The 57671-nt window shown below is 44.9% G+C and carries 52 protein-coding genes (1 of these 52 running past the window's edge); 25 read left to right on the top strand and 27 right to left on the bottom strand.

The window, feature by feature from the left end; translation table 11 throughout:
* The 6 genes from B4G81_RS10050 to B4G81_RS10025 form a co-directional block, all read right to left on the bottom strand.
* Window positions 1-182, bottom strand: partial view of a calcineurin-like phosphoesterase family protein gene (locus B4G81_RS10050; protein ID WP_294082094.1) — the 5' portion only. It extends 1360 nt beyond the left edge of the window; 182 of the gene's 1542 nt are visible here — the first part of the coding sequence; the start codon lies at window positions 180-182; its stop codon lies off the left edge, out of view.
* A gap of 5 nt (window positions 183-187) precedes the next feature.
* The gene (locus tag B4G81_RS10045; protein WP_294082092.1) at window positions 188-1909 is read right to left on the bottom strand and encodes a RagB/SusD family nutrient uptake outer membrane protein; all 1722 of its coding nucleotides are present in this window, start codon (window positions 1907-1909) and stop codon (window positions 188-190) included.
* Window positions 1910-1921: 12 nt separating this feature from the next.
* On the bottom strand, window positions 1922-4900 hold the full coding sequence (locus tag B4G81_RS10040) for a SusC/RagA family TonB-linked outer membrane protein (protein WP_294082090.1): 2979 nt from the start codon (window positions 4898-4900) through the stop codon (window positions 1922-1924).
* Window positions 4901-4950: 50 nt separating this feature from the next.
* On the bottom strand, window positions 4951-6495 hold the full coding sequence (locus B4G81_RS10035) for a BACON domain-containing protein (RefSeq protein ID WP_294082089.1): 1545 nt from the start codon (window positions 6493-6495) through the stop codon (window positions 4951-4953).
* Window positions 6496-6544: 49 nt separating this feature from the next.
* Window positions 6545-7534: a BACON domain-containing protein gene (locus B4G81_RS10030; RefSeq protein WP_294082087.1), complete on the bottom strand. Its 990-nt coding sequence runs from the start codon at window positions 7532-7534 to the stop codon at window positions 6545-6547.
* Between the two features lie 309 nt (window positions 7535-7843).
* The gene (locus B4G81_RS10025; RefSeq protein WP_294082085.1) at window positions 7844-8626 is read right to left on the bottom strand and encodes a DeoR/GlpR family DNA-binding transcription regulator; all 783 of its coding nucleotides are present in this window, start codon (window positions 8624-8626) and stop codon (window positions 7844-7846) included.
* 362 nt (window positions 8627-8988) lie between these two features.
* On the opposite strand from B4G81_RS10025, the gene B4G81_RS10020 reads away from it, so the two are divergent.
* Window positions 8989-10530, top strand: a complete 1542-nt coding sequence (locus B4G81_RS10020) for an alkaline phosphatase (protein ID WP_294082083.1) — start codon at window positions 8989-8991, stop codon at window positions 10528-10530.
* Window position 10531: 1 nt separating this feature from the next.
* Here B4G81_RS10020 and B4G81_RS10015 read toward each other — a convergent pair whose 3' ends face one another.
* The 5 genes from B4G81_RS10015 to purD form a co-directional block, all read right to left on the bottom strand.
* On the bottom strand, window positions 10532-11041 hold the full coding sequence (locus B4G81_RS10015) for a DUF4251 domain-containing protein (protein ID WP_294082081.1): 510 nt from the start codon (window positions 11039-11041) through the stop codon (window positions 10532-10534).
* Between the two features lie 91 nt (window positions 11042-11132).
* Complete coding sequence (locus B4G81_RS10010) at window positions 11133-11978, bottom strand: HAD-IIA family hydrolase (RefSeq protein ID WP_414703190.1); 846 nt, start codon at window positions 11976-11978, stop codon at window positions 11133-11135.
* A gap of 31 nt (window positions 11979-12009) precedes the next feature.
* The gene (locus B4G81_RS10005; RefSeq protein ID WP_294082076.1) at window positions 12010-13473 is read right to left on the bottom strand and encodes an MFS transporter; all 1464 of its coding nucleotides are present in this window, start codon (window positions 13471-13473) and stop codon (window positions 12010-12012) included.
* A gap of 137 nt (window positions 13474-13610) precedes the next feature.
* Complete coding sequence (locus B4G81_RS10000; protein ID WP_294082074.1) at window positions 13611-14630, bottom strand: hypothetical protein; 1020 nt, start codon at window positions 14628-14630, stop codon at window positions 13611-13613.
* Between the two features lie 13 nt (window positions 14631-14643).
* Window positions 14644-15915 carry a phosphoribosylamine--glycine ligase gene (gene purD / locus B4G81_RS09995; RefSeq protein WP_294082072.1) on the bottom strand — a complete coding sequence of 424 codons (1272 nt, stop codon included), beginning with the start codon at window positions 15913-15915 and terminating at the stop codon, window positions 14644-14646.
* Between the two features lie 129 nt (window positions 15916-16044).
* Between purD and B4G81_RS09990 the strand changes: the two genes are divergently transcribed.
* The 5 genes from B4G81_RS09990 (at window position 16045) to B4G81_RS09970 (ending at window position 22035) form a co-directional block, all read left to right on the top strand.
* Window positions 16045-16983: an NAD(P)H-dependent flavin oxidoreductase gene (locus tag B4G81_RS09990; RefSeq protein WP_414703189.1), complete on the top strand. Its 939-nt coding sequence runs from the start codon at window positions 16045-16047 to the stop codon at window positions 16981-16983.
* Window positions 16980-19133 (top strand): S9 family peptidase, encoded by a 2154-nt coding sequence (locus B4G81_RS09985; protein ID WP_294082068.1) that lies wholly within the window; start codon window positions 16980-16982, stop codon window positions 19131-19133. Before B4G81_RS09990 ends, B4G81_RS09985 begins: the two co-directional genes overlap by 4 nt.
* 2 nt (window positions 19134-19135) lie before the next feature.
* Complete coding sequence (locus tag B4G81_RS09980) at window positions 19136-19960, top strand: MBL fold metallo-hydrolase (protein WP_294082066.1); 825 nt, start codon at window positions 19136-19138, stop codon at window positions 19958-19960.
* Window positions 19961-19971: 11 nt separating this feature from the next.
* Window positions 19972-20874 (top strand): glycosyltransferase, encoded by a 903-nt coding sequence (locus B4G81_RS09975; RefSeq protein WP_294082064.1) that lies wholly within the window; start codon window positions 19972-19974, stop codon window positions 20872-20874.
* 153 nt (window positions 20875-21027) lie between these two features.
* Complete coding sequence (locus tag B4G81_RS09970) at window positions 21028-22035, top strand: glycosyltransferase (RefSeq protein WP_294082062.1); 1008 nt, start codon at window positions 21028-21030, stop codon at window positions 22033-22035.
* 174 nt (window positions 22036-22209) lie between these two features.
* Here the strand turns inward: B4G81_RS09970 and B4G81_RS09965 are convergent, their stop codons facing one another.
* From B4G81_RS09965 to B4G81_RS09930, 8 genes are all read right to left on the bottom strand, one after another.
* Window positions 22210-23658, bottom strand: a complete 1449-nt coding sequence (locus B4G81_RS09965) for a lipopolysaccharide biosynthesis protein (protein ID WP_294082060.1) — start codon at window positions 23656-23658, stop codon at window positions 22210-22212.
* 555 nt (window positions 23659-24213) lie between these two features.
* Window positions 24214-25338: a glycoside hydrolase family 76 protein gene (locus tag B4G81_RS09960; protein ID WP_294082058.1), complete on the bottom strand. Its 1125-nt coding sequence runs from the start codon at window positions 25336-25338 to the stop codon at window positions 24214-24216.
* Between the two features lie 11 nt (window positions 25339-25349).
* Window positions 25350-26492: a SusE domain-containing protein gene (locus B4G81_RS09955; protein WP_294082056.1), complete on the bottom strand. Its 1143-nt coding sequence runs from the start codon at window positions 26490-26492 to the stop codon at window positions 25350-25352.
* A 10-nt stretch (window positions 26493-26502) separates the two neighbouring features.
* Window positions 26503-27639, bottom strand: coding sequence for a SusE domain-containing protein (locus tag B4G81_RS09950; RefSeq protein WP_294082054.1), 1137 nt, complete (start codon window positions 27637-27639; stop codon window positions 26503-26505).
* Between the two features lie 18 nt (window positions 27640-27657).
* The gene (locus tag B4G81_RS09945; RefSeq protein ID WP_294082052.1) at window positions 27658-29283 is read right to left on the bottom strand and encodes a RagB/SusD family nutrient uptake outer membrane protein; all 1626 of its coding nucleotides are present in this window, start codon (window positions 29281-29283) and stop codon (window positions 27658-27660) included.
* Between the two features lie 12 nt (window positions 29284-29295).
* Window positions 29296-32727: a TonB-dependent receptor gene (locus B4G81_RS09940; protein WP_294082050.1), complete on the bottom strand. Its 3432-nt coding sequence runs from the start codon at window positions 32725-32727 to the stop codon at window positions 29296-29298.
* A 103-nt stretch (window positions 32728-32830) separates the two neighbouring features.
* Window positions 32831-33787, bottom strand: coding sequence for a FecR family protein (locus B4G81_RS09935; protein WP_294082048.1), 957 nt, complete (start codon window positions 33785-33787; stop codon window positions 32831-32833).
* Window positions 33788-33877: 90 nt separating this feature from the next.
* The gene (locus B4G81_RS09930) at window positions 33878-34438 is read right to left on the bottom strand and encodes an RNA polymerase sigma-70 factor (RefSeq protein ID WP_294082046.1); all 561 of its coding nucleotides are present in this window, start codon (window positions 34436-34438) and stop codon (window positions 33878-33880) included.
* A 169-nt stretch (window positions 34439-34607) separates the two neighbouring features.
* On the opposite strand from B4G81_RS09930, the gene B4G81_RS09925 reads away from it, so the two are divergent.
* From B4G81_RS09925 to B4G81_RS09910, 4 genes are read left to right on the top strand one after another with little or no spacing between them, the layout of a single operon-like run.
* Complete coding sequence (locus tag B4G81_RS09925) at window positions 34608-35840, top strand: glycosyltransferase family 4 protein (protein WP_294082045.1); 1233 nt, start codon at window positions 34608-34610, stop codon at window positions 35838-35840.
* Between the two features lie 39 nt (window positions 35841-35879).
* A complete protein-coding gene (locus B4G81_RS09920; protein WP_294082043.1) occupies window positions 35880-36602 on the top strand; it encodes a class I SAM-dependent methyltransferase in 723 nt (240 codons plus the stop codon).
* Window positions 36599-37381 carry a glycosyltransferase family 2 protein gene (locus tag B4G81_RS09915; protein ID WP_294082041.1) on the top strand — a complete coding sequence of 261 codons (783 nt, stop codon included), beginning with the start codon at window positions 36599-36601 and terminating at the stop codon, window positions 37379-37381. Before B4G81_RS09920 ends, B4G81_RS09915 begins: the two co-directional genes overlap by 4 nt.
* 15 nt (window positions 37382-37396) lie before the next feature.
* Window positions 37397-37933, top strand: coding sequence for an RNA methyltransferase (locus B4G81_RS09910; protein ID WP_294082039.1), 537 nt, complete (start codon window positions 37397-37399; stop codon window positions 37931-37933).
* A gap of 41 nt (window positions 37934-37974) precedes the next feature.
* Here the strand turns inward: B4G81_RS09910 and B4G81_RS09905 are convergent, their stop codons facing one another.
* The 8 genes from B4G81_RS09905 to B4G81_RS09870 all read right to left on the bottom strand — a co-directional run bounded on the left by B4G81_RS09905 (window position 37975) and on the right by B4G81_RS09870 (window position 44149).
* Complete coding sequence (locus B4G81_RS09905) at window positions 37975-38724, bottom strand: UDP-2,3-diacylglucosamine diphosphatase (RefSeq protein WP_294082366.1); 750 nt, start codon at window positions 38722-38724, stop codon at window positions 37975-37977.
* 31 nt (window positions 38725-38755) lie between these two features.
* A complete protein-coding gene (locus B4G81_RS09900) occupies window positions 38756-39073 on the bottom strand; it encodes a metal-sulfur cluster assembly factor (protein ID WP_294082037.1) in 318 nt (105 codons plus the stop codon).
* Window positions 39074-39122: 49 nt separating this feature from the next.
* Window positions 39123-39812 (bottom strand): RadC family protein, encoded by a 690-nt coding sequence (gene radC / locus B4G81_RS09895; RefSeq protein WP_294082035.1) that lies wholly within the window; start codon window positions 39810-39812, stop codon window positions 39123-39125.
* Between the two features lie 48 nt (window positions 39813-39860).
* Window positions 39861-40622 (bottom strand): YaaA family protein, encoded by a 762-nt coding sequence (locus tag B4G81_RS09890; RefSeq protein WP_294082032.1) that lies wholly within the window; start codon window positions 40620-40622, stop codon window positions 39861-39863.
* Window positions 40623-40747: 125 nt separating this feature from the next.
* Window positions 40748-41410, bottom strand: coding sequence for a DUF2461 domain-containing protein (locus tag B4G81_RS09885; protein ID WP_294082030.1), 663 nt, complete (start codon window positions 41408-41410; stop codon window positions 40748-40750).
* Between the two features lie 25 nt (window positions 41411-41435).
* Window positions 41436-42002, bottom strand: a complete 567-nt coding sequence (efp, locus tag B4G81_RS09880) for an elongation factor P (protein ID WP_294082028.1) — start codon at window positions 42000-42002, stop codon at window positions 41436-41438.
* Between the two features lie 95 nt (window positions 42003-42097).
* Window positions 42098-43408, bottom strand: a complete 1311-nt coding sequence (locus tag B4G81_RS09875) for an NCS2 family permease (protein ID WP_294082026.1) — start codon at window positions 43406-43408, stop codon at window positions 42098-42100.
* Window positions 43409-43426: 18 nt separating this feature from the next.
* On the bottom strand, window positions 43427-44149 hold the full coding sequence (locus B4G81_RS09870) for a DUF5020 family protein (protein WP_294082024.1): 723 nt from the start codon (window positions 44147-44149) through the stop codon (window positions 43427-43429).
* Window positions 44150-44325: 176 nt separating this feature from the next.
* Between B4G81_RS09870 and cysS the strand changes: the two genes are divergently transcribed.
* The 15 genes from cysS (at window position 44326) to B4G81_RS09795 (ending at window position 57599) form a co-directional block, all read left to right on the top strand.
* Window positions 44326-45819, top strand: coding sequence for a cysteine--tRNA ligase (cysS, locus tag B4G81_RS09865; protein WP_294082022.1), 1494 nt, complete (start codon window positions 44326-44328; stop codon window positions 45817-45819).
* 281 nt (window positions 45820-46100) lie between these two features.
* A complete protein-coding gene (gene aroA / locus B4G81_RS09860) occupies window positions 46101-47330 on the top strand; it encodes a 3-phosphoshikimate 1-carboxyvinyltransferase (RefSeq protein ID WP_294082020.1) in 1230 nt (409 codons plus the stop codon).
* Between the two features lie 6 nt (window positions 47331-47336).
* On the top strand, window positions 47337-47771 hold the full coding sequence (locus tag B4G81_RS09855) for a phospholipase (protein WP_294082018.1): 435 nt from the start codon (window positions 47337-47339) through the stop codon (window positions 47769-47771).
* 4 nt (window positions 47772-47775) lie between these two features.
* A complete protein-coding gene (locus B4G81_RS09850) occupies window positions 47776-48588 on the top strand; it encodes a metal ABC transporter permease (RefSeq protein ID WP_294082016.1) in 813 nt (270 codons plus the stop codon).
* Window positions 48589-48626: 38 nt separating this feature from the next.
* Window positions 48627-50693, top strand: a complete 2067-nt coding sequence (locus B4G81_RS09845; RefSeq protein WP_294082013.1) for a hypothetical protein — start codon at window positions 48627-48629, stop codon at window positions 50691-50693.
* Window positions 50690-51268 carry a non-canonical purine NTP diphosphatase gene (locus B4G81_RS09840; protein WP_294082012.1) on the top strand — a complete coding sequence of 193 codons (579 nt, stop codon included), beginning with the start codon at window positions 50690-50692 and terminating at the stop codon, window positions 51266-51268. Before B4G81_RS09845 ends, B4G81_RS09840 begins: the two co-directional genes overlap by 4 nt.
* Window positions 51269-51310: 42 nt before the next feature.
* On the top strand, window positions 51311-52372 hold the full coding sequence (locus B4G81_RS09835; RefSeq protein ID WP_294082011.1) for an oxidoreductase: 1062 nt from the start codon (window positions 51311-51313) through the stop codon (window positions 52370-52372).
* 23 nt (window positions 52373-52395) lie between these two features.
* Window positions 52396-52686 carry a hypothetical protein gene (locus tag B4G81_RS09830; protein ID WP_294082010.1) on the top strand — a complete coding sequence of 97 codons (291 nt, stop codon included), beginning with the start codon at window positions 52396-52398 and terminating at the stop codon, window positions 52684-52686.
* Window positions 52674-53186, top strand: coding sequence for an RNA polymerase sigma-70 factor (locus B4G81_RS09825; protein ID WP_294082009.1), 513 nt, complete (start codon window positions 52674-52676; stop codon window positions 53184-53186). Before B4G81_RS09830 ends, B4G81_RS09825 begins: the two co-directional genes overlap by 13 nt.
* 76 nt (window positions 53187-53262) lie before the next feature.
* The gene (locus B4G81_RS09820) at window positions 53263-53544 is read left to right on the top strand and encodes a hypothetical protein (RefSeq protein ID WP_294082008.1); all 282 of its coding nucleotides are present in this window, start codon (window positions 53263-53265) and stop codon (window positions 53542-53544) included.
* On the top strand, window positions 53544-54086 hold the full coding sequence (locus tag B4G81_RS09815) for a FecR family protein (RefSeq protein WP_294082006.1): 543 nt from the start codon (window positions 53544-53546) through the stop codon (window positions 54084-54086). Before B4G81_RS09820 ends, B4G81_RS09815 begins: the two co-directional genes overlap by 1 nt.
* Window positions 54087-54124: 38 nt before the next feature.
* Window positions 54125-54829 (top strand): outer membrane beta-barrel protein, encoded by a 705-nt coding sequence (locus B4G81_RS09810; RefSeq protein ID WP_294082004.1) that lies wholly within the window; start codon window positions 54125-54127, stop codon window positions 54827-54829.
* A gap of 58 nt (window positions 54830-54887) precedes the next feature.
* A complete protein-coding gene (locus B4G81_RS09805) occupies window positions 54888-55415 on the top strand; it encodes a hypothetical protein (RefSeq protein ID WP_294082003.1) in 528 nt (175 codons plus the stop codon).
* Between the two features lie 49 nt (window positions 55416-55464).
* Window positions 55465-56004 (top strand): hypothetical protein, encoded by a 540-nt coding sequence (locus B4G81_RS09800; protein ID WP_294082001.1) that lies wholly within the window; start codon window positions 55465-55467, stop codon window positions 56002-56004.
* A 635-nt stretch (window positions 56005-56639) separates the two neighbouring features.
* On the top strand, window positions 56640-57599 hold the full coding sequence (locus B4G81_RS09795) for a hypothetical protein (protein ID WP_294081999.1): 960 nt from the start codon (window positions 56640-56642) through the stop codon (window positions 57597-57599).
* Window positions 57600-57671 lie beyond the last annotated feature (72 nt).

Genomic DNA, 57671 nt, shown 5'->3' with positions numbered 1-57671 from the left:
TTGACCATCCCCACCAAGTTCATTCCTTTCTCCACTTCAATACCATCAATTGAAGGGCGGGACGGCCGTTTGAGATTCAGCTCTTCATTGTCGCATCCCATCAACAGGATGGTGGATAAGAAGAGAAATATAATCGATTTAAACTTCATACTATTCATTTTATTCAGGTAATTATTGTCCATCTAATTTAATCGTCCATCACATCACTTCCGTACCCGGGATTCTGTTTGATTAGCGGATTGGCCGATATCGCGGTATAGGGAATAGGGAATCTGTTTTTTGTTACATCACTTGGTTCATGTGCCCACCATTTGTCATTGGTAAATACCTCCCAGCGTATCATATCGGTACGGCGGCGTCCCTCTCCCAGAAATTCAATCAGCCATTCATCAAGCATCCGGTATTTATCGAGGTTATTAGCCGTCACAGGAGCAGGATCCGAACCATTGGCAAAATTACGTTTGCGCACCTGGTTAATCAGGTCGGCGGCGACCCCCTTATTGCCGGCACGCATTTCACATTCGGCCAGCATATAATATATCTCGGTAAGGCGGATCATCGGAAAATCGGGCTCATACATCAGTGCCTGGTCTGCCAGGTTGGGCTGTGGAGTCTTCACCAGGCGGATACCGCTATTTTCCTCTCCCACTAGCATCCCGGAAGGAAGGTCTGCAAGAGTCGGATATAAAGTAGAAGGATACTGTTTAAAGGGAGCCACCATATCCACTAGATTCAGGATTTCTCCATTGTATAATTTTGTACCCCTGCTGGACTCTCCCGTGATGGGATTGGTCTGTTCTCCCACGAGGAACATCCCCTCATACGTTTTATTTCCTCTGTAGACGTACGGTTTTTTCCTGAGGTCCAAATCATGAAATTTCTCGTAGCTGTTCCCCAGTTTGTACTCGGTATATATCTCTCCCGTGGGTTTGCGGGAAGGAGTAAGCATAAAGCCATTGTAAGGCGCACCATACCCGGCTATCCCGCCAAAATATTTACCGGCGTCGTTATGATAGAAATATCTCCAGTACCAATGCCAGGAGGTCTCGGTCGACCCGTAAGTGGAAGGCACCGTCCATAATACTTCCGGCGAGCGGTCGTTATCGAAGCTATGGGGTCCCCACCATGTCGCGTCTAATTCATAGGGACCATATTCACCTTTAATGATATCCCTGCAGATTTCAGCCGCATCATTATATCTCGCTATACCTGTATATGCCTCCGAGTTGAAGTACAATTCGGCCAATATGGCTGCCGCAGCGGCCCTACGGATATAACCATCTTCAAATGCGCCCAATTGTGCCTTCACTTTCAGGTTAGGGATGGCTTTGAGGAGCAGTGTCTCGATATGATCAAAAGTAGCTTGCCGCGTGGCACGGGGTTGCAATTCGTCTTGGGTTGAGTCATAGATGGGCATACCGCCAAAGAAGTCCAGCCCCCTCATGTAAAACCATGCCAACAGTGTTTCAAGCTGTTGCACCTGGTCGGCCTTGTCTTGGTCAGTCATTCCAATAGTAGTATAGTGCAGCGCTTCGAGATCCTCCTTGGCAGACAAGGTACGGGCAATCCCCCCCGTCACACCATTATACGTGTTTTCCACAAAACGATCGTCGGGATTCCATGTATGCTCCTGCAGGCGCACATACTCCCCTCCATTGTACCAGTCATCTCCCCTTTGGGGACAGGTCATCGCGTCAGTGGTCAATTCCTGAAGGTACCACCGGTCATTTCCAATGAACCATCTCCAGTGGGTAAACGGTCGTGCCAATACGGCATAGGTGTTTTCCGGCGAAGTAAAGAAGGTGCCGGGTGTCACCGAAGAGTAGTGCACCTCGTCCAAATCACATGCATTGAAAGAGAGAAGTCCTACTAAAACTATCAGTTTGATATAATTATAACCTCGTTTCATTCCATCGTCTGTTTAAAATGTTAATTGTACTCCTAAAGTAAATCTGCGTGTTTGTGGATACATGCTACTTTTGTCGTTCACCTGCTCAAATCCGGGAAAGAGCCCGGTCAGGTCCACTTCGGGATTGAGACCCTTGTATTTCGTCAACACAAACAGGTCACGGGCAGTTAAATAGACACGTGCCTTCGATACATAGTCGGTATATTTCTTCAGGTCGAGAGTATATCCCACACTCAATGCATCCAGCTTCAAGAAAGTAGCATCATGGATAAACACATTGGTCAATATTTTCTCGTCATCGATATCGGCGTAACGGTCAAAAGCCTGTTTCAGCACGTTATACTGCGATTGGGTACGCAAGCCATAATACATATCGACCTGGCTATAGACGTCATAATCCAGATAGCTACGCAATGAAATAGAAGCATCGAATTTTTTATAACGGATGTTATGATCCCAGGACACTACCAGCTTCGGCATCGCATTCCCCATAAAGCGCTTGTTCTCATCGACAAGGTTGGCACTGTTACCGGGGACAATTTCCCCGTTCTTGTCATAGATGAGCCACTTGCCATCTTCATCCAGTCCCGCATACTTAAACACATGGAATTGGCCGATGGTGGACCCGTTTGTCAAACGGGCAGCCCGCCCCGGATTTCCCGGCGCGGGGAAGGCACCCATCTCGATCTCCCCTGATTCACCTATATCCACGATTTTCGATTTGTTCTGTGAAAAGCGGGCGATGGTATTATAGCTCCAGTCCTTGTGACGTACAACATCTCCTCCTATTTCAAATTCCCATCCGTTATTTTTGAGTGAACCGATATTTTTCAGGATAGTAGCATGGGTCATCGGCGGTACCGGCGCATTGGTCGTATAGAGCAGATCATTCACCTTACGGCGATAGAGATCAAACTTTCCATAGATACGGTTGTCAAGCAGGGCATAATCAAAACCGATATTGAATTCACCCTTCTCTTCCCATTTCAAATCGGGGTTGGCATTCCGCGCGGGTCCATAAGCAAACACCCATTGCCCGGTAGGTGTCGGGTACATCTGAGAGTCAGCAGCGTACATCCGGGTATAATAGCCGGGATCGAAACTATTGTTCCCGGTAACACCGTAACCGATACGGAGCTTCAGGTCGTTCAGGATATCGATATCCTTCATAAAATCCTCTTCCAACATTCTCCATGCGCCCGAGATAGCCCAGAAATTACCCCAACGGTTGTTGGGACCGAATTTGGAGGACCCTTCCCTACGGAAGCTGGCCGACAGCAGATAGCGGTCTTTCAGTGTGTAATTGACACGACCGAACATCGACAACAGACGCTCCCGGGGATATTTCTCAGACTCCATCAACGCCCGTCCATCCGTCAACCAGGTACCATCTCCCATATTCCAGGGGCCCACCCCTTCAACCGTGAAATTATAGTTGGTCATATTGAACTTCTCCCTGTTTCCTTCCCAGAAGCTATATCCGGCTACGGCATCGATATAATGATCGTCGTTCAGCTGTTTTCGGAAGTTGAGATACGCGTCGGCCGAGAAGCGGGTACTTTTGTCAAATGCATGATGTCCTTCCCCTCGCCTGGAATTGTCCACCGACGATTTATGATAGGCCGAGGTGTAGCGGTTCAATTGCCACTTAGAATCCTGGTAACCGATCGTTCCATTCACCGTCCAGTCATCCGTCAGTCGGATTTTCAACGAAGCGTCGGTCAGCAGCCAGCTATCCTTACCGTCATAGCTTTTCAGTTTGATATCCGCCACGGGATTAGAAGTAGAGCCGCCAATACCAATCTCGTTCACATTATATCCGGATTCATTTCCATCGTAATAAATCGGGATGGTAGGATTCATCAACATGGCCTTGCTGAACGAATCGGATCCGTTTCGCTGGTCTCTTTGCGCCTGCCTGTATTCGGCACGTGCCTGTATTTCCACCTTCCCGTCGTGGAGCGTGAACTTGGCGTTCATACGCCCCGAATAGTCTTTTCTGGAGTCTCCTATCACGATTCCTTTCTGGTCCTGTGCCGACAAGGAAGCATACACCAATGCATTTTTACTGCCCCCCGAGATTGACAGCACATGGCGGTGAGAAAAAGGATTGTCGTTGGTCAGCGCTTTGTACCAGTCGGTATCATAACCGTAATCGGTACCTAATCCATACATCACATATTCACTTGAACTCAGGAGTTCGGGGCGTTTACGAATCTGCTCCATGGACAGTTCGGCGCTATATTTCACCTCCACATCACCGGCTTTTGCCTGCTTAGTGGTAATCAGGATAACTCCTCCCGCGGCACGGGTACCGTAAATAGCTCCGGCCGACGCGTCTTTCAACACATCGATCGACTCGATATCTTCTTGGTTAAGTGCCCGGATATCTCCGCCGGGAATACCATCAATCACAATCAACGGCCCTTGCCCGGCCTTGACCGAAGCCACTCCCCTCAACTGAAAACCATCACTTGAGTTGGGGCTGGAAGTATTGGATATCATCAGTCCGGGAATTTTACCCTGCAGGGCGGTAGCCAGCGTGGCGCCACCCAAACCCGATACAAGGTCGTCCGCTTTTACCGACGTAATGGAAGAGGTAACCATCCTCTTCTCCAGCGAACCATAGCCGATTACCACGGTTTCATCCAGACTATAGGAAAACTCGAACAGCACCACATCCAATACCGTGCGGTTTCCCACATTCTCTTCCCATGTCTGGAAGCCAATAAAGGAAAAGACCAGGACATCATTGGGAGATACCCCGTTGAGCGTATACTTGCCGTCGATATCCGAAACGGTTCCCTTGTCGGTACCCTTTATACTGATATTCACACCGGGCAACGACTCTCCAAATTCATCGGAAACGGCACCTGACACCGACACTCCCTGTGCCTGCACCATGCCTGTTGCACAGAAAATCACTATGACGAGCGCCAGCAGAGTGTATATGCCACGGCTTACCGTCTTCTTTATATTTTGTTGTCTCATCTTTTATTTTTTATTTAAATCAGATTAAATCCCTGTAAGAACAGATGGGGTTACTCCACCTTGCTATGTTTCTTGAATTCAATGTCATTCAATAACCAGCGGGCAAACCTAACATTCGGCGTATTCGGACTCGGTTTGATAGTGACCCTTGTTTCCGAGCTAATACCGTAAAGCTCCACGCTTCTTTCCAGCCAAGGCCAATCCTTGGTATTATCATTCGGAATCTGGATACTTATATCTTTACTTTTGGTCACACCGTCATTCAGCCCCACAGATCCGGGCCCCTCGATCAACACATGCAGGATCACATCATCATAATCGCCGCTTGCAGCTCTGGAAGGAGTTACATCGAAGGTGAAAGTCATATTGGTAGATTTATTTTCAGCAATCCCGGGAATAGAGGGGATGATCAATCCTACCTGCTGGTCTGTTTTTCCCATTTTAAAGTAATGCGCGCCCAAATAGAAAGCTTGTCCGGTCGGATTAAAGACTTCGTATCCACGGCCTGTAAAATCATCAAGAGCACCGGCTGTGTTATGTATCGGCTTGGTGGACCCTCCCGTTCCCTTGCCGGGATAGTTGGGTGATATCTTCTCCAGTTCATCTTCCCCACCATAGGGGCGTACCCATTCAAAATCATCGGTGAGATAGACATAGCCCACCGCTTTTCCGTCATCGCCCAAGACCACCTCTTGCTTCACGGCAACCACGGTGGTCAACCCATCGGCATCGGTAAAGGTAATGGTGCCGTTACGGGGTTCCCGGGCAGCATCCATAGAAACCGTGACGGTAGTGGTGCCGGCTTCTCCCGAAGCCGGGTTTATATGAATCCAGGCATCAGCGGTCGCGGTCCATGCCACGGGAGAAACAACTTCGAACGAACCGTTTTCGTTGATAATCTCTCCCCTCTGGTTACCGATAACTTCTGTGACATCGGTTACCGCATCATAAGAAATATCCTGTTTGATGGTCACCGTCTCACTCAATGCGCCCGCCTCAACGCTGAAGGAACCCTCCCTCGGCTGGCCGGTCTTGTTCATCTCAACCGTCAGTACCACGGGAATATCACCCGGTTCGCCACTATTTTTCTCCACCTTCACCCACGCGGGCAATCCGCTGATAGCCCAGTCGGAATTGGTGGAGATATAGATAGCAGGCTCTCCGTCACCGGACACCAATGCACCATGGATATTCACCTGCAACGTGGCAGGCGACACCACCAACTGTTCGGTTTTCTTCACTTGTGTCACCACAATCGTGTGGGTTTTGCCCTGGCTCTCTATCACGATAGCGCCATCCCTGTCGCTGTCCGGGCCAATCGCTTCCACTTTCAGCACAATAGTCTGGCGACCTTTCTCCCCGGAATTGCGAGTCAGTGTCACCCATTCAGGGAGAGAAACTACTTTCCATGCCTTGGTGGTACCAATCTCGAACGTCGCACTGTTTCCGCTTTCCAGAAGCCCTTCATAATTGAGTTCAATGTCAGTGGCTGACACCTCGAAGATGTCTATCATGTGTATATCTTCTTCACAAGACACAAGAAACAGTGTCAGGAAAAGCGATACGATCAATCCAATTGTTTTTATATTCTTCATACGATTTGTTTTTTTCTTTTCGGCATAACGACCGTTATAAAATGGCCGGTCAATCGACCCTGATCTTTTCTATTTTTATATCGCTCAACTCCCAGCGGAACGTGCCGGCGTCGCTACCCGACTTATCGGTCTTGATGGTGATTTTAGTGTCGGCACTGATTCCATAAAGGACGATACTCTTTTCAACCCAGTACCATGGACCACCATCGGGAATCTGAATGCTGATTGCACTGCTCTGCTTGCCGGATCCGCCGGCCACAGAACCCTGGCCTTCGAGTTCCACCACCACGGATACCTTGTCGTAATTACCACTTGACGTACGGACAGGAGTAGCATTGAAAGTGAGCTGCACATTGCTCGTTTTCCCTTCATCAATCAAAGGAAGCCCGTTTATCTTCACCCCGTTCTGGTAGTTGGTCTTGCCCATTTTGAAAGCATTCTTTGCCAAATAGAAAGAGTTACTTGCAGGGTTGATGTCGATGTAGCCGTGCGTAGTGAAGGCAGCCATCGCCGCAACGTTTGTCTGGATAGGAATGGTGGAACCTGTGGCCTGGTTTTCCACCTCGTCAACTCCTCCGAATTCCTCACACCAGCTGAGATCATCTTCCCAGTATATAAATCCCGGGCTTTTCCCGTCGTCGGTGTCGGGATCCATGGTTTGGACCACCAAGACCTCTTCGCTCAACTCTTTCGAAGATACAGTTAAACGTCCCACACGACGAGATCCCGTATCGTTATCCTCAATATTCAAGGTCACAATTGTATTCCCCTTGCCGGTCGGTTTATCGGGAGTGATCCAATCGACATTGCTGCTTATTTCATAACCCAAGTTTGCCAACACATTCAATGTCGGTAAACTACCTGAGCTCAACCTTCCGGTTTGAATGACCGAAATATTGACTCTATCGACCTTGAGACGTGCATAGGCATCTTTCGTGTTGTCCTCCGGTGAACATCCAAAAAACAGCACGATCATCAACGATAGACATAAAGTCCAAAGAATAGATCTTCCTTTCGTTTTGTTTTTTACAATTTTCATGATTTTTTCAATTGATAAATAATAATTTGACTGGGGATTACTCCATCCATAAACCTCACTGCCATATAAGCACATAAGTTAACGCATTTTTACAGATAAAACCCAACAATCCATTATGCGCCCTTTTTATAGAGGGCGCAAATATAATAAATAATAGTACTACACTCAAAACTATTTCGAAAGATTTTGGAAAACAAAACAGTTAAATATTAATTTTTTCGAAAGTTAAAGATACTGCGTTTTCACGAAAGAAATCTCTTGGCACTATTTTCAGCACCAACTACCACAGCTATTCGAGAAATACAAATATCACACCAGCGTAACCTTGATCCCCTTGTCGCGAATAATCTGCAATATATTCTGCGGTGCGTTTTTATCGGTTATAATATGGTGCACCCGTTCGATATCACAAATTCTGCCAAATCCCTGTTTCCCGAATTTAGAAGAATCAGCCAAAACAATCACTTCCTTTGCCGCATTCAGCATATATTGATTCAGATGGGCTTCAGCAATATTGCTGGTAGTCAGTCCGAATTCGATTCCAATCCCATCTACCCCGATAAACAGCTTATTACACATAAGTCCTTCCAGGAATTGCTCACTATATGTTCCTATCGCCGAGGCGGAACTTTTACGCATATCCCCTCCCAGTTGAATAATCTCCACACCGGGATTATAACACAGTGTCAAAGAAACTTTTACCGACGGAGTAATCACCATCAGCGGGTCTGTCATCGGTATTTTACGGGCAAAAAACAACAAGGTGGTACCTGAGGCAATAATGATCCGGTCATTTTTATTCAACAACTTTACCGCAGCCTCAGCAATACGCATCTTCTCATCCACCATGATTTTTTCCTTCTCATCAATATGCCGGTCGCTGATAAGGGAACTCAACGGACTCGCCCCTCCATGACTCCGTAAAAGCAAGTTCCGTCTTTCAAGATCTTTCAGATCCTTTCGGATTGTGACTTCTGACACGTCCAGCGTTTCGCTGAAATCCTGCACCGTCACATATCTTTTCTTTTCCAACTCGTCCAGGATCACTTTATGCCTTTGGGCACTATTTCTTTTCTTTGGAGATTGTTTCATTATATTATAATTAACTATTAGCAGAACCGACTAACATATTTACGGCATTAAAACGGCATATATGCAAAAGACCAATAATAAACTCATGATTACAGGGGACAAAACTACTAAAAAGAATATCGATCTCAAAATAACATCCGCCAATAATTCCGATAATTCCCTAGATTTATCAAAATTCAGTTTTTATACTATAATTTCATTCCGTAAGCGATTGGGTTTTTATGAAACATTTTTTACCTTTGTCTCCTCATATACCCGCTAATTTTTTTATTCCAATGAAAAAAGCTTATCTCTTTCTTAGTCTCCTTTTTATTTCTTTTGCTCTTCTTGCTCAAGAAGTAAAGCCCGTAAAAAACGTAATTATGATGATCCCTGACGGGACCTCCATAGGAGTATATTCTGCCGCACGGTGGTTTAAGTACTATAATGGGATGGAAAACAAACTCCACATAGATCCTTATCTCTCCGGAACTGTTTCCACCTTTTCTTCGAACGCACCCATCGGGGACTCGGCGCCTACCGGCTCCACCTACGCGACCGGCGTATTGCAACAGGTAGGGAATGTGGGAATACATCCTACGGTTTCCGATAATGACTTGTTTCCGGTGGACGCAAACCGCACTTACCAGCCTGCGGCCAATATCCTGGAAGCTTCCAGAATCGAAAAAAATAAAGCGGTGGGATTGGTGGTCACCTGCGAATTTCCACATGCTACTCCTGCCGATTTCTCCGCACACCACTACAACCGCGGCAACTATAAGGTTCTCGCCCCTCAAATCGCCTATCAGAACATTGACGTAGTATTTGCCGGAGGAAATAAAATCCTTACCGACGACATCAAAAATCATTTCGCAAATAATGGAACAACCCTTATCCAAGACGATAAGGAGGCACTTCTGCATTATAATGGCAACGGAAAAGTATGGGCATTGTTTGACGAAAAATCCATGCCGTACAACATAGACAAGGATCTCGACAAAATGCCTTCCCTTGCAGAGATGACCGAAAAAGCTTTAGAGGTGCTGTCAAAAAAGCCAAACGGATTCTTCCTGATGGTAGAAGGAAGTCATGTGGACTGGGCAGCCCATGCCAACGATCCGGCGACTATGATTGATGAATTCCTCGCTTTTGATGAGGCAGTAGGAAAAGTGATGGAATTCGCCGAAAAAGACGGTAATACTGCAGTGGTAATAGCTTCCGACCATGGAAACAGCGGATTCTCCATTGGTTCAAGAAATTGCTCCGGCTCCAGCAAACTCTCCCTTGAACAACTCTTCGGGAACGTTTCCAAATATAAGATGAGTACGGTGGCTTTGGAATCGGTCCTGATGGATACCAAACCGGAAAAGATCAAGGAAACATTCAAAGAATACACCGACATCGACCTTACCGATGAGGAGCTGGAGACACTTCTCTCCTCAAAGAACTATAAGGAGAGCGATTACACTCAGGTGGGTACCAGCAACAACCTGGCCTATAACATCGGGAAAATATTGAATGCAAAAACCTGCTTTGGCTTCACCACCGGATCACATACCGGTGAAGAGGTACTGCTTGCATCCTACCATCCTCAGGGCGACATCCTCAAAGGAAATGTGAAGAACACCGAATTAAACCGGTACCTCCAAAAAGTAACGGGGCTGGAGATCTCCCTGGAGGAGTTGTCCGACCGGATATTCGCCAAACATGACAAAGTTTTTTTGGGGATGAATTACACCATCGACAAGAAAGACAAAGATTTTCCGGTACTCAAGGTAAAAAAAGGAAAGAACACCCTTGAAGTGCGGGCGTTCTCATCTGTGGCAAAGCTGAATGGGAAACCCTTCGACATAGGATCCGTGGTGATCTACATCGATAAAAACGACACCTTCTACTTGCCGGTCGGACTTGTGGAGAAATTATAAATTATTCCTCTGCCTGTTTGACAACCATATCACCCTGGAATGAAATCGACTGCCTGTCCGTATCATTTATATCAAGACGGGCAGTTCCGTTTTCCCAGATATCGAACCGGAAAATAAGGGGGCGATCCAGGTCACGTACTGTGATGATGACATTCCAATTTCCTTTTTTGGTCCCTTCTTCCACACGGTATTCAAAATCTGTACTTGTGAACCTATACCCACCTTCATTCGGGTTCATGGGTACACGATAGGCACGCCCGTAATAAGGCAGGTACGTTTTTACGGTATCAGGTGAAACCTTCACATCATAATAAGGTGAAAGATAGACCGACTTATACCCTGTGGGATAAGCATGGGTTGCTTTAAATGTAAAATAGGGAACTTCCACTGCATTCCGCACGTCCGCGGCCAATTTCTCTTTTTCGGCAGCCGTCTGCGCAGTCCCGCACGCATGGAAAACCAACACCGAAAGGAGGGATGCAAATCCCGGAAATATCCACCTCTTCATCATATATCCTCCATTTTTACAATAAGAGACTTTTCTTATCGGAATAACTATATAATAAACAGACAGAAAGAGGATTTTGTTTATTCCCCCGCCGCTAATGTATCTTCAGCATTTCCTGTATTTCCGCCAGATTCTCCGCAATAATATCCGGTTTCAGGTCCGATTGCTCCACTATCTCCATCGTAGTTTCGCCCGACATCACAAGGATACCCACTGCTCCCGCGTTATGTGCCATACGCACGTCCGTATAGATACGGTCACCGACCATCGCTACCTGATCAGGTTGAAGTGAATAACGTTCCAGGATACCACTCAACATCCGGGGATCCGGCTTTCCAATCACCAAATCCGGTTTTCTGCCGGAAGCACTCTCAATACAAGCACATATAGATCCGCAGTCCACCAGGATAACGGGTTTGTCGGTAGGACAAACCCAGTCGGGATTAGTGGCTATATAGGGAATACCCCTGCTTGCCCACCAGGCAGCCCGGCACAAGCGGGGATATACCAGCGACATATCAAAGCCGACCACCAACATATCCGGCACATCATCCGCATCATCGGCCGTAGAAATAAACCCGGCTCCCTCAAATTCGCGTACCATACTGGGAGTTCCCAGAATAAACAATCTTCTGGTTTCCGGGTGATGGACTTTAATATAGTCTATCGTGGCTTGGGCAGAGGTATACATCTCCTCTTTTGTTGCTCTTATCCCTATTTTATCGAGATGGGCAAGGTAATCGGCCGTACTTTTCGATGGATTATTGGTCAGAAAAGAGTAACCGATGCCATTCTCTTTTAAATAATCAAGAAAGGGGATGGTAAAAGGGAAAAGCGTCCCCCCGTTATAAATCGTTCCATCCATATCCAAAGCAAAATGCCTGACTTTCTTTAAACTCTCTTTTAATTGGGAGCTTGTACCAAGTCCCATCTTATCCATATATGTAAACATACCTGCGTCAAATTAACTACTATACATTCTCTTCCTCACCGTATCCATCGGCCTTGGCTTGCCACATCAACAGGAAGACGAAGGTACACAGGATTGCGACCCCGATCATTCCCATGAAAACATAGTCCCAGCTTTTCTCAGGGTTCACCTTGTTGATCATATCCACGAAATATCCCACGCCCACGCCGGAAACAAGACCGCTGGCATAGCCGAATAAACCTGTCAGCCCGTTTGCCGTAGCCGCCCCGCGGTTGGTCGCCTGGTTTGCTGCCGCAATGCCGATCAGTGCCTGCGGACCATAGATAAAGAATCCGGCCATGGCCAGTGTAATAACCATTACCCAGGGAGATACCCCGGAGGGTAACAACAGGAAGACGCTCATGAAGACGGCCACCCCGATCATGCAGAACACACAGGTACGGTGAGCCCTTCCTTTCAGGAATTTGTCCGTTACCCACCCCGCAAGCAACATCCCCACAATGCCGAAAATTTCGAACACCGCCACCGTCCAACCCGCATGGGACAACGACATGCCCCGGGCCTCTTTCAGGAAGGTAGGTCCCCAGTCCAGTACCGCAAAACGGACTATATAAACGAAGAAGTTGGCGATTCCCAAAATCCATATCCATTTATTACGGTAGACATATTTACGCACAAAAGCTTTATATTCCGCCGAAGAATCCTTGCCTTTCTTATTGGTCTTGTGCAATTCGGGCAACCCTACCGAAGAAGGGGTATCCCTCAGCGAAAGGAACAGTCCCACGGAGCCTACCAGTGCAATCACCGCGGGAATCCAGAAACACCATTTCCAGGCCCCTACATGCGATGCCGATTCCAACACGCTCTTCATCTTTTCAGTATCGGCCATGTCCACATTCAGGTTGGCGGCGATCTGGGCGACAACTTCGGGGTTGGCACTCAGATTGGTTCCGAATGTCCCCATGATGTAACCGCAAAGGATTGCCACCAGACTCGCTCCGATAGAATGGGAAGTGTTCCAGATTGACATTTTGGTGGCCAGTTCCTGTGGGGGAATCCAGTGGGTAAGTAACCGGGCTACAGGGGGAAAACCGCTACCCTGCACCAAATTATTAAGAACCAAGATAATACCAAATATCAACACCATCGTATTGGTAAACATCGGCCCATCGGTCTCCCCGGTAATCAATGTACTCAGGTCGGCCCCGAAGCCAAAGGCAAAGTTGGCAATGGCGCAGAGGAACAGTCCAACCGACATATGGTAACGGGCATTCATCCGGTCGGCAATGATCCCGTTCAGGAAGCGGGAGAGGCCGTAAACAACTGTCACCAGTGTCATGATGATACCAAAGCTGGTCTTGGTGATGCCGTATTCCGCACTTAATCCCGGAATGGCAAAAGAGAAATTCTTGCGTACAAAATAAAAAAATGCATAACCGATCATCGTCGCTATCAGCGTGCGTGTCTGCCAGTACTTAAATCTTTTTTCGGTATTTGTTTCCATTTTCGATGATTGATGGGTTCGTAGATTCCTTGTCTATCAATGATGGACAAAAATAGTATTTTATTTTTTGTTATCAAAATGTTTCGATTAAATACGAAAGCAGGTAGTTATCATTTCGTAAAACAACCATTTATGTTTCACAGTAGCGTAACTGCAGAGGCAATGAGATGTGAAAAGTAAATAAAGAACATACATACAAGCATACCGTATGCGAGGTAGATATGGCTTTTCGACATCGTCTTTGAATAGAAATAGGCGTTCAGGCAAGAAATCAGCGTAATAGAGATCAACAGAAAGAAAAGGGTCTCCTGCCAATATATAATCTGAAAAAACAGGAGAAGCAAGATCAGGAAAACCTCAAACCGGATTAATGAGATGGTAAGGGCTTTATCCCGGTTATAAGTCCTGATACAAAGAGTCATATTAGATATAAAAAACAGTCCGGTAAATACCACTCCGCCCCATTCCAATGCGGAGAAAAGGGGAATTTTCGGCAGAGATATGGCCGGGAAAGCGAAAAAAGGCGCTATGAAACCGGATATGTCATCCAGAAACCAGTAGATTGAGAACAATGTCACATATATGAGAAAGAGGCCAAATAACGACGAAATAAATGATTGAAGCCGGAAACTCCGCATTGAACGTTCTCCTATCCACCAGCAAGGTAAAAGTATAAGGGCATATATCTGGAATAAGGAAGCCATTCCGATAAGTATTGCCATCCGGAAAGAACTCAGATAAGAATCCGGCTTCTGATATGACTCCAGTAGCAAGAACAAGGCCAATAGTATAAAAATTATGCTGATATAATCGCCCGACATTACCAAAAAATAGGGATGAAGGCTCAACAGGAATAAAGGAACGATAAAGGGCAGGTTAGAGCGCGAGCGAAGCAAATTAAACCTACCATTCAAAAGCGATAATAACCAAGCAATAAGGAAGACGGACAACGTGGAGCCCAGCAATGATAGTCGGGGGTTTCCAAAGAAAGGCGCAATCGGCTCCCAAAGATAATTATACCCCCCGGAGGGAATTTGGGGTAAGCCTTCCACGTAATACAACGCTGCACGCATGGCGATCATTCCCAGAGAGGCAAGTAGCGGGGTAAAACGCCCTTCTACAAAAACAGAACGAAATGACCGGACAATAAAATGCATGAGGTATTCTTATTTAATGCAAATCGAAGCCTATATCTTTTCTACAATAACTATTTTCAAAACTGATTCCGGCAATATTCCTGTAAGATGTATCCAGCGCTTCGTCCATCGTTCTGCCGTAAGAGGTAACCGAAAGTACCCGGCCGCCGGATGTGACTATTTTACCTCCCTCTTCTTTTGTGCCGGCATGGAAAACGATACTGTCCTGCACCATATCCAACCCCCCGATCACTTTTCCTTTTTCATATTCTCCGGGATAGCCTCCGGAGACCATCATCACTGTAACGGCATAACGGTCGTCTGTCTCCAATATTTTTTCGTCCAGCGTCTCTGTGGCAACGGCAGTCAATAACTCCAGAAGATCCGACCTGACCAGGGGTATAACAACCTCCGTCTCAGGGTCACCCATACGGACATTGTACTCAATCACTTTCGGCTCACCTCCCACATTGATCAATCCCAGGAAGATAAAACCCTTGTACTCTATCTTTTCGTTGCGTAACCCTTCGATTGTCGGCTCTACAATACGGTTACGTACTTTCTCCATAAATACCTCATCGGCAAAAGGTACGGGCGATACAGCACCCATCCCGCCTGTATTCAAGCCGGTGTCACCTTCTCCTATACGTTTATAGTCTTTTGCTACAGGTAAGATCTTATAGGATTTCCCATCCGTCAGGACAAATACCGAACACTCGATCCCTGAAAGGAATTCCTCTATTACCACCCTGTTACTTGCCGCACCGAACTTCCCGTTGAGCATCTCCCAAAGCAGCCGCTTCGCCTCATTGAGGTCATCCACGATCAGCACTCCCTTGCCGGAAGCCAATCCATCGGCTTTCAACACATAAGGTGCGGCAAGCGAGTCGAGGAAAGCATTCCCTTCCGCCACGTTATCGAGAGTTACCGTCGTAAAACGGGCAGTAGGAATATGATAACTTTCCATGAAGCGTTTCGCAAAATCCTTGCTCCCTTCTAATTGCGCCCCTTTTCCCGAGGGACCGATCACGGCAATATGGCAGATATCCTCATCCTCGTGGAAATAGTCATATATACCCTCCACCAGAGGCACTTCAGGACCTACAACAACCATATCGATATCATGGTCAAGCGAAAACTGTTTTATTGCCCCAAAGTCAGCCACTCCGACAGGCACATTGGTCCCCACCGCCGCTGTGCCGGCATTCCCGGGAGCAATATAGAGATTATTCAAATACCTGCTTTTTCGAATTCCCCAGGCCAACGCATGCTCGCGCCCACCGGAACCAAGAAGAAGAACGTTCATATATTTAAAATTACCGATTTAAACCGCAAAGCTACTAAAAAAATGACTTTGTTCCACGACAATGGGGTAAAATCCTCAAGAGGTTATTATCTTTGTAGTTTCAAGCAACAAAATATATTAGACATGAATATAAACCGGATATCGGCCCTTTTTGGCATTCGCGTCCCTGTTATCCAGGCAGGGATGGTATGGTGCAGTGGCTGGAAGTTAGCTGCTGCAGTGAGCAATGCCGGAGGGCTGGGACTGATTGGTGCGGGATCGATGCATCCCGACACGTTACGCGAACATATTCGCAAATGCAAAGCGGCCACCGGCAACCCATTCGGGGTAAACGTACCGTTAATGTATCCGCAGATTGAGGAGATCATGCAGATTATCCTTGATGAAAAGGTGCCGGTCGTCTTTACTTCGGCCGGTAACCCTAAAACATGGACTGCAAAGCTTAAAGCCGAGGGTATCAAAGTGGCCCATGTAGTCTCCAGCTCCCGATTTGCCGTCAAATGTGTTGAAGCTGGCGTAGACGCTGTCGTTGCCGAAGGCTTCGAAGCCGGAGGCCATAATGGCCGTGAAGAAACCACTACTTTCACATTAATTCCACAGGTAAGAGCAGTTATAGACCTGCCATTGATTGCCGCCGGGGGCATTGCTTCGGGCGAGGGAATGGCCGCCGCATTTGCCTTAGGTGCCGAAGGAGTACAGGTAGGTACCCGGTTCGCACTTACTGAAGAGAGTTCCGCCAGTGATGCTTTTAAACAACGATGCATTTCACTCAATGAGGGTGAAACCATTTTATCATTGAAAAAGGTAAGTCCCACCCGATTGATAAAAAACGATTTTTACCAACAGGTGCAGCAATTGGAAGACCGTGGTGCTACCACCGAAGAACTACGCGAACTATTAGGTAGAGGCCGTTCAAAAAAAGGTATTTTCGAAGGAGATTTGTCAGAAGGAGAGCTGGAAATCGGGCAGATCGCCTCGCATATAAAAGAGGTTCTTCCGGCTGCGGAAGTAGTAAAACAAATTATGGAGGGGTTTCACAAAACAGTACGGCGACTTTCTGCATTATGAATAAACATTTTCTCTTTATTCTGATATCCCTTTTTACTGCAACGCTTGCAGCACAGGAGATCAGACAATTTACGCTGGAAGAGTTGATTCCGGGCGGGAAAGAGTATACCCGTTTCACCCCTCGGATTCCCACACAGTTTCAATGGTATGGCGACCGGCTGATAGTATTGCGCAACGACTCTGTATGGATTGTGGAAGACCTCGCAAACCCGGATAACAGGCAACTGTTTCTCATCTTTGATCAGCTCGGCATAAAGGGAAAGTCTGCCAATCAACCCGGGCACGTAAAATATCTTTCCTTTCCCTCCGATGGTAACCCGGTGATACGGGTATTTACAACAAAAGGCGCAGGACTGTTTAATACGGAGAAAATGGGATTGGAGACTTTTTTCAATTTCCCCGATAATAGCGAAAACCATCTACTCTCTCCTGACAACCACTATCTGGCTTATACCATCGGGAACAATCTCTTCATCAGGAACCGGGATGGTGAAGAGAGGACCGTCACCCGGGAAGAGGACCCGGGTATTGTGTGCGGACAAGCGGTACACCGCAACGAATTCGGCATCGACGGCGGCATATTCTGGTCGCCCGACGGCAAGAAACTGGCTTTCTACCGTATGGATGAGACCATGGTGACCAACTATCCACTGGTGGATATTTCAAAACGGACGGCAGAAGCAAAACCTGTCAAATATCCAATGGCAGGAATGAAAAGCCACCATGTGACCATCGGCATCTATGACACCACTACCGGTGAGACTATCTATCTGAAAACGGGCACACCGGATGAACATTATCTCACCAACATTGCATGGAACCCGGATGCATCGTCTATCTATGTTGCCGAGCTGAACCGCAGACAAAACCATATGAAGCTGAACCGCTACCATGCTGCCTCCGGCGATTTCGACCGGACTTTGTTCGAAGAGATCAATCCCTGGTATGTGGAACCGGAACACCCCGTACTCTTTACCGACAGCAAGGGAGACCAATTCATCTGGCAGAGCAGGAGGGACGGCTTTAACCACCTCTATCTCTACGACCGGTCGGGAAAACTGAACCGTCAACTCACCCGGGGAGATTGGGAAGTGACCGATATCATCGGCATCGACAAGAAAGGAGAAAACCTCTATTTTGTATCGACCGACCCCACGCCGATGGAACGGCATCTCTACAGCGTGGAGCTGAAGAACGGCAAGACCACGCATCTCAGCACTCAACCGGGCATCCATTCGGGAGCCATAAGCCACTCGGGAAGATACCTCACCGACCGGTTCTCGGCGCACGATAATCCGGGAGAACTCCGGCTCATAGACACCCGCAAAGGAAAATCCACCCTCCTGGCGGCGGCAGACAACCCCTATGAAGGCATTGAGATGCCTTCTGTGGAACCGGGCACCATCAAGGCGGCGGACGGCAGTACCGACCTCTACTACCGGTTGGTGAAACCGGCCGGTTTCGATGCTTCTAAAAAATATCCCGTGGCGGTCTATGTATATGGAGGCCCTCATTCCCAGATGGTAAGCAATCGCTGGCGATATGGCTCCGGCGGATGGGAGACCTACATGGCGCAAAAAGGATACCTGGTGTTCGTAATGGATAACCGCGGCACTTCTTACAGGGGCGCTGCCTTTGAGCAGGTGACGCACCGCCAACTGGGCGTGGAAGAGGCCAAAGACCAGAGGAAAGGGGTGGAATTCCTGCACTCCCTCCCCTATGTGGACAGGGACAGGATGGGAATACACGGCTGGAGTTATGGCGGTTTCATGACCATCAACCTGTTGCTCCGCTATCCCGGCCTCTTCAGGGTGGGTGTGGCCGGAGGACCGGTGATCGACTGGAAATATTATGAGGTGATGTATGGCGAACGCTATATGGATGAACCGGATGAAAATCCGGAAGGGTATGCCGAAAGCAGCCTCTTACCCAAAGCCGGTCAATTGAAAGACCGCCTGCTCATCATCCATGGCGACGAAGATCCCACTGTGGTGATGCAGCACAGCCTGCAATTCCTGAAAGCATGTATCAGGGCGGGCACACACCCCGATTTCTTTGTCTACCCCGGCCACGGACACAATATGATGGGAGCTGACCGGGTGCATCTACATGCGCATATAACCCGTTATTTTGAAGATTTTATCGATTAGCCATGCAATACGAACTTTTTCCATCGGAACGAATTTGTTTCTTCAGCCTGAGCAGCGGCAGTTGCGGCAACAGCTACTATCTGGGGAATTCCCGTTGGGGTATCCTGATCGACGCCGGCATAGGGCCGCGCGTCATCAAGAAGCGGCTCGCACAGTACGGTATAGAGCTCTCGTCGATCATGGCTATTTTGGTCACACACGACCATTACGACCATATCAAATCGGTGGGTTACCTCGGGGAAAAACTGCATATCCCGGTCTATGCCACCCGCGAGGTGCACCGGGCGATTATCAACCACCCGCTTATCCGTAACAGTCTCAACGGATCCACCCAATATATCGAGAAAGGTAAACCGTTTCAGATTGAGGATTTCCAGATCACCGCTTTCGACGTACCCCACGACAGTGTGGACAATTCCGGTTATTTTATCCGGTTCGGCAACCATAGGTTTACCCTGGCCACCGACGTGGGCTGCATTACCGACGAAGTGGCCTATTATATCTGCAAAGCCAATCACCTCGTCATCGAGACCAATTACGATGAAGAAATGCTCAACAACGGCCGTTATCCCTATCATTTGAAACAACGTATCTGTTCCGGATCGGGACACCTGAGCAACCGGCAGACTGCCGAGTTCCTGGCCAATAACTACTCGTCCGACCTCCGGAATATCTGGCTATGCCACCTCAGCGGCGATAATAACAATCCCGAGCTGGCTTACCGGACGGTAGAGGAACAGCTCACACAAAAAGGTATAAAGGTGGGCAAACAGGTATCGCTACAGGTACTACGGCGGAATATATTATCCTCTAAAACCGATTTTTAAATTGCAGACCAATGTCCCTATCCCCCGTCCTGTTATTTACTTATAATCGTCCTCTCCACACGCAGAAAACGCTAAGCGCCCTCCTTGAAAATAAACTTTGCAAGGAGAGCGAGTTGTTCGTATTTTCAGACGGATGTAAAGACGAGGTAGATGCAAAGGATGTAAAAGAGGTACGCAAAATCATTCATGCCATTGATGGATTCCGAAAAGTTCACATTATCGAGAACAACGATAACCAGGGATTGGCAAATAACATTATTGGGGGTGTTACCAAGGTGATAGAAGAATACGGAAAAGTTATCGTAATGGAAGATGATTTAGTGACCTCCCCCTATTTTCTTACATTCATGAATGAAGCCCTTGATATGTTTGAGAACGAAAACAGGATCGGGCATATACACGGGTATTGCTATCCCCTGCCGGAACTGCCGGACGCTTTTCTGATAAAATGGGCCGGAAGTTGGGGGTGGGCAACGTGGAAAAGGGCATGGCAAGAGTTTAATTCCGATGGGAAAGCCTTATTGAATGAAATCAAAAGCAGAAAACTTTCCCGAACATTTGATTTTAACGGTAAATACCCTTACACGCGAATGCTCCGACGGCAGGTGAAAGGACAAAACAATTCATGGGCTATTCGCTGGAATGCTTCACTATTTCTGAAAGATATGCTTTCAGTCAATGCCGGGAGATCGTTGGTAAAGAATATCGGGTTTGACGGTAGCGGTACACACAGCGGTTCCCAGGATATTTTCGCCACACATCTATACACTCAAAAACTATCGATCGGCATTTCAGAAATAGAAGAGTGCAAAGACGCACGAAAAGCTATCGAAAGATATTATGGGAAAACCAATTCATTTTGGGCAAAAGTGAAACGGAGGGTGAACCGACATTTCAGTCTTGTATACAAATAAAAAACTGGAGAAAGATCTCTTATGCGGAAAATTCTCATCTTTGAACCATTTCTCTCCGGACATCGACTGGAATATATCCATCATTTGCATGAAGGAGCCATAAAGAATTCCGGTACACAGTACTATTTTGCCGTATCAGAAGAATTTGAAGAAATGAAAAAAAACTATATTTGGCGTGAAGCCGATAATATTACTTTTCTATTCTTGGACCATCGGCAAATTCAATCCTTGCATTCTAAACATAAAATAGCACGCATTTCTGGCTTGGTTGGCATTGCCTCTAAACTTGCAAAAAAATATAAGGTAGATGATACCTTTTTCATCAGTATTGCCGAATATATGCCATGGTTGCCTCTTTTCTTCAGATCAGGATCAACCATTTCAGGGATCATTTATTATATATACTTGTATGAATGGCAATCGAAAAAAACAGTTGCTCGGGTGAAAGATGCCCTGACATTGCTTTCTGTTATCCCTATTAAAAAATACAAACATCTTTTTTTGCTCAATGACCCTGTAGCAGCAACCTATATGAACAAGAAGTTCAAGACGAAGAAGTTTCACTATCTGCCTGATCCCTATCTTCCTCTTACTGTTGACAAAGAAAACGATAAAAATTTAAAAGAGAGTCTTGGCATAGAAGACGGAAAAAAGATTTTCCTTCATTTTGGTTCGATGAGCTACCGAAAAGGTACTTTAAATATCCTGCATGCCATTTCTTTACTCTCTCATGATGAAGTGAAAGATTGTTGCTTTATTTTCGCCGGCAAAGTGAATAACGATATAAAAGAGAAATTTTACCATTTGACGGATGCCTTAAAAAATAAGGCCCAAATTCTTGTTTTCGATGAATTTTGTCCACCCTCTTTTCTCTCTTCATTATGTGAAGCCTGCTCGGTAATTGTAGCTCCATACTACAATACAGCTTACAGCAGTGGAATCATTGGATACGCCGCAAACTTCCAAAAGCCCATTGTTGTACCCAATGAAAAATTTATCGGGAAACTAGTCAAAAGATATCGTTTAGGTTATCGGATAAAAGATAATTCACCGGAAAGTATTGCCGATTTTATAAAAAACAGGAATACTTTTCTTTCTATAAACGGGAATAGATATATGACTACTCATACGGTAGATGATTTTGTACAAAAGACTTTATGAATTAAGAAGAACTTACCCGATTGGGCCATTCAGGGCATACCGGGTCCTTAAGGGGATTTCGGCTTCTACCGGAAATAGCTACGGAACAAAATGAGGTATAAAATTACAAATTCAGTATTGGCAGCATTTGACAGATTTGACAGATTTGATATCAACAGCCATTAAAAGAAACTTTTACTTCTTCCGTTTAAAAACGGCAAACCAATCCTCAATCTCTTTCAACATTTCCAATTTTAGTCCTTTGCATATAAGGAGATACAAAACAGAAGCAATAAAAAATTTGACTGTGATATAGAGCAAAGTGTGATGAAGGGCTAACGTGGTAAAATAGGCAGCCCCCACAGATACAAGGGCAGTGAGCAGGTAAGGCGACGTATCCCTCAGAAAATGGGAAAGGCTGTAACCGATAAGACGTCCCGACAAAAAAACAGAAATAGACAACGTGATGACCATATAAACAATCCAACTGACAGCCAGAGCCATAATACCTTTCGGAAAGAGAAGTACAATTAACAGAATCAGAACTACTCCCTTCACAATCTCAAGTCCCAGAAAAAAGGCAGACCTTTCTTTCGCGATGAACAACTCATTGAAAATAAAAACAAATGGAGATAACATCCCGGCAAAAGTGAGTACCTGAAAAAAAGGTACGGAAGCAAGCCATTTCTCTTTAAAAAACAGGTAAAACAACGGCTCCCCTAACAAGACCATCAAAAGTCCAATCGGGAAAGAGAGAAAGGCAATGGATTTGATAAGCTTACTGACCACCCTGACTAATCTCTCCCGGTCTTCGTTGATTTCCGATAAGACGAGCATCGCCACAGAACGGAATGTGTTGGAAAGGGTAAGGAATGGTATATCCTGATATTTTTTTGCCTGGTTGAAATAGGCTACCTGCTGCATGGGATAATATGCAGCAATCAAACTTGGATAAATATTGTTGGTTATACCGGAAATTATGGAAGAACATAAAAGTCTGTTACTGAAAGCGAAAAAGCTTCTCAACTTCTGGCCGCTGAAGATTATCCGGGGGTGCCAACGAGTATAAAGCCATAAAAAGAGACTCCGCAGCACTGCAAGCAAAAGGATTTGCGCCACCAACGCCCACACTCCATAGCCATTTATTGCCATCACGATGGCAATTATGTTAGCAAGAAGCATGGCAAATAAATTAATTTTTGTTATACCTTTGAAATCTGCCCTCAATGTCATAATCGTTTGAGGAATCAGTCCAAATGCATTACAAATTATTGAAAGAAACATAACTCTGGCAATCGACACAATCTCGGGAGTATTGAATACTATTCCCAGAAAGGGAGTTATAAAAAAAAGAATGAGGTAGAGGAGCAAAGCCAACGAAATATTGAAATAAAACACAGAAGAATAATCTACATCCGTTATATTCTTCTTATTCAGTAGTGTTCTCCCGAAACCGCTATCGATCAGTATTGTGGAGAATGCCGTAAACACCGCCAGCGACCCGATCAGCCCATACGCATCCGGAGTGACAATGTTCATCAACACAAGCATGCTCACAAAGTTGAGTATCTGTTGCCCAAATTTATCGACAAAGCTCCAGAAAAGAGAACGGGTTGTTTTTTTCTTCAGTGTGGAATCGGCCATCTCAATGTTTATTTCACCCGACAAAAGTAGGGATATTTTGCTTATTACTACACACTCTTGCGGTATAAATACCATTCAAGGATATCGCCCTGCGGCTGACGATACTTCTTTGCGAGAAAAAATTACCGAGCTTTTCGGGAAGATAGTATGGTAACAAAGAATGATACAAATTTTGATTATTTATTACTTTGACAGATATTGAAATGCGTTTCATCCATTGAAATGGCCCTGTGGAAATCTTCCGGCAGATCATTCTGTCTTGTCAGTTCAAACGTTTCGGATCTCCCCTCTTTGGATAATTACCGTTTTAGTCCTGGCAGTATCCGGATATTTTTCCATATTATTGCGTAATTCCGCCGAACTAATTACTTTCATCGTCATGAACTTTAATGATTCAAAGTGCATTATAGTTGTACAACTATAACATTCTCATTTTACTCAACCAAATTATCCGGTGATTTGAAAAATACCCGATGACATATAAAGGGAAACCCCCTGGCCGGGATTTCCCTTTATAACATAAATTATCCCTTTTGAAAGGGGGATCCTTCTTATTTATTGCAGGTATTCGCCTTTCTCAAGCAATGCCATGGCTTCAATTAGCATGTTACCGCTCAACTGTTCGGTCAGGCCGGTGAGGGAGGCAGGCTTGCTCCTCCAATCCGGGCCAAACAATACGGCCGGTTTGGCAGTACCTTGCAACCACAGGGTTTCGCCATTGTATTTCATGAACTGGATATAACGCCGCCGATCTCCCTTGTCCAGACGCTCCTGTTGGATTAATTCGGTGAAATAACGGATAAAGATTCCCTTGAACAACCCGCCATCACCGGTTCCTTCACTTTTCAGGATGGAATTGCTGACCAATGAGCCAATAGTGTAATTGGCAGCACGCACAGCATCGTTCAGGTATGCCCTCTCACCCATGATCCGGTGCAATTCTATCGCCGAACCGATAAAGGTTCCCTGGTTATAGGTGAACACCCAATCTTTTTGAATGTCGCCGGAAGTGATATCGATATTGTCATACACAGCACCGGTATTGGAGTTGAAAAGTACCGACTTCTCCCAATCATAGATTTTTAACGCCCATTCCTTGTCTTCTTCGTTGCCGAAGCGCTGGTATAAACGTGCGGCAAGGATACAGGCGGGTCCGTTGGAACAGGCGTTCTTTCCTTTCCGCTCCTTGTTCCAGAAAATACCTCCCCCGGCAGCATCCGACCAGCCGGTTTTAATATACCCCCATATCTCGATGGCGGCAGCCTTGAATTTATCATCCTTGGTGGCATCATACGCCCGCAGCATGGCAAGGCCAATCCACTCCATGTCGTCATAGAAATGGTTGTCGAAGGTATTGCCGTTCTTGATCTTCACCCCTTCGAACCATTGGTCGAAATAGTTCTTGTAGGCGTTGTCGCCGGTACGAAGGTAGGCATCGACCAATACATCCAACGCATGTGCCTGTGGCCAATAGTGAAAGTCGGTCTTGCCGTTGCTGTCGTAGTTGAAATATTTGCCTCCGGCATTCCAGAAAGAATTTGTGAGTGCCGTAGCACTACTGTCGGCGGCGGCGGCCCAATTGACATTGAGACCGCCGGAGCCGTTGTTGACGGGCCCATCCTCTTTCTCGCACGAGAGAACAATCAAAGAGAGTAATACGATATAAAATATTTTTTTCATTTCAATGCTGTTTATTTACTGATAGAATGCGTATAAGGTTTATCAGCCGTGAGATAGACGGCATAATCGGCAGGAACGCCATCAAAATCACCCATCAGCTTCCATATATTATCCCACTGATTGGGATTAGCCAGGAGTTGCAGGTAGTAATAAGATTCGGGACTATCCTCATCGGGGCGCGAGTCAGTCTGATTAAGCGTGCCCCATTCGAGTTCTTTTTCATCCCCGTTACCTCTGTCTTCTTTGACAAACATCCTGAATTTATACCGTTCATCCCTGCCCCATCCTTCTTGTTTAAAAGTGACGGTTTGTTGTGTGGCCTTGAATATACCATTACCCACATAAGGCAGTTCAAACAGAATCTCATTGGACGGACTGAAAAAGAATCCGATCTTGGTGACAAGGGAGAGGGTGGCCGTGGTAGTATTAAAATCGATAACAATACGGTATACCCCTTCTTCACTAACTGTAGAAGTGCCTCTTTCTTTTACATGGTCTTCCGCAGAGATGGAAAATACCAGGGGGGTACCGTCTCTGGACTCGACAAAATAGAATGGCTCATCCGCTTTTAATTTCATATATATTTCGTAGGATGCTGATCCGAGCGAAGTCATCTTCCGGGCGTTCGATATATCGGGCCCGGCTTCTGAACCGGCCCCCGTAATATACAAATCTAACGGGTCTTCAAGCCCTGCCAGACGTGTGATGGTAATTGCATGCTCCTGCGGCGATTTTACCGTGTGAGTTCCTTTGGAGGAAAAAACTGTCCATTTGAATGAGCCTTTTTCCATTGGTTGTATCTCCATCATGCCGGCAATCTTGTTGATTTGGGAGTGGGGAATGGTCGCATGATTATAAATCCCGTTATTATCTGCTTTCACCGTGTAGACCGGATTAGAGAAGTCGCCGTCAACCTTGTCAAAGGCGACATAATAAATAGAAGTACCCCCGACAGACAGATCGGCATATTCCCATTCAAAATAGAGGTCAGCCGAAGCGGAGGGGTTTAACACGATATCCCTCTCATTGAGTGGTTCAATCAATTCGTTTACCGGCGCCAACCGCGAATCGGTTTCGCCCATCTTATCGTTACATGCCGAAAAAGCCAACAGTGAAACGATCACAAATGTTATTTTTATCAATAGTGTTCTCATTCTTCTTCTCTTATTTGATGACTAAATTATGGGTATATTCACCGGAAGTACTCAGAGAAAACATAAAGTCATATGTTTTGTCACTCCATCCGTCGGTAGCAGGAGTTTTCCAAATTTCATTATTTGTCCATTGGGTAACATTATCCCTTTCCTCCATATAATAATAGGAGGCATTTCCGGTCGGCTTGCTGTCGTTGCTACTCTTTGATCTCCATTCAGTCTTGACTGTCGAACTTTCCATACGGAACTTATAACGATCGTCGGAATTATCGCTGCCGGTAAGACCGGTAATGGTATAATCTGTAAGTTCCCATACGCCCAAACCTTTATAAGGCAATTCTATTTCACGTTGCGCCCAGTTCAGGAAAAGGACGACCTTTGTCACTTCTTTTGTCTCAAACGATCCGGTACTGAAGTCCAGCCTGTATTTATATATGCCGGTGGTGGATACGGAGGATGTCCCGCCCTCTACCAGTTTAGCCCCATCGACTGAAAAATCGAGTGGCGTCCCGGTTTTGGCACTCACAAACCTGAATGACTTCCCCCCTTCGAGTTGGGTATATATTTCGAATTCATCATCTCCCACTTTCTTCATCATCAAGGCTTTCGACAAATCGTCACCTACTTCCGTAGCTTCTCCCGTGATATAAAGCTGTTCGGGAATATTGGCTAAACCGGCTAAACGGATCAGGGTGAGGGTACGCTCTTCGAGTGCCTTTACAGGATTAATTCCCCGTGAAGAAAATATCGTCCACTTCAATGTTCCCTGTTGAGCTGCTTCTATTCCTGCCATGGCAGCAATCCTATTCAGTTCCTTATGCGATATAACCGCTTCGTTTTCACTCCCATTGTTACCGGAAGGCCGCACATAAAGCGGATTGGAGAAGTCCCCATCCATCTTGTCAAATACCACTTCGTATAATACGCCACTGCCATCTTCCGCATAGGCGGGCTCCCATGAAAAAGTCATGGATGCCGTGGATTTCAGGATCAAAGCCTTATCATCATGGGGGTTATACAATTTTTTCACAGCTGTAACACCCAGATGTCTTACATCCAGATCACTGCTGCAAGCCCCAAAAGCAAAAACAAGGGCGGCAATGAGTGCCATACCGATCATACCGATTTGTATTTTTTCTCGTTTCATATACATGTGTCTAAATCATTAGTAATTGGGATTTTGGGTAAGATTCTTATTGATATCCCGTTCCGACTGTGGAATGGCAAACAGGTAATCCCTCTCCCTGTTGAATTTACGTTCTTCCAAACGGATATAGGTGGTATTATTGTCTTCGAAACGGGCACCAGTCGGCCGGCCGTTCAATACCGTTTCGGCCGTTTTCCAACGGCGGATGTCAAACAGTCTCAACCCTTCTATCGCCAGTTCACAACGGCGTTCACGACGAATGATATCCTGCAGGTTGCCGCCGGCCGGATAAGCCAACGCGGAAACATCGGTAAAGCCTGCTCGCTCACGGATAGGACGGATGGTCTGGTTCCACACCGTCTCGTTCATCTCTCCCATTTCGTTCTTGGCTTCGGCGTACATCAGAAGCACATCGGCATAACGCATCAGGATAATATTCAGTCCTGCGGCGATGCTTCCTTCGGGAGCTGTGGGATCGAAATATTTACGCAGGTAATATCCGGTAGAAGAAGCATTCTGCCCCTGTCCGGCATACACATCCAGTTTTTCCTGGTCGGTGGTGCCGGTACCGGGTTTAATATAGATGGTAGAAACAGAACCGTCGCCTTTTTTCCATTGATATCCGTGGTAAACGATCGTCAGCCCAAAACGCGGATCGCGGTTTACATAGGGGGCATCTTCACTATACCCTGAGCCGGATTCCTTGATGGTTTTACCGTTTATCATCAGATAGTCGTCCACCAGTTCCTGGGTAGGGGCAAAGCCGTTGATCCGCGCACCGGCTGAAATGGGGATGGCATCGTAGTACTCGCCCCATGTCCTGAGTGTCAACTTATAACCCAGATCCAGAATTACTTCACGGTTGTACTCGTTTTCCGGGAGGAACAACCCTTCATAACTCGGAAACAAGGAATAGGTACCATAATCCCCATTCATGATCTTCCCGGTAATCGCAGCCACATTCGGGTAATCGTTCTCATACAGGTAGGTACGTGCAAGCAATACCATGGCAGCGCCTTTGGTGATACGACCATTATCCTGCGCACCATATTGTTGTTTCGTGGGGAGGTCCGACACGATGGCATTCAGCTCTGTCCTTACAAAATCGAGTACGGCAGACCTTGGAGACCGCTCTATGCTGTTTGCCTCCTGCACGGTAACGTCATGGTCGAACAGGGGCACATCGCCGTAATGATTGGAGAGGGTGAAGAAGATAAACGCACGGATAAACCGTGTTTCAGCCTTCATCCTCGTCTTTAATGGCTCGTCCATTCCCGGCACACGATCCACGTTCTCGAGGAACACGTGACAGGTTTTAATGCCTTCAAAAGCATTTTTCCATCGATCGCGAAACAATCCAAGTGCAGCATCAGCCTGCCCCGAGGTAATTATTTTCTCGTCGGGATTTCCGCGTCCCTGATAAAGGTTGTCGGTCAGTTTTTCGTCGGAGAAAAATTTCCCGGCATCATGCATCTGGCTATAAGCCATGCTCAATACGGCAGAAGCCTTTTCGGTGGAGGTCCAGTAGGTGGGGTCGGTAAACTTGTTCGTTGGCGTCAAATCGAGTTCATTGCAGGCAATAAAAAGGAATGATGACATACAAACAATACCTGAAAATATATATTTTATTATCTTGTTGTTCATAACATCCATGTTTTAAAATTCTAAATCAAATCCAAATCCATAATAGACCAATGTAGGATAATTACGGGCGCTATTGGCACCAACTCCTTCGATACCACCCATATTGCTTCCGAATTCGGATGATTCGGGGTCGATGAATGAGTTCTTTGAGAATGTCAATGGATTCTGTGCATTGACGTTTATCCTCAGTTTTTGTACCCCATAACGGCTGGTCAGTGCCTTTGGTAATGTATATCCTAACTGGATATCCTTTACACGCAGATATGCACCGTTCAACAAATAAATATCGGTGCCGGCCTTTCCCCAGTTATTGTTACTCGACATGGATCCGGGTGCCACCAGACGAGGCCAGCGGGCATCGGGGTTGGTAGGTGTCCAATAGTCAAGCTGATGCCGGTAAATGGCGTACGAGTAATTGGAATGGAAAGGTTCTATCAATTCTCCACGCACATACATGTCGCGCTTGCCTACCCCTTGCAGGAAGATTCGGAAGTCGAAGTTCTTATAAGCGACATCATAGGTAAACCCAAACGTATAACGCGGAAAAGCATTTCCAAGGACAACACGGTCCTTTTCATCGATCACACCATCTCCGTTCATATCCACATATTTCACATCACCCGGTTGTACCGAGGCTCCGATTGGCAAGGCACTGTCGGAAATTTCTTCATAACTCTGGAAATAACCGTCGGTCTTATATCCGAAATAGCTGCCCAACGCTTCTCCTTTGCGAATCAGCTTATACATCTGGTCACTATTATCGATACGCTCTTTTCCTGCGAAATCGGTGACTTTATTCCTCGAATCGGAAATATTCAAATTAAAATTATGATTGAAATCACCCGTCTTTAACCGATATGATATGGTAGCCTCCCAACCCTGGTTTTTCATTTTACCCACATTCTCCTTCGCAGCAGTAGTACCGAAAACAGAAGCCACTTCAGGCGACAAAAGGATATCCCAGGTGGTTTTGTTGAAGTAATCCAGCGCCACATACAAGCTGTTATTCAGGAAAGTGGCATCCGCCCCAATATTAAAGGTACCGGCCTTCTCCCATGTAAGGAAGGGATTCCCGACGGTAAAACCGGTGCCGGGCACAGCTTCATTATTGAACACATAACTATCTTTGGACATCTGGTAAACAGTCTGATAAGAATAATTGGTCACATTCTGGTTACCCAGTACGCCATAAGAAGTACGTAATTTCAAATCACCCACAGACGATTTATAACTATCCATAAAACTCTCTTCACTCAAACGCCATGCGGCCGAAAATGAAGGAAAGAATCCCCAGCGCTGGTCTTTTGCGAATTTCGATGATCCGTCGTAACGAAACGACACATCGGCATAATACCTGTCCATATAACTATAGCCTGCACGCCCAAAAACAGAGGAAATACTGGTTTCGTCGGTCGCAGGATTTCCATCACCATCAGTACCTATCGAGTTATAGATATTCGGATCGGGCTCTTTGTCATCGGTAGTGGGTAATCCCAGGTCTTTATCGGTATATCTCCATGCGATACGGCTGGATTTGGAAGTATAAGACTCATTGGATGCACCTAATAAAGCGGTAATATGATGATCCACATTAAAAGTACGATCGAAGTCAAGCATAAATTGTGTGCTCAACGTATACCTTTTGTTGTTGAAATCTTCCGTCAACCGGTTGGAATGAATACTGGGACCCGGTTCTGCCGCGTCACCCGATGCATATAGCGGTACTTGCTTGTCGCGGCGGAAACGATGATGTTGCGTCAGATCCAATCCGGCCAATCCTTTGGCAGTCAGCCCATCCATAATCTTGAAATCGAGGTTCATACTACCGATAAAATTGTCTTCGGATTTTTTCTCGTAACCACCATCTTTCAGGTAGGCCATCGTATTATCGTCGCCGATAATATTATTAACCAGCCACTTCCCGTTTTCCTGAAATTTATAATAATAATAGGGCGGGATACGTGAAGAGTTGATAATCACATTTCCTGTACCTCCGGCAACCGTCCGTTGGCTGTTACGGTTATATGCCATGATGGAAGTCAGTTTGAACCGTCCGTATTCGGTAGTAAGGTTACTACGGAAATTGTACCGTTCCAGGCCGAAATTACCGACAAAGTTGCTACCCTGATTGAAATATCCGGCAGAAACCATATAGGTTGTTCCACTGTTACCTCCCGATACCGTAAAGTTATAGGCCTGCTGCAAGGCTTTCTGCATAATTTCATCGAAGTACCAGTATTCTTCGCTCCGGTGATCATACAAGTCCCGGATTTGTGCCGGTGTAAATGTCGGGGAGTTTCCGGCATTCATGTCAGCCACATTGCGATACATGGCGTTTTGCCAACCCTTTACCGGTTGGAACAAAATACGGGGATTTTGATACCCTACCAGTCCATTAAAAGTAACTACCGGTTTCCCAATAGAGGAACCCTTCTTCGTAGTTATCAGCACCACACCGTTGGCAGAACGCGATCCATAGATCGCCGCACTTCCCGCATCCTTCAACACTGATACATTCTCAATATCGTTCGGGTTGAGGTTGTTCAACGTCCCTGTACTGGAAATCAATCCATCAATCACAATCAGTGGATCGTTATTTCCCATCGTACTTACACCACGAATATTGATATTCAAGCTATTGTCATTAGGATTCATATTCTTTTGCTGAATAATCAGATTGGCCGAAGCTCCCTGTAATGCGGTCACCGCATTACTTACCGGTCGATTTTCGAAGACTTCTGAACCAACCTGATCGACAGATCCGGTAATGCTCTTACGTTGACGTGTGCCATATCCGATCACAACTACTTCATCGAGTTTGGTGACATCTTCCGCCAGCACAATATTAAAAGAGTTCTTTCCTGCGGTCGGGATATCTTGCTCAAGATACCCGATATAAGTGATCCTCAGGACAGCATTCTCAGGCACCAACAATGAAAAGTTACCGTCGATATCCGTCACCGTACCGATGGTACTATTATCTACAACCGTAACGTTGGCACCGATAATGGCTTCACCGTTTTCATCCACAATCTTTCCGGAAATCGGCCGGTTGGACTGTTGATTGGCTTTGGCAGCAGCCGAGCCTCTTACAAGAATAATATTGTTCCCTTCCACTCTGGAAACAATACCAGTCTGCTTGAACAAGTCGGCGAGCACCTCTTCTACGGATTTGCCGTTGGCATTCACAGAAACTTTTCTGGATACATTCACTTCATTGGCATCATACACAAACAAATAGTCTGTCTGATTCTCGATTTCGGACAATACTTTCTGTACCGATTCATTTGCAATGCGTATATTCACCTTTACATCCTGTGATTTTGCATGCAAAGAGAATGCAAAAAAGCTAAACAAACATAGTGTAACAAGATGCTTTTTTAATACAACCCCGAATATCGGCCTGATTAAAAAGTCCATTTTTCTCTCTTGAATGTTCTTCATTCTTTTTCCATTTAATTATTAAACTGCAACTGTTATTTAATTGGTAAAAAATTGAATCAGATAAATGCTATTTTATCTGATTTGCCTTCACTCTATAGTCAATTTACTCTATTGTGATCAGATTATTTATCGTATCATTTCCGACCTTAAAATCATTTTGCAATTCAAGTACTTTCAAGATATGAGCGGCTCCATCCTGAAGCCTGAATTTCCCGGTATATCTTCGAGTCATGGTCCTGCCTTCCGCAATATTGATTTTAGTGTCGTAGTACTGCTCCAATAATGAAGCTATTTCATATATGCTCCTGTTATCGAGGGAGAGGATACCATCCCTCCAAAGGAAACTGTTTGTATCAATTGTTGTAAGCTTTACCTCACTATCTGTGATGATGACACATTCCTGTGGTTTTAAAAGCAGGTTTTCAGATGATTCTTTCCGGTTAATTTCTACACTTCCACTCAGCAATGAGGTCTCAAAGTGCTTATCGGGGTTATAAGCCTTCACGTTGAATTCCGTCCCCAAAACTTTCACACTATACCGATCTACTTCCACAATAAAAGGGTGTTGCGGATCATGGGCTACTTCAAAAAAACCTTCACCCTGTAATTGCACGACCCGCTGACTATCATTGAAAGTAGAAGGAAATACCAATTTCGATTTGGAATTGAGCCAGACATTCGTTCCATCGGCTAAAAGAAGCTTTACTGACTGCCCGGCAGGAACCACAATCTGCTGCATGCCCATAAACTTATCCTTCAAAGCCATATCTTCGTCCTGTCCGAAAAAATCACGATGATAAATAAAAACCGATAAGAATATTCCTGCTAAAAAAACAGCTGCAATACCCCAAAAAATCGGAGATATCATCTTCCTTTGCTTTTTGCGCGATAAAATATGTTTTTCCCCCGACAAACGCCAGAGAGAGATATCCTGTAACCGCCTTAAATGATTGAATTCTTTTTCGTTTTCCGGAGATGATTTTATCCAGCAAAACACCTCTTCTCTTTCGGATTGAGATGTATTGCCGTCAAGATATTTTTTTAATAAATCAAAATTCATTCTGAATAAATCATTAGTGATACCAGATTACCCCTGTATATAATTAAGACGAAATTCTCCCGAATAACCCTAAAACAAAAAATGAGATTTTTAGAAAAAAAATAAAAGAAGTACCGAAGGAAGATAATCTTTCAGGTTCAGTCGAAGGAGTTTCAAGGCCTTAGACATATGGTATTCCACATTTTTTACACTCATATCCAACGTCAGGGCGATCTCCTTATTGGATAAATTTTCGTAGCGACTTAAAACAAATATTTCGCGCGTTTGAGAGGAGAGCTCCAAAAGCGTATGCTCAATAATCTGTTCTATCTCTTTTGAGAAAATAATATTCGGATCGCATTCTTCCAATGATGAAATCCGGAAGTGCAGTTCTTCAATTCCCAGTTCAGACAAATGATCATAGGCTTTCTTCCGGGTTGAAAGCGCTTTCAGATAATCTAAAGATTTATTCTTCAATAAGGTTAATAAGTATGCCGACACATTATGAATTTGTTCAGTACGGATCATTTCATATAACTTGATGAGCACGTCAGATGCAATATCTTCTGCCACAAACTTATCATGCACGTATGATTGTGTAAATAAAAAACACTTCTGATGATATGTAGCATATAATTCAGCAAAACTGTCCGGATTAGAGGGCTCTTTCATTCAAAAATTAAAGTTGCAATTGTTCAAAAATACAATTTATATTTTTTAAACAAAAGACTTGCCAAGAAAGTTTCGGAGATGAGGTGCCAAAAATACGAAAATGCGGAATATAGCCGGTCAAATAATATAAAATCACTATTTTTGTATTCTTACATTTGGATATCCGGCAATGAAGGTTCTTTTCATCAGCACATACGACATACAGGGAGGGGCGGCCATCGCCGCAACCCGGTTATTGCAGGCGATGCACCTTGCCGGATGCGAGGTATCAATGGTGGTACGTAGTAAACAGGGAGTCAACACATCAGTATTCACAGCAGGAAGTGAAAAGATGAGCAGGATGCAGTTTTATTGGGAACGTGGCGTCATTTACCTGCATAACCGTCTTTCAAAAGAGCACCTGTTCGATATATCGATCGCCAATACGGGTGTAGCGGTGACAAAACTTCCTGCTTTCAAGGAAGCAGAAGTGATCCACCTTCACTGGATAAACCAAAGTATGCTCTCCGTCAAAGAGATAGGTGATATACTTTCCTCCGGAAAAAAAGTGGTGTGGACCATGCACGACATGTGGCCTTTTACCGGCATCTGCCACTACGCCGGTACCTGCAACGCTTTCACCTTCGGTTGTAGCCACTGCCCTTATCTGAAAAAGCCTGCCCGGAAAGACCTTTCATACTCCGTCTATCACCAAAAGCAATTGACTTATCGTAAAGGAAATATCATATTTACCGGTTGTAGCCGCTGGTTAATGGAATTAGCGAAGCAAAGTCCTCTCACGCAAGGGCACAAGGTTATTTCCATCCCTAACCCCATCGATACCGGAATTTATCTGCCGAAAGATAAAAATGCTATCCGTCAAAAAATGGGACTTCCAAAAGAAAGAAAGATCGTACTCTTCGCAGCAATGAAAGCTTCCGACAAACGAAAAGGCATAGACTACCTGATAGAAGCTTCCCGGCTGATCGCTCAAAAACGGAATGACCTGCTCTTTCTGATCGCCGGCGCAAACGGTGAAGAAATTGTGGGACAATTCAGCCTCCCGACCCAAAGTATAGGCTATGTGGCTCCCCACGACATGCCGGATCTCTATAATGCTGCCGACCTGTTTGTCACACCATCGTTACAGGACAACCTTCCCAACACCATCATGGAAGCAATGGCGTGCGGTACTCCTTGCGTTGGGTTTCATACAGGGGGGATCCCTGAAATGATCGACCACCGGCAGAACGGGTATGTGGCAAATTATCAGGACGCAAAGGACCTGGCAAACGGACTGCTTTGGACATTATTCGAAGCAGATACCGGAACACTTTCCTCTAACGCCCGCGAAAAAGTGATGGAGCATTACGCACAGGAGAAAGTCACACAACAATATAAAGAAATTTATAAATCAAGATAATGTGGTGATTTATTGATGCGGCGACTAAAAAATTGAAAAATGGACGAAAACAATAATATAACCGATAAGGAATTCTGGGACAACTATTGGCGCAATTACCAATACGGCAAGATACCCAAAAAAGTAATGTTCGAGCAATTTATGCCGAAACTCACCAGAGGAATAAGCTTTATTGAGATCGGTGGTTTTCCCGGAGTATATGCCGCTTATTTCTACCAACGGGGTATCCGTGACGTAACCATACTCGATTTCCATATCAACAAAGAGATTGTTCGCAATTTCGAAAAAATAAATAACCTGCCGGAGGGAACCATACAATGTATCGACAACGATTTCTTCGCCTTCTCTTCCGAAAAAAAATATGACGTGGTCTTTTCATCGGGTTTTATCGAGCATTTCGAAGATACCCGGGATGTAATCGCCCGTCATGTGGAATTGCTCTCGGAAAAAGGACAATTATTGATTATTATCCCCAACTTCCTGGGTCTGAACGGAGAGATACAACGAAAATATGACAAGGAGAATCTGGATGCCCATAACTTGCAATCCATGAATATATCCTTCCTGAAAGAGATTATGGACTCTTTCAACCTGTATGATGTTTCTGTGGATTATCTCGGAAAGCCGATGGTCTGGCTCGAACCGAAACCGGAAAATCAAAAGAGGAGAAGGTGGGTGAAGATGTTGAGCTATGCCACCAAATTATTTCCCGTGAAGGGGAAATTTTTATCATCTTATATCGCCATATACGCCCGAAAATGATGAAACTATCCGTTATCACCGTCACATTTAACGCTGAAAAAACGCTGGAAAGAACATTGAAAAGCGTGAAGGAACAAACATACCCTGCATTGGAACACCTGATTGTGGATGGTGCATCGGTGGATGGAACGGTGGGGCTGATCCGGCACAGTGAAAAGGAGACCGGGAAACTGGAAGACTCGGGGACTGGAGGACTCGGGGGGGACTCAGGGAAAGTATTAAGGTGGATCAGCGAACCCGACCGTGGCCTGTATGACGCCATGAATAAGGCTATCCTGATGGCAACGGGCGATTACCTCTGTTTCCTGAACGCAGGTGACACCTTTTTTACACCTGACACGGTGGAGAGGATGATGCAAACGTTCAACCCGGCGAATCTGCCCGATATCCTCTACGGCGAAACCGCCATCGTGGATGATAGAGGTACTTTCCTACACATGCGCCGGCTGAAAGCCCCCGAAAAACTATCGTGGAAAAGTTTCAAGCAGGGAATGGTGGTCTGCCATCAGGCTTTTATCGTAAAAAGAGAACTGGCGGAGCCTTATGACCTCTCCTACCGCTTCTCATCCGATTTCGACTGGTGCATCCGTATGATGAAGAAAGCCGCATCCATCCATAATACCCGGCTTATATTGATCAACTACCTCAATGAAGGAATGACTACAGCCAACCGCAACTCTTCGCTAAAAGAGCGCTACCGCATCATGACAAAGTATTACGGTCATATCTCCACCGTTTTTCACCATATTTGGTTTGTAATCCGTAAAATAGTGAAATAAAACCATTTTTAGTTTATGCAACGGCGAAAATTAAAGATAGAAGAACTGAACCGGATTTCGGTCGAGGAGTTCCGGGAAGCGAAGAAAATACCGCTGGTAGTGGTGCTCGACAATGTGCGGAGCCGCCATAATATAGGATCGGTATTCCGTACGGGAGATGCTTTTCGTGTAGAGGAAGTGCTGCTCTGCGGCATTACCGGCACCCCCCCCGACGTGGAGATCCACAAAACAGCACTTGGTGCAGAAGATTCGGTAAAATGGCGCTATTTCACAGAAACCCTTTCAGCCGTAAAAACGCTGAAATCGGAAGGATATACTGTCTTTTCGATCGAGCAGGCAGAAAATAGTGTTTCATTGGAAGAGTTGAAATTGGATAAAGGGGAAAAATATGCGGTGATTCTCGGCCACGAAGTGCATGGCGTAGCCCAGGAGGTAATTGACGCGTCGGACGGGTGCATTGAGATCCCACAATACGGTACCAAACACTCCCTCAACGTGTCGGTGACGGCGGGTATCGTGATCTGGGATTTTCTTCAACAACTTGGGAATTAGAATGTGGCCTTATTAAAAAATTAGTGGATTTATTAACTAACTCATCGGGGAAACCTTTTCAGTTGCAGGTCCTCCCCGTCGAATTCCGCATAGGAAAAAAGAGTGATCCAATCGCCCAATATAATCAAGTGGCTCTGTGACGCAATGGGCAAGTCGAGTAAAATATGGCGGTGTCCAAAGATAAAGTAATTGATATCGGGCATCTCCCTCCACTTCTCTTTGGCGAACCGGACAAGATGCTCTCGTTCCTCTCCCATATAAGGCACCACACCCCGGCTTTCCCGGCTGCTGTTCGACCATGCATGTGCCAATGGTATCGTCCACCGCGGATGAATGGCCGAAAAACATTTCCGGAGGAATTTGCTGTGAAACACTTTTCGGAGAAAATGAAAAGAGCGGGAATCATCCCCCAATCCATCCCCATGGGCAAGGATAAACTTCTTTCCTTTCAATTCGGTGAGATAGGGCTCAAAATGAAGGATTAACCCACACTCCTTAGCAAGATAGTCGGTCAGCCAAAGGTCATGGTTCCCCGCAAAAAAATGGATTTCTATCCCTGAATCGGTCATCTCTCCCAGCTTGCCCAACAGACGCGTAAACCCTTTGGGCACCACATACCGGTATTCATACCAATAATCGAAGATATCCCCCATCAAAAAAATCACCGCAGCGTCATCCCTGACACTGTCCAGCCACCGGCATAATTTACGCTCCGTCTCAATAGAATCGTCATGCGACTTGGAGCCTAAATGGACATCGGCAAGAAAATAAATTTTATTTCTCACAATCAATATATTCAACAATCGTTCTATTCCCCAAACATCACATCATGCCCAGTTCCAACAAAGCTTCTTCGCTCATCATCGACCGGTCCCAGGGAGGATCGAACGTGAGATTGAGATCCACCTGGTTGACCTCGGGTATGGATTCTATCTTCATCTGCACATCCATCAATATAAAGTCGGCTGCGGGACAACTGGGTGAAGTGAATGTCATCTCGATAGTCACATTGTTTTCATCATCAATATCCACATCGTAGATCATTCCCAGATCATAAATATTCACAGGAATCTCGGGATCATACACCGTACGCAACATGATCACTATCTTATCTTGTAAAGCTTGTAATTCTTCGCTCATAATTCCATTTTTTCATTAAACCGATTATCCGGCATATTGTTTAATTATATCAGATGATTCCTTCATCTGCAAAACTGAAATAATTATCTCCACAGACGATAATATGATCAAGCAGAGAGATATCCATCCATTGTGCAGCTTCTTTCAGTTTCCTGGTAAGGAGGATATCCTGCGAACTAGGCTTGCATTGCCCTGAAGGATGATTATGCCCCAGCAGAATCCCGGAGGCATATTGGCTAAGTGCCTCCCTTAAAATCAACCGTATATCGACTACCGTTCCCGAAATACCGCCACGGCTCACCTGAATGGAGCTGCGGACCTTATTCGAACGGTCGGTCAGTAATGCCCATGTCTCCTCATGATTAAGATCGGAGAGTAGTGGATAGAAGAGTTCATACGCCACCCTCGACGAGGTAATTTTTCTCTTCCGTGGTGTTTCAACGGACTTTCTCCGCCGTCCCACCTCCAATGCAGCTATCAACGAAACCGCTTTTGCCTGTCCAATGCCACGAAAATTATTTACCAAATCGGAAACACTCATCCGGGCCAGTTTGTTCAAATCGTTATCAGCCTTCGACAAAATATGCTGGCTTAATTCTACCGCACTTTGCTTATCATTGCCTGAACCGATAAGGATGGCGAGGAGTTCCGAGTCGGAGAGTACTGAAACACCTTTCAGCAGTAATTTTTCACGGGGACGGTCCTCTTCCGCCCATTGTTTGATGCTTAACTTACTCATAACGGTGCGTTTCAAGGGTAAAATTAAGGCAAATATAGTGAATTTTTTTTATCTCACAAACACCCAGATATCCTCTTTCGAAAGGGGGGGATAAAAGAAATAACCCTCGTAATCAAACCCTTTCACCTCTTCCGGATCAACTAACTTGTTTTTAATGATAAAACGAGACATCAATCCACGCGCTTTCTTGGAATGCACCACAATTTGCCTCAACTCGTCGTTCTCCTGCTGCAGGAACTGGATATCAATAATTTTCGTACCCTTCGGCAACTTCTCCTTCCGCACTACTTTTGCATACTCTTTGGATGCTACATTGATAATGGTCTTGTCCCCTTTCCGGAGTTTTTTCGAGAGATGCGCATTGACCGTATCTTCCCAGAAATCGTAGAGGGTTTCATATCCCTGTGGGACAATTTTTCGCTGCATCTCCAGCCGGTAAGGTTTAATTGCATCTAATGGACGAACAATACCGTATAACCCGGAGATGATATTGAGATGTTGTTGCGCGAAATCGAAATCTTCCGTAGAGAAATCATGGGCATTCAGCCCCTTGTAGGCAATCCCGTTATAGGTAATCGCAGCCGATTGTCCGGGAGGAAACCCCAGATCAAATGTCTGGAAATATTCATATACCTCATGCGCCATTCTGGCTGTGATCTTCATCTCTGTGGCAATTTCCCTTTCCGAGAGTTGCCGGCAAACGGCTATCAGTTCTCCGGTCTTTTCCGGAAACAACGGTTTGGACGACTTTACATTTTTCTTCTTATCGGAAAAGTCCATCAACTTGGCAGGTGATAGAATTATTTGCATATTACCAAATTTTTCAAAATCTCCTTATATTCTTCCTGAACCACAGCTTAAAGATAATCAAAAAACAATTACATACAATTCTATTAAATATACAAACTTAATCCAGAAAAGTATTTCGAGATTTTTCACCCTTTCACAGCCTTATTTAAAAACGCATTGAGGGGATATTGTATCTTGCAGAGATGCATGATACGGTCGATCACCCCGTCCTGAAGGAAAAACTCATTTTCAAGCGGATAACGGGTGATAAAGTGTTTGTTTTTCAACAGTTCGATTTCCTTGAAATCTTTGGGATAACCGACAGGCGGTTTTTTAAGCCTATCCTCATCGGATAGCACAGGGAAAGTCTTTTTGAATTTCCGGTTATTCAGAATATGCCTGATTTCATCGGGGTGGTGATAAATTTCATTCCTGACAGACTCCAACGTGGCCGGATCCGGACTGTACATACCACCGGCAAAAAACGATTCGTCCGGTTGTATATGAATATAATAACCGGCAAAGCGGGTTTTCCTGCCACCATTGGCTATAAAGGCACTGAGATGGGTCTTATAAGGTGTTTTATCGTGTGAAAAACGAGTATCACGGTAAATACGAAAAACAGACTCATTGGCCGTACTCGTCCCGATAGTGGAATCCAATTGGGCAAGTGGCACAATGAGTCTGTTAATAAAAGTTTCAAAGTCGGCTTTGACTTCATCATATTCGAATTTATGTTCGTGGAACCAGTTGCGGTCGTTATTCATCTGCAACCGTACAAGAAAATCGAATGTAGAGTAGAAGTCCATATAATTGCCTGAATGCTATCCACAATTATCCTCTGACACGCTCTACATATGAGCCATCACGTGTATCTACCCTGATCTTTTCACCTGTATTGATGAACAGGGGGACACGCACTTCAGCACCTGTCTCCACTGTCGCGGGTTTGAGCGTGTTGGTGGCAGTATCACCCTTGATGCCCGGTTCGGTATAAGTCACCTCGAGCACCACATGCGTCGGCATTTCGGCAGTGAGAATCGTGCCGCTTTCGGCATGGATCTGCACTTCCACTATATCTCCTTCTTTCAAGAATTTTACTCCTTCAATTTGTTCTTCGGGAATAGGAATCTGTTCGAACGTTTCGGTATTCATGAAGTTATACCCCATATCATCTTTATAAAGATACTGGAAAGGGCGACGTTCAATACGTACCTCATCTACCTTTACACCAGAATTGAATGTTTTCTCGAGGATACGACCTGTAGCCACATTTCTTAGTTTCGTACGGACAAAAGCAGCACCTTTGCCTGGTTTCACATGGAGAAACTCTACGATAAAATAATACTGGCCTTCCAGATCAATGCACATTCCGTTCCTGAAATCAGCAGTTGTTGCCATAAGCTATTTATTATTATGATTTTATATTGATTTAGGGCGCAAAAATAGTCATTTCGGCCGACATACACAAACGATTACACCCATTGCTTGGCAGTTTATAACACATTCATTGCATCCAGTACCATCTTCACGATAAATAATACAAAGATTACCCACATGGTGATGGATATATGCCTGAACTTTCCACTCAATGCTTTCAGTAATACAAAAGAAAGCATACCAAAAACAATTCCCTGGGCAATACTGAAAGCAAAAGGCATCATCACAATAGTGAGGAACGCAGGCAACGCCTCAGTCATATCATCAAAATTGATTTTCACGACAGAGGTAATCATAAATAATCCCACCAAAATCAAAGCGGGAGCAGTAGCCGAAGCCGGTACCATCAGGAAAAGCGGGGCAAAGAACAATGCCAATGCAAACATCGCCGCAGTAGAAACGGCGGTCAGTCCTGTACGTCCCCCTACAGCTACTCCAGAAGCACTCTCCACATAAGAAGTTACGGTACTGGTTCCCAACAGTGCGCCGAAAGTAGTACCAAGTGCATCAGCAAAAAGGGCACGTTTGATTTGCGGAAAATCACCGTGTTCATCGGTAATACCTATTTTCGAAGTTACCCCAAGCAATGTGCCAATGGTATCGAACAAATTCACGAAGAGGAAAGTGAATACCACAATCAGCATGTCGAGGCTAAAGATATTCGACCACTCAAATTTCACAAAAATGGGTGAGATATCAGGAGGAAGAGATACCAAACTTCCTTCCGGCAGCCGGACTTCTCCAAGGGTAATGGCAAAAATGGTAGCGGCTGCAATCCCTATCAGGAAAGCACCATGTATTTTCTTATAATAAAGTACTGCTGTGAGGATAAGTCCCAGCAGAGCTACCCATACATGATGATTTGACATGGCACCGAGGGTAACCATCGTATTTTCATCTTTCACTATCAGGCCTGCATTTTGTAATCCCAGCAGAGTAATAAACAAGCCGATCCCTACAGGAATAGCATTTTTAATGGTAGACGGGATGCTCTTCACGATCAACTCGCGGACATTAAAAAAGGTAAGGATAATAAATATGATACCTTCAATAAAAACGGCTGTTAAAGCCATTTGCCAAGAATATCCCAGGCCTATTACCACTGAAAACGCAAAAAAGGAGTTGAGCCCCATCCCGGGTGCCTGAGCCACCGGCAGGTTGGGAATAAATGCCATAAAAAGTGTGCCCAAAACCGCGGCAAGCGCGGTTGCGGTAAAAAGGGCCTCCTTGTCCATTCCTGTTGCACCCAGAATATTGGGGTTTACCACTAAGATATAAGACATAGTGAGAAAAGTAATCAGCCCTGCTACAAGTTCCGTTCGTACGGTTGTCTTATTTTGCTTTAATTTGAATATTTTTTCCAGCATGATTGTTTGGGAGTTATATTAAAAATTCCATTTGGTGGCTACCGTGGGGATAGCATAAAATTTTTCGGTACCGGCCACAAAATTATAACTTACCTCCACCTCGCTACCGACTGCAAGTTGGGAAGTAATGTTATACCATATTTGCGGTTCGCTCAATAAAACCATCTTTTTACCCTTTTCATCTCCTGTTCCCAGACGATTTTTGTTTTCACTCCAGATATCCAGGAAACCGGCCAATGAAAGTTTTCCGCTTGCAAGGGTAGAGTTCCACGTAACGGTCCATTGCGCATCATGGCTTGTCTTCTCAAAAGCATTCAGTTTATAAGCTACATAAGTGCTCAGGAAGAAGTTTCCCAACTGAAAGGGATAACCCACCCCTCCAAGATAAGAACTGGGAATGGAGAAACCACCATCTGTCGCCCTCACTAATCCTAAACCACCATTATATTCAATATGGGGCAGCAAGGGAAAATCACCAATTTTAAACTCACGGGCAATTTCAGTATAAGCCAATCCCGGATTCCTTTTATCAAAACTGAAATCAATATCCACGAACATGAAAGTATTCCCCCACTGGTCAGGTTTAAACATCTCAAAAGTGGCAGTCAAATAATTGATTGGTGTAAATACCTTATCTCCATACAGTGAATGACGTGGATCGAAGTGTAGCTGTAGATTCTGCGCCTGAATAGTCGCTGTCGCACACATGATCGCAACGAATAGAACAATGTTTCGTACCATAAAGACTTTTTGTTTTAATAATTAAGATAATCCAAAAGAAGTCGCAAAAATATTAAAAATATGCAACGCAACACCATAAATGCACTTCTTTTTTATTCTCATTATTATCGTGAGTCACATTGGCACATTAGTTTTAATTTGTATTTTTGTCTCTCCATAAAAAATTATCATTTGTTATGAGCAACGAAAAGGAAAAAAAACTGGTCATATATAACACCCTCAGTAGAACAAAAGAACCTTTTGAGCCATTGCATCCTCCTTTTGTAGGGATGTATGTGTGCGGCCCCACTGTATATAACGATGTACATCTGGGAAATTGCCGCACCTTTATCTCCTTCGATATGATATACCGGTATTTGCTATACCTCGGTTACAAGGTACGCTATGTACGCAACATTACCGATGCCGGTCATTTGGAAGGTGACCGGGATGAGGGCGACGATAAATTTGCCAAAAGAGCCAGACTGGAGCAGATGGAGCCGATGGAGGTTGTACAGAAATACACCATTGGGTTCCATAACGTAATGGCGCTCTTCAATACCCTCCCTCCCAACATTGAACCCACCGCTACAGGGCATATCATCGAACAGATAGAAATGATTAAAAAGATCCTGGCAGAGGGATTCGCTTATGAAGTGGATGGTTCTGTCTATTTTGATGTGGAGAAATATAGCAAGGAGCATGACTATGGCCAACTCACGAACCGGAAGCTGGAAGACCTGCTGGAAGGGACACGTGAACTGGGCGGGCAAGACGAAAAACATGGCCGGCTCGATTTTGCCCTCTGGATCAAGGCAAAACCGGAAACCCTGATGCAATGGCCATCACCATGGGGATGGGGTTTCCCCGGCTGGCATATAGAATGCTCCGCTATGAGCACCCAATATCTAGGGACCACTTTCGACATACACGGCGGAGGCATGGACCTGCAGGCAACCCATCACACCAACGAGATTGCCCAATCAAATGCCTGCAACCACACCGCACCGGCAAAGTACTGGATGCATACCAATATGTTGACGGTAAATGGGGCACGGATGTCTAAAACAGCCGGAAACGGCTTTTTACCTAAAGAATTATTCACCGGTGACCATCCGTTACTCGAAAAGGGATATTCTCCGATGACGGTACGCTTTTTTATGGCTCAATCGCACTATAGGAGTACGCTTGATTTCTCTAATGAAGCACTGCAGGCCGCCGAAAAAGGATATAAAAAATTGATGGAAAGCTTATCGGTATTGGAAAAATTATCTCCGTCGGCATCCTCTTCAATACCGTCATCCTCCGTAGATATAACCGCACTGGAAGAAAAATGCTACGAAGCGATGAATGATGACTTTAACAGTCCTATGCTCATAGCTCATCTATTCGAAGGGGTACGTATAATCAACTCCGTCAATGATGGGAAAGAAAGCCTTACCACCGGTGACCTCGAAGCGTTGAAAAAACTGATGCATGACTTTATCTTCGAGGTATTGGGGTTGTGCGACGAAACGAAGAGCATGGGAGGAAGCGATGTGATCGAAGGATTGATGAATTTGATTATCGATATCCGGAAAATAGCCCGGGAAAACAAGGACTGGAATACCTCCGACAAGATCCGCGATGAACTGAAAGCGGTGGGCGTGGAGATAAAGGACACCAGGGATGGTGTGGAATGGAGGATTTAATCTGTCTGAAAAACGAGAAACGCCATGCTGCCCATTTTTATGCATGGGTTGGCTGCGTAAGATCACAGGATAGTTCCATATCACTGAAAGAGAAAGTCTTTCACCGGAAAGAGAAAAAAGTTTAAATCAATTAAAACAACCTAAAAGCGGAAAGAAACCGCTCAACCTTTAATTTAAAGTATTATTTTTGTATCACTATTGCAATTGACATACGATCGCATTAAAAATAATGATGATCACATGAATATATGTCTGACTGACAGTGAAAATATAGCTTTGACATGCCGTTACAATATAGAATAACTTCTCCCGAGACGCTTCGCAGTACTGTACAGCTTCCTGCGTCCAAGAGTATGAGCAACAGGGCTCTTATCCTGAACGCACTGAGTTTGAGCCCATATCCCATCAAGAACTTATCAGAATGTGAAGATACACAAGTGCTTATCGATACTTTCAACTCAAAATCTAACCAGTTCGACATCAAGGCTGCGGGTACCGCCATGCGGTTCCTTACCGCCTTCCTGGCAGGAATGGAAGGTGAATGGATCATCAAAGGGTCCAAACGGATGCATGAAAGGCCTATTTACCCGCTGGTGGAAACACTTGTAGCATTGGGAGCCGAAATCGATTACCTGGAAAGGGAAGGATATCCCCCCCTGAAAATAAAGGGACACAGGTTGAAAGGTGGTGAAGTGTACCTCTCCGGTAATATCAGTTCGCAGTTTATTTCGGCCCTGTTGATGATAGCCCCCGGAATGGAAAACGGGCTGGTGATGCATATCGAGAACGAAATTGTATCAAAGCCTTATATTCAATTGACACTTAGCATGATGGAGAAATGCGGAGTACAGGCTAAATGGGATGGCAATGACATCATCGTAAAACCGCAACTTTACAATGCAATAGAATTTGTAGTGGAACCTGACTGGACTGCCGCTTCCTACTGGTACGAGATGGTCTCCCTTATCCCCGGAGCAGAAGTCACTCTCGCAGGGTTAGGAAAAAACAGCCTCCAGGGAGATGCCAACGTCACCAACCTTTTTAGCGATTTGGGAGTCGCCACTGAATTCCTACCGGACAGCATTGTCATAAGGAATACAAAAAAAAGGACAAAAAAATTTTTCCATGATTTTGTCAATGAACCCGACTTGGCGCAAACTTTTGCCGCTACTTGTTGTTTTATGGGTGTACCGTTTCTTTTCTCCGGAATACAAAGCCTGAAGATAAAAGAAACCGACAGGGTAGCCGCACTCATTAACGAATTAAAGAAATTAGGCTATATCCTTAAAGAAAATGAGATAGGGATGTTGGAATGGGACGGGGAACGATGTTTGCCGGAAAAAGAACCTGCCATCGACACCTATGACGATCACCGCATGGCAATGTCACTGGCGCCGGGGACTATCGCATGCGGCCCGTTCACTATCAACGATCCCAAGGTGGTATCCAAATCCTACCCTGATTTCTGGAACGACCTGGAACGGGCGGGATTTACAATTGAGGAAAGGTAATATATTATGCAAAGCTTACTCCTTTTTACAGGCATTATACTCTTTTTCGTCGTAGCGCTCACTATTTCTAACCGCCTACAACGGAAAAAAGGAAATACAACTGAACGTGAAGCGACTCCCCCGTCAATAGACCTGGGAGGCAGCGGTTGTTGCGGCGCTCATGAAATATGCGAGCGGGATAGCCTGATCGCTGCTTTTGTGGAGAAACCGGAGTATTTCGACGATGAGGAACTCGACAGATACGCACACCGGGACTCGGCCAACTATGCTGCCGGCGAAGTCGATGAGTTCCGTGATATCTTTTATTCTGTACTCGACGAAGAAAAGCCGCGCTGGGTGAGGAGCCTTCAAATGAGGGATATCTCCCTTCCCGACCAGTTGAAAGACGAAGTACTGATGTTCGTGAATGAATTGAGAGCACAAAAAATGCACGCCTGCTGAACGGATGAATATCGTCGAACTCCTTGATTATGCCTTTTTCCGGAATGCCCTGTGGGGCAGTCTCTTTGCAAGCATTGCCTGCGGCATAATCGGCACATATGTTGTTACACGACGACTGGTATTCATTAGTGGGGGAATCACCCATGCTTCGTTAGGGGGCTTGGGCATAGGATTCTATTTCAGCCTTTCCCCCATTCTGTCGGCAATGGTCTTCTCCGTTTTCTCTGCCTTCGGCATCCAATGGTTATCACGAAAACAAGGTGTGCGGGAAGATTCTGCCATCGCTGTCTTCTGGTCGTTGGGTATGGCTATCGGGATAGTGCTCACTTTCCTGACATCCGGCTATGCGCCAAACCTCTCTGAATATCTTTTCGGAAATATACTCACCATCACCTCCCGTGATATTGCCGCTTTAGTGGTTTTATCCGTGGTCCTGACATTTTTCTTTATCCTGTTCTACCATTCTATCGTTTCCGTATCATTCGACACCGAGTTCGCCCGTACGCGCCGACTTCCGACACAATTCATCGAATATACCATGATGCTCTTCATTGCAGTCACTATTGTTCTGAGTATCCGTCTGGTGGGAATTGTCCTATTGATGTCGCTGATTACAGTGCCGCAAATGACTGCCAACCTTTTTACTGTAAACTACTCGAAAATGATTATCCTCTCCGGACTATTAAGCTTCGCAGGATGTGTGGCAGGGTTATTGCTCTCTTATTACCTGAATGTTCCCTCCGGTGCATTTATCATCTTTGTACTTATCATAATGTTCTTTATCGCAAAAGCAATAAAATCACTTTTCCGGCGTTAACAGAAAAGAGAAAATTAATCCGGAAAAGGAGATTGTTGGTGTTGCTGAAAGAAAAAACAGGAAGAAAAACAGAGTATATACTTTGGTTATTATGCTGTATTACTCTTTTTACAGGCTGTTCCGCCAAAAGAAATACCGGTGGCACGCGCGCTTATCATGAACTCACTACCCGCTACAATATTTATTTTAATGCTGAAGAGGCTTACAATGAGATACTGAAAGACAGATCGGACGATTTACATCCGGATTATGCCGAACTACTGCCTTTTTATCCTACCCTCTCTGAAACGGAAAAGTTAATACCCGGCGGCCCTTTTGACCCGGTAATTGAAAAAACCGAAAAGGCCATTCGGGAACACTCCATCACGGCAAAACCCCGTAGAGATCCGTCCAAAGCCCAATCACAGGAATACCGTCAGTGGCTCCGGCAAGAGGAATTCAACCCGTTCCTGAAAAATGTATGGTTATTACGTGGAAAAGCTTATTTACAAAATAACGATTATAACGAAGCACTCTCCGTTTTCTCCGGAATGTTGCGCCTCTATAGGAATGACAACCTCCTGACCGACGAAATTGAAATCTGGATGCTCCGCACATATACCGAAATGGAAAGATGGTTCGAGGCGGAGAAAACAATCTATGCACTCAGGAACAAGAAACTGCCCCCCGACCTGCAGAAACTTTACGATGAACATTATACTTTTTTCCTGATCAGGAAAAAGAATTACAGGGAAGCAATCCCCCATCTGCGTAAAACGATCACTACTGAAACCGATCATCTCCGGAAAAAGAGATTACAATTCCTTCTCGGACAACTCTGTGTCATAACCGGGGAAGAGAAAAAAATGGCTTACCGGTCATTTGAAGAGGTGAAAGGACTGAGCACTCCTTTCGAACTTGTACTGAATGCCACTCTCTGGCAGTCGGCTCTCACATCGGGGGAGCAACAACGCAAAATCATGCAGCGGCTACATAAAATGGAACAGAAAATGAATGATGCTGACTCTGCAACACTCCTCAACCGTCGTTACCGGATATACCTGCAAGCAGGAAATGACTCATTGGCACAAACTTTCAAACCTTCTCTACCGGATTCCGGCATGGAAGCGGGGACAGCATCGATAATTACCGCTGCCGACTCAACCGGCGAGGAAATCCTCAACAAGATTGGCACGCCGGAACGGTTCTCGGAAGGAAGAACGCTGGCAGAGAATGCAGCCTTACATAGGCAATGGCGGCTCCGTAACGGATTGTGGCAAACACAAACCACCGCTCCGCCAATCCCGTTCAGTACGGATAAAAACGGGCTGCATCACCTCTTACTTACTTTTTCCACAGGTTCAACCGATAAAAACCAGCTTGTCTTTACTACTGCCGACTTCAATTTCTCCCATTTCAAGCTACGTCGGTTCAACGTCTCCCCTATTCCCCTCCCGGGATCGGAAGCCATTCAAATCGAACCCTTCCATTCCTTCGAAGAAGCAAGCAGCTATACGGAGATAATATATTCCGATTCCCTTTTCCTCTCCACCGTTTCCGAAGGAATTACCCCTGTCATTATCTCTGAAGAGAACTTGCAATTGATTCGCGAAGGAAGAGGCTTGGATGAATACAATATTTTCTATGCCAAAAACATCGGTTCTGCACCAATCGGGTTTCAACTGACCAAAAGAGATCAATTGATGGTAGAATTTGAAGAAAAAAACAAGCAGGAACCGGAAAAGATTGTATCTTTGGAAACGCCATCGGAAATTATGCCGGAACCGGTTCAACAAACGGAAAGGGAAGTCCTTGCCATACCGGAACCTGTATTGCAACCCCAAAGTGCAATCCCCGCAGCATCCGGGCAGTTTCAAAATCCCCAACGGGAAACATCCGAAGCATTGAAACAGCGACTCGAAGAGAATGCCGCCAAAGCGTTACGGCAACAAACAGAAACAGCCTCCCAAAAAGAGAGGAGACAGTCGGTGAAAGAGCGGGAAGGGGAGCGTAAAGAAAGGATCAGGCAAAGAGAAAAGGAAATAAAGGAGAGACAACGCCAACGCGAAAGAGAATTAAAACAACGCGAAAAGGAAAGAGCACTTAAAATAAAAGGGAAAAAATGAAAGAATTGGTTTTTGCCACTAACAATCCACATAAGCTTGACGAAATCCGTGAGATTACAAATGGAAAGTTACGGATCCTGGGTCTCAATGATATCAATTGCCACGAAGAGATCGAAGAAACAGGCAGTACATTAGAGGAGAATGCGCTGATTAAAGCACGATTCGTCAAAGAGAAATATGGATATAACTGCTTTGCAGACGATACCGGCCTGGAGGTGGACGCATTGGAAGGAGCACCCGGCGTTTATTCGGCCCGGTATGCGGGAGAAGGTTGCAGCTTTGCAGACAATATGAACAAATTACTCGCTGCCCTACAAGGGATTGAACACCGCACAGCCCAATTCAGGACTGTAATCGCACTGGTTCTTAACGGCAAGGAATATCTTTTCGACGGGGTGATCAAAGGAACGATTATAGAAGATAAACGGGGCAATACCGGGTTCGGGTACGACCCCATTTTCATGCCCGATGGGTATGATGAAACCTTCGCTGAACTGGGTAACGAAGTAAAAAATAATATCAGTCACCGGGCATTGGCCATGAAGAAACTCGTCGATTTCCTGCTGAAATATTAAAAGATAATCAGTAAATTACCAAATCAGTAAATCATAAAAATCATGTCAACCAACATTCGTACAGGCATTATCGGTTACGGACTTTCCGGCCGGGTGTTTCATGCTCCTTTCATCGATGTGATAGAGGGATTTGAACTCACCAAGATCAGCACCTCCAATCCCGGAAGAGGTGCAATGATTGAAGAACGGTATCCCATTACCGCAATAGTCCCGGATGGCAAAGGGATCATTGATGATCCGGAAATCGATCTGGTCATTGTCACTTCACCCAATACCGACCATTTCCGTTGGGCACGAGAGGCTCTGTTGGCCGGCAAGCATGTGGTGGTAGAAAAACCATTCACAGTGGATGTAGAAGAAGCCACCGAACTGATCGAGATATCCAGGCGGCAGCAAAAAATCCTTACCGTCTATCACAACCGTCGTTTCACCAGTGACACTAAAACAGTGAAAAAACTGCTTGACAGCGGGCTCCTTGGCGAGATCGTGGATTATGAAACACACTTCGACCGCTACCGTAGTGATCCCCGTCCCGGCCGAGCATGGCGGGAACAGCCCCTACCCGGGTCGGGAATCTTTTATGATCTGGGGGCACATCTGATCGACCAGGCGCTCTGGTTTTTCGGCATGCCGGAAGCAGTCACGGCCGAAATCAATTCACAGCGCCCCTGGGCAAAAACAGACGACCATTTCGATGTGCGACTCCACTATCCTACCTTCACCGCTACCCTGAAATCGGGAATGATTTGTCGTATCCCCGGAGCCACCTATCTGCTCCATGGCACCAACGGCTCTTTTGTGAAATATGGTCTCGACGTCCAGGAAGCCACGCTCGATGGCGGTGCCAAACCCGAGGGGAAAGACTGGGGACGTGAGCCCGAAACTATCTGGGGTACTATCAACGCCGAATACAAGGGTGTGAAAATACAGGGAAAACTGGAAAGCGAGCATGGCGATTACCGCGACTATTTCATCAACCTGCGTGATGCCATCAACGGCAAGGCAACTATTGCCGTCAAACCGGAAGAAGCCCTCAATGTAATGCGGATCATTGAACTGGCATTCCAAAGCAGCAAGGAAAAAAGAACAATTCCAATCGAATAACCATTTGAACAAAAAAGTTGATTATGGGATACGATGCTGTAAAATTGGAACGTTTTCGTCAAGCCAAATGGGCAGATCCAAGCTTGCTTGTGATATGCCATGGCGAAAAAACGCCTAATGAAATTGAACTTATTGAATGGCTTATCCGGCTTGAAGATGAAGAGATAATCAATTATCTGAAAGTTGTAAAAGAAAACAAGACACATCATAATGACTGGTGGAATGATCTGTCTGATGAGCAAAAAGCAGGAGTAGAAAGGGGATTAAAAGATATCGATGAAGGTAGAACTACTAATTGCCGATGCGAGTTTTAGAAAAGAAGTTCTCCGAATATTTCCATACTTATTACCGTCCGCTTTGCCTGCATGCCCTCCATTTCATGTGTAATGCTGAAGAAGCTGAGGATGTGGTACAAGAAACATTCGTAAGTCTCTGGGATAAAAGGGAGCAGATAGAAATGATCAAATCTGTGAAGTCTTATCTATATACGGCTGTCAGGAACAACTGCCTGACACATATCCGCGATGCCAAACCCTCCACTCAACTGGATACGCTTTCTCCCGATATGCCTCTTTTTAGTGAGGAAGAACAGGAAAACCGTGCAAAGATGGAAGCCCGCATCTGGAAAATGATCGATGAACTGCCGGAACGCCGCCGTGAGATTTTTCTGATGGCAAAACGCGATGGTATGAGTTACAAGGAGATCGCAACACAAACCGGATTATCCATAAAAACCGTTGAAAATCACGTATTCCGTGCAATGCAAACGCTTCGGAACAAAGATATCCGGGCTTGGCTTTTCTTTTTTGCATAATATTTCTCACTTTCAAGTGAGGGATTTTTCACTTTCTTGTATCATATAGGTAGATAATCCGGTATATATTATCGTTATGGAACAGTCAGAGGTCGATATAATAGAAGAATCAGTACGTTTTGTTGCCCGGCACTATCAGCCCGGCAGGTTCGACAGCCGTAAAGCCTGGCCTCAAATACGTGAGCGTGTAGGAATCGCGACGGAACGGCGGTCATTGACTCTGTTGTGGCGTGTTGCGGTAGTAGCAATCGTTGTGATCACCGCAGGAATTTTGTATCTCACGGCCGAAAGGGGTGATACGCTCATTGCCGGATACGATCACACTGAATCACACTTCCCGACCAAACCAGGATCGTGATGCAAAAAGGGGCGGAATTGAAATACGAAAAGGATTTCGATAAAATCGAACGGCGAGTTTCGATGCAGGGAGAAATAGCGTTCGCCGTCACCCGCGATGAAGCAAAACCTTTTATCGTCTCTACTCCCGCCGCCCAAATAGAAGTGCTTGGCACGGAGTTTACCGTTACTGCCGATAATGTCGAGACACAGCTCAGCGTGAAATCCGGAATAGTACGATTTACGCCGGACGATCTGCAAGTTCCATTACTGTGCACTGCCGGCATGACCGTTCATTACAATGCAGAGAACAAAACGATAAAAGTAGCTTCACCCGATAGTAAGATGAAAATCAACACCAAAACACAATCACTCTCTTTCGACAATACAAGACTGAGAGAAATAGTGATGGTGTTGTCACACTTCTATAAGGTTCAAATTGAATTACCCGACAATGAGTCGGAACTCACATTCAGTTCCTCTTTCACCCAAAAAAGTATCATAGAAATTATCAATATCATCAATATCACGCTCGACAGCCATATTGCTGTTATGTCACAATAATAAAACAAAAACGCAACACTTTTTTATTCATTACATCTATGAAACAAATCTATTTAATTGCAATGGCTGCCGCTATCATTAGCGTGTTAGCTGCTACATCTGCCACCGCGCAGCAGGCAACCTCCTATGAAGTGGAATATGCATCTCCACAGAATTACAAGGATTTCCGGTTTTCCGTGGGTGGTGGTTATGCTTTCCGCTTGGGAAAAATCCAAAAAACGGGTGATTCCAAACTCGATGATATGAGCAAAAAGTTGAGACATGGATTCACTATCGACGCTGACGCGCAATATTTCTTCAAAGAGGGATGGGGATTAGGGTTCAATGCAAACTTCTGTTCATCACCCACTTCCGGCAAGAACATCGACATTCCTGATTTTGGGACTGTGAATAAATACAAGGAATCTCAAAACATATTGTTTGTAGGTCCCTCATTTGTAGGCCGCATTGAATCCTCCAAATTCCTGCTGCTCTCCTCCTTTGCCGTCGGCCCCCTCTTCTATAAAGACAAGATGGATTTAGATGGAAGAAAAGGCAGTATGCACGCTACCACTTTCGGATTTAATGCCGGGCTGGCCGGTGAATACAAGCTAAATGATAAAACGGGAGTCGGTGTAAAACTCTCTTATACCCTGGGAACAATCAACTCTCTTAAATCAGGAGGACAAACCGCAAAACTGGATGAGACAATGAACATCTCCAACCTGATGGCTACTGCTTTTATCAGTTTCCGCACATGGTAATGGCAATATAATCAAGTCAATATAATAATCTGTCTTAATAACAAACAAAGTATCACGTATGAAAACAAATGAACTTATTTTTTTAGCAATCCTCCTCTCCGGTATGATTCTTTTGGCGGGTTGTGGCAGTACCAAAGGGTATCAAGGGACAAAAATGGAATCTTCAGACCTTGCCCGTATCCTGCAAGGAGACCATAAGCTGAGGATCAAAGGGAAGAAAACTTCCGAGTCAGCCTTTCTCATAAAAGTGGATACAGTTTCAGTGGGTAGTTATATGAAAGGCTTCCCGAAATATACCGATGTATTACCCGGTGAACGGACAGTGGAGATCCGCCACTTCCAGCAATGGAAAGACAAGACAGCCATGTCGGGAGCGATGTTCGGCATAATCGGGGCATCCATTGCAGAATCCAATAATCCTCATACGCACTACAAGCTTACATTCACTGTGGAAGAAGGGAAACAGTACACCATCATGCCCATAACGGAAGAGTCCACCGAGCAACCTCGGTTTTATGTAATTGATGCCACCGCCAATGACACCATCCAACCACGTGTCATCCAAATTGAAAAGAAGAAAAAATAAAGCTGGCTGGAATCCTACAAAAGACTATCCACCATCAATTTAGAAAATCATGTTCAATAAAATTCGTTTTTTAAGCATCTGTCTTCTTACAACATTATTCTTTTCAGGTTGTGGACAGGATTCCCTTCCTGAAGAGGGACAAGAAGAAACGGGAGAATGGCCGACAGGCCAAAATGTGTTCGTCGCAGGATTTGAGAATATCCAGGATGAAAAACCGGTAGCCAGACTCTGGAAAAATGGGAAGATGGAAAAACTTACAAATGGCAACAATAGCTCACGGGCATATACTGTTTACGTTTCCGGTGACGATGTATATGCAGCGGGAGTCGAGGATAATAAGGCCAGATTATGGAAAAATGGCATCGTACAAAATATCGCCGATGATAAAGACGCGATCGTGTTCTTTTCTGTTTTTGTGTCAAATGGAGATGTATATACATCAGGCTATGTGACGGTAGAAGGAAAGACAGAGGGAAATCTTCTTATCCCCGGATACCTGAAAGCCACCCTCTGGAGAAATGGAAAAAAACTAAACCTTACTACCGAAGGCAAGAATAATTCACAGGCAATGTCTATATTTGTCAAATAATTTTTTCATCACTCTTTAAGTTATGCGTAACCATAATTAACAAGGATATTAGACGAGCATGTATAATTTAAAGCCAAATATCTAATGAAGTATAACTTATTCATCCTACCAATGGCATTGATTAGTATGAGTGCTATATTTCTACTATCAGGCTGTTGTTCTATGCCATTAGTCGATTGTGGTCCCCGGATCATGAAAGTCCAAATTAGTCCGGAATATACAACTTTTACTATTGGAGACGTAAACTATACTCTTACTTTCCAAGCATCTAATTATTATGATAGAAGGAGTAAGAATTTTATCCAGGGACATATAACTGTTCTTCTTCATGATACCGTTGAATTTATTTTCGACGAAAGCGATATCTATTACTTTCAAGGTGGAGAAAAAATATATCCAGCCCAAAAGAATTACTATAGCTTTGGAAATTTTTATTCCGTTTCTTTTTCTGATTGTTTACAACCTCCCGGTCAGATTTACTTTAATGGCATCAAAGTCGATCAGTCCGAAAGGAAACTTAATTTCGTAATTAATCTCGTGGATGATGTTCCAACAGGGAAGTTCTCGAAAAATAAAAAGAATAGATAATGAAAAAGAGCGCATTATTATTGACAGTTTTTGTACTATTTCACAAAGTGAATGCGGACATTGCCCCCAGCCCGATTGAAGTCAAAGGAATTTACACAAGTGACAGTTGTGAAATCCAGATGACGACAGAATATGTATATGCTGACCTGTATAACGACTCCTCCATAGTATCATGCACCTTCGAATTACTGAACCTTGGAGATAGTACTACTATCCAGATCGGTTTTCCGGTAATGAATTTTCAATATTGGTACCCAGGTGATTATTCTGATGATGATAAGTCCCATTTCAGCATTTTTGTGGACAATGAGATGCTAACAGAAGATGATATTGGTGTTCCCCCGGAATTAGACAGTATCTACAATGCCTATATGCATGTACACTATATTGAGAAAGAATACCAGCGGAAGAGAGATAGTATATATTCAGCAAACAATGTAACTGAAGAGGATAATATTTTTTATGAATATTCCACAAATCCGTCAGATCAAGTGGCCAGAGAAGCTTTGGAGGAATTATTCAAATGGAGGGAAACACAACCGCATCTCGGGTCAGCACTTTGGCAGGCATTTAGAAAACAAATGCAAAAAGGCAATTTTCCGTGGTATGTATGGAAGGTTCATTTTGACAAGAATGAAAGGAAACAAATAAAAGTAGTCTATTCTCTTCCATCCGGACAAGGATATGGTGCTGACTATAGATATTTCAAGTATATTCTGGAAACCGGATCAGGATGGTATGGCTTGATAGAAAAAGCCACTATTGAATTGCAATTACATGATATCAAGCTTGAAAATCTCGAAGAAATATCCCCGATTGGATATCAAATTAATAGAACTGATAAGACCATTAAGTGGAGTTTTATAAATATCGAACCTTCGAAAGAGGACGATATTTATGTAAGCTACTATAACACTAAAGAGAGGAAAGAGTGGGAGAAATATAAAAGAAAAAGGAAAAAAGCAATTTTTTTGAGAAAAATAAATCCTGTAAATTGGGTTAGATAAATAGCAGCTATAAATATTCGAAAGCATATTCAGGGAGTGAAGATATTCAGAACCTGTTTTGAATTTACTTCC

It is taken from the genome of Proteiniphilum sp. UBA5384, assembly GCF_002410825.1.
Classification (GTDB): domain Bacteria; phylum Bacteroidota; class Bacteroidia; order Bacteroidales; family Dysgonomonadaceae; genus Proteiniphilum.
The sequence above is the reverse complement of the archived record's forward strand: the minus strand, read 5'-3'. Positions and strand labels throughout refer to the sequence as shown.

What these genes read in the sequence shown, in the direction of transcription:
- aroA (WP_294082020.1), top strand. Translation starts at nt 46,101, where the DNA reads ATGCCGTTACAATATAGAATAACTTCTCCCGAGACGCTTCGCAGTACT.
- B4G81_RS09970 (WP_294082062.1), top strand. Translation starts at nt 21,028, where the DNA reads ATGAAAAAAAACTATATTTGGCGTGAAGCCGATAATATTACTTTTCTA.
- efp (WP_294082028.1), bottom strand. Translation starts at nt 42,002, where the DNA reads ATGGCAACAACTGCTGATTTCAGGAACGGAATGTGCATTGATCTGGAA.
- B4G81_RS09830 (WP_294082010.1), top strand. Translation starts at nt 52,396, where the DNA reads ATGGGATACGATGCTGTAAAATTGGAACGTTTTCGTCAAGCCAAATGG.
- B4G81_RS09920 (WP_294082043.1), top strand. Translation starts at nt 35,880, where the DNA reads ATGGACGAAAACAATAATATAACCGATAAGGAATTCTGGGACAACTAT.
- B4G81_RS10030 (WP_294082087.1), bottom strand. Translation starts at nt 7,534, where the DNA reads ATGAAAATTGTAAAAAACAAAACGAAAGGAAGATCTATTCTTTGGACT.
- B4G81_RS10040 (WP_294082090.1), bottom strand. Translation starts at nt 4,900, where the DNA reads ATGAGACAACAAAATATAAAGAAGACGGTAAGCCGTGGCATATACACT.
- B4G81_RS09890 (WP_294082032.1), bottom strand. Translation starts at nt 40,622, where the DNA reads ATGCAAATAATTCTATCACCTGCCAAGTTGATGGACTTTTCCGATAAG.
- B4G81_RS10020 (WP_294082083.1), top strand. Translation starts at nt 8,989, where the DNA reads ATGATGATCCCTGACGGGACCTCCATAGGAGTATATTCTGCCGCACGG.
- B4G81_RS09815 (WP_294082006.1), top strand. Translation starts at nt 53,544, where the DNA reads ATGCAAAAAGGGGCGGAATTGAAATACGAAAAGGATTTCGATAAAATC.
- B4G81_RS09855 (WP_294082018.1), top strand. Translation starts at nt 47,337, where the DNA reads ATGCAAAGCTTACTCCTTTTTACAGGCATTATACTCTTTTTCGTCGTA.
- B4G81_RS09840 (WP_294082012.1), top strand. Translation starts at nt 50,690, where the DNA reads ATGAAAGAATTGGTTTTTGCCACTAACAATCCACATAAGCTTGACGAA.
- B4G81_RS09835 (WP_294082011.1), top strand. Translation starts at nt 51,311, where the DNA reads ATGTCAACCAACATTCGTACAGGCATTATCGGTTACGGACTTTCCGGC.
- B4G81_RS09975 (WP_294082064.1), top strand. Translation starts at nt 19,972, where the DNA reads ATGTCCCTATCCCCCGTCCTGTTATTTACTTATAATCGTCCTCTCCAC.
- B4G81_RS09910 (WP_294082039.1), top strand. Translation starts at nt 37,397, where the DNA reads ATGCAACGGCGAAAATTAAAGATAGAAGAACTGAACCGGATTTCGGTC.
- B4G81_RS09810 (WP_294082004.1), top strand. Translation starts at nt 54,125, where the DNA reads ATGAAACAAATCTATTTAATTGCAATGGCTGCCGCTATCATTAGCGTG.
- B4G81_RS10005 (WP_294082076.1), bottom strand. Translation starts at nt 13,473, where the DNA reads ATGGAAACAAATACCGAAAAAAGATTTAAGTACTGGCAGACACGCACG.
- B4G81_RS10035 (WP_294082089.1), bottom strand. Translation starts at nt 6,495, where the DNA reads ATGAAGAATATAAAAACAATTGGATTGATCGTATCGCTTTTCCTGACA.
- B4G81_RS09800 (WP_294082001.1), top strand. Translation starts at nt 55,465, where the DNA reads ATGTTCAATAAAATTCGTTTTTTAAGCATCTGTCTTCTTACAACATTA.
- B4G81_RS09960 (WP_294082058.1), bottom strand. Translation starts at nt 25,338, where the DNA reads ATGAAAAAAATATTTTATATCGTATTACTCTCTTTGATTGTTCTCTCG.
- radC (WP_294082035.1), bottom strand. Translation starts at nt 39,812, where the DNA reads ATGAGTAAGTTAAGCATCAAACAATGGGCGGAAGAGGACCGTCCCCGT.
- B4G81_RS09930 (WP_294082046.1), bottom strand. Translation starts at nt 34,438, where the DNA reads ATGAAAGAGCCCTCTAATCCGGACAGTTTTGCTGAATTATATGCTACA.
- B4G81_RS09935 (WP_294082048.1), bottom strand. Translation starts at nt 33,787, where the DNA reads ATGAATTTTGATTTATTAAAAAAATATCTTGACGGCAATACATCTCAA.
- B4G81_RS09820 (WP_294082008.1), top strand. Translation starts at nt 53,263, where the DNA reads ATGGAACAGTCAGAGGTCGATATAATAGAAGAATCAGTACGTTTTGTT.
- B4G81_RS09850 (WP_294082016.1), top strand. Translation starts at nt 47,776, where the DNA reads ATGAATATCGTCGAACTCCTTGATTATGCCTTTTTCCGGAATGCCCTG.
- B4G81_RS09925 (WP_294082045.1), top strand. Translation starts at nt 34,608, where the DNA reads ATGAAGGTTCTTTTCATCAGCACATACGACATACAGGGAGGGGCGGCC.
- B4G81_RS09875 (WP_294082026.1), bottom strand. Translation starts at nt 43,408, where the DNA reads ATGCTGGAAAAAATATTCAAATTAAAGCAAAATAAGACAACCGTACGA.
- B4G81_RS09985 (WP_294082068.1), top strand. Translation starts at nt 16,980, where the DNA reads ATGAATAAACATTTTCTCTTTATTCTGATATCCCTTTTTACTGCAACG.
- B4G81_RS09900 (WP_294082037.1), bottom strand. Translation starts at nt 39,073, where the DNA reads ATGAGCGAAGAATTACAAGCTTTACAAGATAAGATAGTGATCATGTTG.
- B4G81_RS09980 (WP_294082066.1), top strand. Translation starts at nt 19,136, where the DNA reads ATGCAATACGAACTTTTTCCATCGGAACGAATTTGTTTCTTCAGCCTG.
- B4G81_RS09955 (WP_294082056.1), bottom strand. Translation starts at nt 26,492, where the DNA reads ATGAGAACACTATTGATAAAAATAACATTTGTGATCGTTTCACTGTTG.
- B4G81_RS10000 (WP_294082074.1), bottom strand. Translation starts at nt 14,630, where the DNA reads ATGCATTTTATTGTCCGGTCATTTCGTTCTGTTTTTGTAGAAGGGCGT.
- B4G81_RS09915 (WP_294082041.1), top strand. Translation starts at nt 36,599, where the DNA reads ATGATGAAACTATCCGTTATCACCGTCACATTTAACGCTGAAAAAACG.
- B4G81_RS10025 (WP_294082085.1), bottom strand. Translation starts at nt 8,626, where the DNA reads ATGAAACAATCTCCAAAGAAAAGAAATAGTGCCCAAAGGCATAAAGTG.
- B4G81_RS09870 (WP_294082024.1), bottom strand. Translation starts at nt 44,149, where the DNA reads ATGGTACGAAACATTGTTCTATTCGTTGCGATCATGTGTGCGACAGCG.
- B4G81_RS10045 (WP_294082092.1), bottom strand. Translation starts at nt 1,909, where the DNA reads ATGAAACGAGGTTATAATTATATCAAACTGATAGTTTTAGTAGGACTT.
- B4G81_RS09950 (WP_294082054.1), bottom strand. Translation starts at nt 27,639, where the DNA reads ATGAAACGAGAAAAAATACAAATCGGTATGATCGGTATGGCACTCATT.
- purD (WP_294082072.1), bottom strand. Translation starts at nt 15,915, where the DNA reads ATGAACGTTCTTCTTCTTGGTTCCGGTGGGCGCGAGCATGCGTTGGCC.
- B4G81_RS09885 (WP_294082030.1), bottom strand. Translation starts at nt 41,410, where the DNA reads ATGGACTTCTACTCTACATTCGATTTTCTTGTACGGTTGCAGATGAAT.
- B4G81_RS09805 (WP_294082003.1), top strand. Translation starts at nt 54,888, where the DNA reads ATGAAAACAAATGAACTTATTTTTTTAGCAATCCTCCTCTCCGGTATG.
- B4G81_RS09965 (WP_294082060.1), bottom strand. Translation starts at nt 23,658, where the DNA reads ATGGCCGATTCCACACTGAAGAAAAAAACAACCCGTTCTCTTTTCTGG.
- B4G81_RS09940 (WP_294082050.1), bottom strand. Translation starts at nt 32,727, where the DNA reads ATGAAGAACATTCAAGAGAGAAAAATGGACTTTTTAATCAGGCCGATA.
- B4G81_RS10010 (WP_414703190.1), bottom strand. Translation starts at nt 11,978, where the DNA reads ATGGATAAGATGGGACTTGGTACAAGCTCCCAATTAAAAGAGAGTTTA.
- B4G81_RS10015 (WP_294082081.1), bottom strand. Translation starts at nt 11,041, where the DNA reads ATGATGAAGAGGTGGATATTTCCGGGATTTGCATCCCTCCTTTCGGTG.
- cysS (WP_294082022.1), top strand. Translation starts at nt 44,326, where the DNA reads ATGAGCAACGAAAAGGAAAAAAAACTGGTCATATATAACACCCTCAGT.
- B4G81_RS09825 (WP_294082009.1), top strand. Translation starts at nt 52,674, where the DNA reads ATGCGAGTTTTAGAAAAGAAGTTCTCCGAATATTTCCATACTTATTAC.
- B4G81_RS09945 (WP_294082052.1), bottom strand. Translation starts at nt 29,283, where the DNA reads ATGAACAACAAGATAATAAAATATATATTTTCAGGTATTGTTTGTATG.